The organism is Kitasatospora sp. NPDC004240 (assembly GCF_053603215.1).
Map to the genome: position 1 here is coordinate 1 of NZ_JBSGFD010000071.1, position 41,654 is coordinate 41,654.

At 73.4% G+C, this 41,654-nt stretch carries 37 protein-coding genes and 1 pseudogene; 14 read left to right on the forward strand and 24 right to left on the reverse strand.

Translation table 11 applies throughout. The features are described from left to right. The 5 genes from ggt to ACWEQL_RS20510 all read right to left on the reverse strand — a co-directional run. Window positions 1-1,760, reverse strand: a 1,760-nt coding sequence (ggt, locus tag ACWEQL_RS20490; protein ID WP_452151694.1) for a gamma-glutamyltransferase, incomplete at its 3' end; no start/stop codon positions are given. A gap of 134 nt (window positions 1,761-1,894) precedes the next feature. Then, a complete protein-coding gene (locus ACWEQL_RS20495) occupies window positions 1,895-2,956 on the reverse strand; it encodes an ROK family glucokinase (protein ID WP_452151726.1) in 1,062 nt (353 codons plus the stop codon). Window positions 2,957-2,997: 41 nt separating this feature from the next. Continuing rightward, window positions 2,998-3,804: an ATP-binding cassette domain-containing protein gene (locus ACWEQL_RS20500; RefSeq protein ID WP_452151695.1), complete on the reverse strand. Its 807-nt coding sequence runs from the start codon at window positions 3,802-3,804 to the stop codon at window positions 2,998-3,000. Next, window positions 3,801-4,832, reverse strand: coding sequence for an ABC transporter permease (locus ACWEQL_RS20505; RefSeq protein WP_452151696.1), 1,032 nt, complete (start codon window positions 4,830-4,832; stop codon window positions 3,801-3,803). Before ACWEQL_RS20505 ends, ACWEQL_RS20500 begins: the two co-directional genes overlap by 4 nt. After that, window positions 4,829-5,824, reverse strand: a complete 996-nt coding sequence (locus tag ACWEQL_RS20510) for a substrate-binding domain-containing protein (protein ID WP_452151727.1) — start codon at window positions 5,822-5,824, stop codon at window positions 4,829-4,831. The genes ACWEQL_RS20505 and ACWEQL_RS20510 overlap by 4 nt, the downstream gene beginning before the upstream one ends. Window positions 5,825-6,160: 336 nt before the next feature. Here ACWEQL_RS20510 and ACWEQL_RS20515 point away from each other — a divergent pair, with 336 nt between their 5' ends. Then, the gene (locus ACWEQL_RS20515; RefSeq protein ID WP_452151697.1) at window positions 6,161-7,291 is read left to right on the forward strand and encodes an alpha/beta hydrolase; all 1,131 of its coding nucleotides are present in this window, start codon (window positions 6,161-6,163) and stop codon (window positions 7,289-7,291) included. A gap of 91 nt (window positions 7,292-7,382) precedes the next feature. Here ACWEQL_RS20515 and ACWEQL_RS20520 read toward each other — a convergent pair whose 3' ends face one another. Next, the gene (locus tag ACWEQL_RS20520) at window positions 7,383-8,978 is read right to left on the reverse strand and encodes a PucR family transcriptional regulator (RefSeq protein WP_452151698.1); all 1,596 of its coding nucleotides are present in this window, start codon (window positions 8,976-8,978) and stop codon (window positions 7,383-7,385) included. Window positions 8,979-9,431: 453 nt separating this feature from the next. Here ACWEQL_RS20520 and ACWEQL_RS20525 point away from each other — a divergent pair, with 453 nt between their 5' ends. The 5 genes from ACWEQL_RS20525 to ACWEQL_RS20545 all read left to right on the forward strand — a co-directional run bounded on the left by ACWEQL_RS20525 (window position 9,432) and on the right by ACWEQL_RS20545 (window position 16,189). Beyond that, window positions 9,432-10,319: an FAD binding domain-containing protein gene (locus ACWEQL_RS20525; protein ID WP_452151699.1), complete on the forward strand. Its 888-nt coding sequence runs from the start codon at window positions 9,432-9,434 to the stop codon at window positions 10,317-10,319. After that, window positions 10,316-10,801 (forward strand): (2Fe-2S)-binding protein, encoded by a 486-nt coding sequence (locus tag ACWEQL_RS20530; RefSeq protein WP_452151700.1) that lies wholly within the window; start codon window positions 10,316-10,318, stop codon window positions 10,799-10,801. Before ACWEQL_RS20525 ends, ACWEQL_RS20530 begins: the two co-directional genes overlap by 4 nt. Further along, on the forward strand, window positions 10,798-13,158 hold the full coding sequence (gene pucD / locus ACWEQL_RS20535) for a xanthine dehydrogenase subunit D (protein ID WP_452151701.1): 2,361 nt from the start codon (window positions 10,798-10,800) through the stop codon (window positions 13,156-13,158). Before ACWEQL_RS20530 ends, pucD begins: the two co-directional genes overlap by 4 nt. Window positions 13,159-13,401: 243 nt before the next feature. Continuing rightward, complete coding sequence (locus tag ACWEQL_RS20540) at window positions 13,402-14,883, forward strand: NCS2 family permease (RefSeq protein ID WP_452151702.1); 1,482 nt, start codon at window positions 13,402-13,404, stop codon at window positions 14,881-14,883. A gap of 82 nt (window positions 14,884-14,965) precedes the next feature. After that, window positions 14,966-16,189, forward strand: coding sequence for an XdhC family protein (locus ACWEQL_RS20545; protein WP_452151703.1), 1,224 nt, complete (start codon window positions 14,966-14,968; stop codon window positions 16,187-16,189). Window positions 16,190-16,207: 18 nt separating this feature from the next. On the opposite strand, the gene ACWEQL_RS20550 is transcribed toward ACWEQL_RS20545, so the two are convergent. From ACWEQL_RS20550 to ACWEQL_RS20620, 15 genes and pseudogenes are all read right to left on the reverse strand, one after another. Continuing rightward, on the reverse strand, window positions 16,208-16,504 hold the full coding sequence (locus ACWEQL_RS20550) for a hypothetical protein (RefSeq protein WP_452151704.1): 297 nt from the start codon (window positions 16,502-16,504) through the stop codon (window positions 16,208-16,210). Window positions 16,505-16,643: 139 nt separating this feature from the next. Continuing rightward, entirely contained in the window at window positions 16,644-17,270 is a 627-nt protein-coding gene (locus tag ACWEQL_RS20555; RefSeq protein ID WP_452151705.1) for a LysE family translocator, read from the reverse strand. Window positions 17,271-17,313: 43 nt separating this feature from the next. Then, a complete protein-coding gene (locus tag ACWEQL_RS20560) occupies window positions 17,314-17,517 on the reverse strand; it encodes a cold-shock protein (RefSeq protein ID WP_452151706.1) in 204 nt (67 codons plus the stop codon). 164 nt (window positions 17,518-17,681) lie between these two features. Then, window positions 17,682-17,891, reverse strand: a complete 210-nt coding sequence (locus ACWEQL_RS20565; protein ID WP_452151707.1) for a type II toxin-antitoxin system VapB family antitoxin — start codon at window positions 17,889-17,891, stop codon at window positions 17,682-17,684. A gap of 70 nt (window positions 17,892-17,961) precedes the next feature. Beyond that, window positions 17,962-19,692 (reverse strand): SDR family oxidoreductase, encoded by a 1,731-nt coding sequence (locus ACWEQL_RS20570; protein ID WP_452151708.1) that lies wholly within the window; start codon window positions 19,690-19,692, stop codon window positions 17,962-17,964. Continuing rightward, window positions 19,689-20,531: a M24 family metallopeptidase gene (locus tag ACWEQL_RS20575; RefSeq protein ID WP_452151709.1), complete on the reverse strand. Its 843-nt coding sequence runs from the start codon at window positions 20,529-20,531 to the stop codon at window positions 19,689-19,691. The genes ACWEQL_RS20570 and ACWEQL_RS20575 overlap by 4 nt, the downstream gene beginning before the upstream one ends. 54 nt (window positions 20,532-20,585) lie before the next feature. Beyond that, a complete protein-coding gene (locus ACWEQL_RS20580; protein ID WP_452151710.1) occupies window positions 20,586-21,674 on the reverse strand; it encodes a PDR/VanB family oxidoreductase in 1,089 nt (362 codons plus the stop codon). A gap of 20 nt (window positions 21,675-21,694) precedes the next feature. After that, complete coding sequence (locus ACWEQL_RS20585) at window positions 21,695-22,588, reverse strand: metal-dependent hydrolase (RefSeq protein ID WP_452151711.1); 894 nt, start codon at window positions 22,586-22,588, stop codon at window positions 21,695-21,697. Between the two features lie 193 nt (window positions 22,589-22,781). After that, entirely contained in the window at window positions 22,782-23,561 is a 780-nt protein-coding gene (locus ACWEQL_RS20590; protein ID WP_452151712.1) for an IclR family transcriptional regulator, read from the reverse strand. Window positions 23,562-23,859: 298 nt separating this feature from the next. Continuing rightward, window positions 23,860-25,320 carry a catalase gene (locus ACWEQL_RS20595; protein ID WP_452151713.1) on the reverse strand — a complete coding sequence of 487 codons (1,461 nt, stop codon included), beginning with the start codon at window positions 25,318-25,320 and terminating at the stop codon, window positions 23,860-23,862. Window positions 25,321-25,587: 267 nt separating this feature from the next. Next, window positions 25,588-26,640 (reverse strand): annotated as a pseudogene (alc, locus tag ACWEQL_RS20600) (allantoicase); the annotation flags it as partial. Further along, window positions 26,637-28,010 carry an allantoinase AllB gene (allB, locus tag ACWEQL_RS20605; protein WP_452151714.1) on the reverse strand — a complete coding sequence of 458 codons (1,374 nt, stop codon included), beginning with the start codon at window positions 28,008-28,010 and terminating at the stop codon, window positions 26,637-26,639. The gene allB and the pseudogene alc, both read right to left, overlap by 4 nt. A 140-nt stretch (window positions 28,011-28,150) precedes the next feature. After that, complete coding sequence (locus ACWEQL_RS20610) at window positions 28,151-29,293, reverse strand: glycerate kinase (RefSeq protein ID WP_452151715.1); 1,143 nt, start codon at window positions 29,291-29,293, stop codon at window positions 28,151-28,153. Window positions 29,294-29,702: 409 nt separating this feature from the next. Then, window positions 29,703-30,590: a 2-hydroxy-3-oxopropionate reductase gene (locus tag ACWEQL_RS20615; protein WP_452151716.1), complete on the reverse strand. Its 888-nt coding sequence runs from the start codon at window positions 30,588-30,590 to the stop codon at window positions 29,703-29,705. A gap of 100 nt (window positions 30,591-30,690) precedes the next feature. Then, window positions 30,691-31,533, reverse strand: coding sequence for a TIM barrel protein (locus ACWEQL_RS20620; RefSeq protein WP_452151728.1), 843 nt, complete (start codon window positions 31,531-31,533; stop codon window positions 30,691-30,693). 262 nt (window positions 31,534-31,795) lie between these two features. Here ACWEQL_RS20620 and ACWEQL_RS20625 point away from each other — a divergent pair, with 262 nt between their 5' ends. The 6 genes from ACWEQL_RS20625 (at window position 31,796) to ACWEQL_RS20650 (ending at window position 36,148) form a co-directional block, all read left to right on the forward strand. Then, window positions 31,796-32,041, forward strand: a complete 246-nt coding sequence (locus ACWEQL_RS20625; protein WP_452151729.1) for a thiamine-binding protein — start codon at window positions 31,796-31,798, stop codon at window positions 32,039-32,041. Continuing rightward, the gene (locus tag ACWEQL_RS20630; protein WP_452151717.1) at window positions 32,038-32,421 is read left to right on the forward strand and encodes a helix-turn-helix domain-containing protein; all 384 of its coding nucleotides are present in this window, start codon (window positions 32,038-32,040) and stop codon (window positions 32,419-32,421) included. The genes ACWEQL_RS20625 and ACWEQL_RS20630 overlap by 4 nt, the downstream gene beginning before the upstream one ends. 203 nt (window positions 32,422-32,624) lie before the next feature. Beyond that, window positions 32,625-33,128 (forward strand): 2-oxo-4-hydroxy-4-carboxy-5-ureidoimidazoline decarboxylase, encoded by a 504-nt coding sequence (uraD, locus tag ACWEQL_RS20635; RefSeq protein ID WP_452151718.1) that lies wholly within the window; start codon window positions 32,625-32,627, stop codon window positions 33,126-33,128. Between the two features lie 107 nt (window positions 33,129-33,235). Next, window positions 33,236-33,571 (forward strand): hydroxyisourate hydrolase, encoded by a 336-nt coding sequence (gene uraH / locus ACWEQL_RS20640; protein ID WP_452151719.1) that lies wholly within the window; start codon window positions 33,236-33,238, stop codon window positions 33,569-33,571. A gap of 28 nt (window positions 33,572-33,599) precedes the next feature. Beyond that, entirely contained in the window at window positions 33,600-34,520 is a 921-nt protein-coding gene (pucL, locus tag ACWEQL_RS20645) for a factor-independent urate hydroxylase (RefSeq protein ID WP_452151720.1), read from the forward strand. A 242-nt stretch (window positions 34,521-34,762) separates the two neighbouring features. After that, window positions 34,763-36,148 (forward strand): 8-oxoguanine deaminase, encoded by a 1,386-nt coding sequence (locus ACWEQL_RS20650; protein ID WP_452151721.1) that lies wholly within the window; start codon window positions 34,763-34,765, stop codon window positions 36,146-36,148. Window positions 36,149-36,394: 246 nt separating this feature from the next. On the opposite strand, the gene ACWEQL_RS20655 is transcribed toward ACWEQL_RS20650, so the two are convergent. Beyond that, window positions 36,395-36,667: an allophanate hydrolase-related protein gene (locus tag ACWEQL_RS20655; protein WP_452151730.1), complete on the reverse strand. Its 273-nt coding sequence runs from the start codon at window positions 36,665-36,667 to the stop codon at window positions 36,395-36,397. Continuing rightward, window positions 36,568-37,935, reverse strand: a complete 1,368-nt coding sequence (locus ACWEQL_RS20660; RefSeq protein WP_452151722.1) for an RNA-guided endonuclease InsQ/TnpB family protein — start codon at window positions 37,933-37,935, stop codon at window positions 36,568-36,570. The genes ACWEQL_RS20655 and ACWEQL_RS20660 overlap by 100 nt, the downstream gene beginning before the upstream one ends. Window positions 37,936-37,959: 24 nt before the next feature. Between ACWEQL_RS20660 and tnpA the strand changes: the two genes are divergently transcribed. Then, the gene (gene tnpA, locus ACWEQL_RS20665) at window positions 37,960-38,364 is read left to right on the forward strand and encodes an IS200/IS605 family transposase (RefSeq protein ID WP_452151723.1); all 405 of its coding nucleotides are present in this window, start codon (window positions 37,960-37,962) and stop codon (window positions 38,362-38,364) included. A 314-nt stretch (window positions 38,365-38,678) separates the two neighbouring features. On the opposite strand, the gene aceB is transcribed toward tnpA, so the two are convergent. Further along, window positions 38,679-40,322, reverse strand: coding sequence for a malate synthase A (gene aceB / locus ACWEQL_RS20670; RefSeq protein ID WP_452151724.1), 1,644 nt, complete (start codon window positions 40,320-40,322; stop codon window positions 38,679-38,681). 192 nt (window positions 40,323-40,514) lie between these two features. Between aceB and ACWEQL_RS20675 the strand changes: the two genes are divergently transcribed. Then, window positions 40,515-41,312: an IclR family transcriptional regulator gene (locus tag ACWEQL_RS20675; protein WP_452151725.1), complete on the forward strand. Its 798-nt coding sequence runs from the start codon at window positions 40,515-40,517 to the stop codon at window positions 41,310-41,312. The last annotated feature ends 342 nt before the right edge of the window (window positions 41,313-41,654 follow it).

Below are 41,654 nucleotides of genomic sequence, written 5' to 3' on the forward strand. Positions count from 1 at the left end.
CCGCCGCCGCGGCGCAACGGCTCGGCGGCCGCCAGCCAGCGCCCGTCCGGCAGCCGCTCGACACCGGTCGCGGCGCCGATCTCCGGCGTGGCGGCGAAGGCGTGGCCGAGCGCCTCCAGCCGGGCGCGCTCCGGCAGCGCCAGGAAGCCGGGCTCGGCCTGGGTGGCCGCGTTGTTGCGCTGGCTGGCCCGCGGCGCGGCGATCGCCTCGGGCAGGCTCAGGCCGCGGTCGAGCCGGCCGAGCAGCACCTGGAGGGTGGTGGTGATGATGGTCGCGCCGCCGGGCGAGCCGGTGGCCAGCACCGGGACGCCGTCGCGCAGCACGATGGTCGGCGACAGCGAGGAGCGCGGGCGCTTGCCGGGGCCGGGCAGGTTGGGGTCGGGCACCCCGGGGACGAGCGGGACGAAGCTGAAGTCGGTCAGCTCGTTGTTGAGCAGGAAGCCCCGGCCGGGCACGGTGATGCCGCTGCCGCCGGTCTGCTCCAGGGTGAGCGTGTAGGACACGATGTTGCCCCAGCGGTCGGCCACCGTGAGGTGACTGGTGCTCAGGCCCTCGTACGACTCGGGCACCGCCGGGCCGGCGCTCGCGCAGGCGGCCGGGTGGCGCGGGTCGCCGGGGGCGAGCGGGCTGGTGAGCGCCCGGTCGGGGCTGATCAGGCAGGCCCGGGCGGCGGCGTACCGCGGGGAGAGCAGTTCGTTCACCGGGACGTCGGAGAAGGCGGGGTCGCCGACCCAGCGGTTGCGGTCGGCGAAGGAGATCCGGGAGGCCTCCAGGAAGTGGTGGTAGTACTGGGTGGCGTCGAGGGCGGAGAGCTCGCCGTCCTCCAGGATGCCCAGCGCCTCGCCGACGGTGGTGCCGCCGGAGCTGGACGGGGCGATGGAGTAGACGTCCCAGTCCCGGTAGGCGACGTGGGTGGGCCGCTGGCGGCGCACCCGGTAGCCGGCCAGGTCGGCGGCGTCCACCCGGCCGGGGCGGGCGTTGCGGCCGGAGGCGGGGTCGACCGGCGGGTGCTGGATCGCCCGGACGACGTCGGCGCCGAGCGCGCCCCGGTACAGCGCCCCGGTGCCCTCCTTCCCGAGCAGCCGGTAGGTGGCGGCGAGGTCGGGGTTGCGGAAGGTGGAGCCGACGACGGGCAGGGAGCCGCCGGGCAGGAAGAGCTTCGCGGTGTCCGGGAAGTCCTTGAACCGGGCCTGGTTCAGCGCGGTCTGGTCCTGGAAGGTCTGGTCGACGGTGAAGCCCCGCTCGGCGATCCGCTCGGCGGGTTCGAGCGCGTCGGCGAAGGAGCGCTTGCCCCAGCTGCGCACCGCGGTCTCCCAGGTGGCGGGCGCGCCCGGCACTCCGACGGAGAGGCCGCTGGTGACCGCCTCGGGGAAGGGCAGCGGTTTGCCGCCCTCCAGGAACAGCGCCTCGTCGGCGGTGCGGGAGGCGGTCTCCCGGCCGTCGATGGTGTGCACCCGGCCGGTGGAGGCCTCGTAGTAGACGAAGTAGCCGCCCCCGCCGGGGCCCGCCGAGTAGGGCTCGGTGACCCCGAGCGCGGCGGCGACGGCGACGGCGGCGTCCACCGCGTTGCCGCCCCGGCGCAGCACCTCGATGCCGGCCGCCGTGGCGTCGGCGTCCACACTGGCCACCGCCCCGCCCCAGCCGACCGCCACGGGCGCCTTGGCGGGCGCCGCGGGCCCGGCCTGAACGGGCGCGGCGGCGGAACAGACCAGCGCGGCGGCCAGCGCGAGTGGCGGGGCGGTACGGGCCAGTGCTCTCATCCGGGGCCTCCCGATTCGGCGTCAACTCCGTTGCCACGGAGTGGACTCCGTTGTTTCACAGGAGGCATGGACGGGACAAGACGGCCGTCCCCCGAAGGACGGAACGCCCGTCCGCCGGGGCGCGTCGGCGTGCCCTACGCCGTGCCGCGCTCCACCCGGTGGCGCTTGATGGTGCGGAAGCGCCGGGCCACCTGCCGGGCGAGGTCGGCCGCGCCCACCAGGCCGGCCTCGTTGCCCAGCGCCGCGTGCACGATCTGCGCCTCGGGCCGGAAGCCCCGGCCGGTGAGGGTGCGGCGGAAGGTGTCCCGGGCGGGGCCGAGCAGCAGGTCGCCGGCCTCGGAGACGCCGCCGCCGATGACGAAGCGGCCGGGGTCGAGCCCGGCGGCGAGGTTGGCGATGCCGACGCCGAGCCAGGTGCCGACCTCGTACAGCAGCTCGGTGGCCATCGGATCGCCGGCCCGCGCGGCCTCGGTGACCAGCGGGCCGGTGATGCCCTCGATGCTGCCGCCGGCCCGGGCCAGCAGCGGCTGGACGGTCGGGGACTCCTCGGCGACCAGCTCCCGGGCATCGCGGACCAGGGCGTTGCCGGAGGAGTACTGCTCCCAGCAGCCGCGGTTGCCGCACGGGCAGCGGTGGCCGCCGGGCATCACCTGCATGTGCCCGAACTCGCCCGCCAGGCCGTACTTGCCCCGGTCGACGTGGCCGTCGCGGACCACGGCGCCGCCGATGCCGGTGCCGAGGGTGAGCATCACCATGTGGTCCTCGCCGCGGCCGGCGCCGAAGCGCCACTCGGCCCAGGCGGCGGCGTTGGCGTCGTTCTCCACCACCACCGGGAACCGCAGCCGCTCGCTCAGCGCCTGCCGGAGCGGTTCGTCGCGCCAGTTGAGGTGGGGGGCGAAGAGCACCCGGGAGCGCTCGGAGTCCACCCAGCCGGCCGCCCCGACGCCGACCGCGTGCACGTCGTGGCGGTCGGCGAGCCGGAGCACCAGGTCGACGATGACGTCCTCGACGACCTTGGGGCTCTTGCTCTTGTGCGGGGTGTCGGTGCGCAGCTTCTCCAACACCGTGCCCTCGCCGTCGACCACCCCGGCGACCACCTTGGTGCCGCCGATGTCGACGCCGACGGTGGGCAGCCGCAGGATGCTCGCGGGCAGCGCGCGCCGGCGGCGCTCGGCGCGCGGGCCGAGGCCCAGCAGGTTGGGCAGGACGGGGGGCCGGGCGGGGAGTCCGGGACTGGTCACGGCTGCGGACGCTCCTCGGGGGGAAGGGGTTCGGTGCGCGCCAGCTCGTGGGCGAGCTCGGCGAGGTCGGAGCCGCCGGCCATCTCGGTGGTGAGCTGTTCGAGGGTGATCGCGGCCCGGGGGTGGCTGCCGGCCGTCCGGCCCCGCCTGAGCAGGGTGAAGTGGTCGCCGACCAGGTACGCGTGGTGCGGGTTGTGGGTGATCAGGACGACCCCGAGCCCGGCGTCGCGGGCGGCGGTGACGTACTTGAGGACCACCCCGGACTGTTTGACGCCGAGGGCGGCGGTGGGCTCGTCCAGGATGAGCACGCGGGCGCCGAAGTGGACGGCCCGGGCGATGGCGACGCACTGGCGCTGGCCGCCGGAGAGGGTGCCGATGGGCCGGTCGACGTCGTGCAGGTCGATGCCCATCCGGGCGAGCGCCTCGCGGGTGGTGGCGCGCATGCCGTCGGCGTCCAGGCGCAGGCCGCCCCAGCGGCGGTGGCCCCGCTCGGAGCCGAGGAAGAAGTTGCGCCAGACCGGCATCAGCGGCACCACGGCGAGGTCCTGGTAGACGGTGGCGATGCCGCGGTCGAGGGCCTGGCGCGGGGAGTCGAGCCGGACCTCCTCGCCGCCGATGGCGTACGTGCCCTCGTCGTGCTGGTGCAGCCCGGCGATGATCTTGATCAGGGTGGACTTGCCGGCGCCGTTGTCGCCGAGCACGCAGCTGATCTCGCCGGTGCGCAGGGTCAGCGAGACGTCCTGGAGGGCGCGGACCGAGCCGTAGGTCTTGCCGACGCCGGTCAGGGAGAGCAGCTCGGTCATCGCGGCCCCCGCTCGGCCCGGATCTTGACCCAGGAGTTCAGCAGCGCGGCGAGCAGCAGCATCCCGCCGAGGAAGAACTTGAACCAGTCGGGGTTCCACTGCGCGTACACGATGCCCTTGCTGGTCATGCCGAAGATCAGCGCGCCGAGCGCGGAGCCGGCCACCGACCCGTAGCCGCCGGTGATCAGGCAGCCGCCGATGACGGCCGCGACGATGTAGATCAGCTCGTTGCCGACGCCCTCGCCGGACTGCACGGTGCCGAAGGAGAACAGCAGGTGCTGGCCGAGCACCCAGGCGCAGAAGCCGACGCCCAGGTAGAGCACGGTTTTGGTGCGGGCGACCGGGACGCCGACCGCGCGGGCCGCGGCCGCGTCGCCGCCCACCGCGAAGATCCAGTTGCCGAAGCGGGTGCGCAGCAGCACCCAGCTGCCGACGGCCAGCAGGCCGAGCCACCACCAGACCGTGGCCTTGATCGTCAGCCCGCCGACGGTGACCTCGGAGGCGAACAGCCATCGGCAGGAGGAGAAGCCCTCCATGTCGGCGATCGGCTTGGTGGTGACGGTGCCGGTGATCAGCTTGGTGACGCCCAGGTTGGCGCCGGTGAGCATCAGGAAGGTGCCGAGCGTGACGATGAAGCTGGGGAGCCTCGTCCGGCCGAGCAGCCGGCCGTTGAGCGCGCCCACCGAGAGCGTGACCGCCAGCGACACCAGGACGCCCACCCAGGTGACCGCGGTCAGCTGGTAGGAGACCATCGAGGAGGTGAGCGCGGCGGTGGTGACCAGCACGCCCGCGGACAGGTCGAACTCGCCGCCGATCATCAGCAGCGACACCGGCACCGCCATGATGCCGATGGTCGAGGCCGCGTACAGCACGGTGCCGATCGAGGACGGCCGCAGGAAGCTGTCGGAGGCGGCCGAGAAGAACAGGAACACCGCCACGGCCGCGATCAGCGAGCCCAGTTCGGGGCGGGCCAGCAGCCGGCGCAGCGCCGCCGGACGGTCCTGGGCGAGGACGTCGGTGGTGCTCACCTGGTCCCCCTGGCGACGTGGTCGGCGAGCGCGTCGGCGTCCTCGCGGGTGAGGATCTGCGGGCCGGTCAGCACCGGCCTGCCGCCGCCCAGCATGTCGAGGTTGGAGCGGTACAGCCAGAGCAGGTCGACGCCCTCGTAGCCCTGGAGGTAGGGCTGCTGGTCGACGGCGAAGCCGACGGCGCCGGACTTCAGCCCGGCGACCACCTGGGTGCCCAGGTCGAAGGTGTCCAGCTCGACGCCGCGGTGGGCGTCCTGGATCGCCTGCAGGCCGGTGGCGGCCATCGGGCCGGAGAGGGTGAGCACGGTGTCGATGCCCTGGTCGGCCTGGAGCTTGGCGGCGACGGCGGCCCGGGCGTCGGGCATGTTGACGCCGTCCACGTACAGGGTCTGGAAGGCGCCGCCGAAGCCGCCGCGGGCGCCGGAGCAGCGCTGTTCCTGGCCGACGTTGCCCTGCTCGTGGATGACGCACAGGACGTTCCTGCGCCCGCGCCCGGCCAGCGTGCTGCCGGCGGCCTGGCCGGCGGTGGACTCGTCCTGGCCGATGTGGGTGAGCGCGCCGAAGCGGGCGGAGAACTCCTGGCCGGAGTTGATGGTGATCACCGGGATGCCGGCGGCCTTCGCCTTGGCCAGCACGTCGGCCATCGCCTCGCCCTTGGCGAGGGTGACCAGCAGGCCGTCCACCTTCTGGTCGATGGCGGCCTGGACGAGCTGCACCTGACCCTGGGTCTGGGCGTCGTTGGAGTACAGGAAGGTGATGTTGTCCTTGGCGGCGGCCTGCTCGGCGCCCTTGCGCACGGTGTCCCAGAACGCGTCACCGGCCCCGGCGTGGGTCACCATGGCGACCTTCCAGCGCGGGGTGTTCACGGCGGCGCCGGCGGCGGCCGCGGCCTTGCTGCGGGCCTGCTCGGCGCGCAGGCCGCCGGTGTCGCTGCAGCCGGCCACGGCGGCGAGGAGCGCCAGGGCGGCGCAGGCGGTGCGGAGCCTGCGGATGGGGTGAGGGCTGGTCGTGCTCATGCCCCTAGTCTGTACGGCGGGTACCGGGCCGATCACACCGCCTCGCCCTCGGCGGGCGTCCGTCCGGGCGGTATCGTGCCCCTCCGGGCGCAATCCCGGGAGTTCACCGGGCACGGCGCCGGTCCCGGGCGTGAGGGGTGGCAGACTATGTCCGACCCGAAAGCGGAACATCACCGAAACGTGATGTTCCTCTCAGGTTCCGCTCAGATTCGGATGGCAACCGATCCCCGGTTCCGAACCGTCTGATGCGATTGGAGCGCGTGCCGGGCAAGTGGGAGCCCGGCCGGCTTGCAACCCGGATACGAGAACTTGATGCAACTGACAGGTACGCCATTCTTCGCCCTCACGGTGATCCTCGTACCGATCTCCATCGCCGTGGCGCTGCTGCTCTGGGGGCGGGTCAAGGGCCCGCGACCGGTGCGGATCCTGTCCAGGCTGGTCATGATCGTGTTCTGCCAGGTCACCGCCGTGATGATGGTCTTCGTCATGGTCAACAACGCCAACCTGATCTACGGCAGCTGGGACGACCTGCTCGGCACCGGCAACCACGTCCGGGCCGTGCCGTCGGTGCCGCCGGCCGACCCGACGCCCGGCGCGAGCGGCGCGGCCGCCCCGCCCACCGAGCACCCGAAGATCCTGCAGTCCTTCCGCGGCGTGGACGACCCCAAGGTGCCGGGTGACGTCCAGAAGACCGACCTCAAGGGTCAGCTGTCCGGCATCGACGGCGAGGTCCTGGTCTGGCTGCCGCCGCAGTACAACGACCCGGCGTTCAAGGACAAGAAGTTCCCGGTCGTCGAGCTGATCCCGGGCTTCCCGGGCTCCTCCTCCACCTGGTACGGCACGCTCCGGGTCTCCGAGCAGCTGAAGCCGCTGATGCAGCAGGGCAAGGTCGCCCCGTTCATCCTGGTCTCCCCCCGCACGCTCCTGCTGGGCAGCAGCACCGACGCCGGCTGCACCGACGTGCCGGGCAAGGTCAACGCCGAGACCTGGCTGACCCGCGACGTCCCGCAGATGGTGCTGGACAACTTCCGCGCCGACCCGTCGCCGGAGCGCTGGGCCGTGGCCGGCTACTCGGCCGGCGCCCACTGCGCCACCAAGCTCGCGGTCGCCCACCCCAACCGGTACCGCGCCGGCATCAGCCTCTCCGGCTACAACGACCCGGCCACCGAGGGCAGCTCGCTGGTGGGCAAGGACCCCAAGCTGCGCGAGGCCAACAACCCGGTCAACATGCTCCGCAACGCCGCCCAGCCCCCGAAGGTCGCCCTCTACATGAGCGGCAACAAGGGCGACGGCTACGAGGGCGCGGTCGCGGTGAAGGACGTCGCCAAGGCCCCGACCGTGGTGGTGCCGGTCGAGACCACCGGCCCGCACGCCAGCGACACCTGGAAGCCGATGCTCCCGAGCATCTTCGAGTGGCTGACCACGATCATCCCGGTCCAGTAGGCCGCCCCGCTCCGCCGAGGGGCCCGTCCGCGTTCACCGCGGACGGGCCCCCGGCGTGTGACGGCCCGTCGGGCGGGCTCCCGAACGGCCGTCAGGCCAGTTCCAGCGCCAGGTAGAAGTCGACCCGGTCCTCCAGGCGCGACAGGTCCCGGCCCGTCAACTCCTCGATACGGCCGATCCGGTACCGCAGGGTGTTGACGTGCACGTGCAGCTGGGCGGCGCAGCGCGTCCAGGAGCCGTCCGAGCGCAGGAACGCCTCCAGGGTGCGGACCAGGTCCGCCTGGTGCTCGATGTCGTACGCGATGACCTTGTCCAGCAGGCGGCTGCGGAACGCCCGGCGGACCTCGTCCGGGACGGCGGCCAGCAGCAGCACGTGCGAGGCCAGCTCCTCGGGGCCGGCCACGCAGACCCGGCCGACCCGGGCACCGGCGATCCGGCGGGCGTGCCGGGCCTCCTCCAGGGCGCCGCGCAGCCCGCCGGCCTCGGGCGCGGGGGCGGAGACGCCGAGGGTGATCCGGCCCTCGGAGCCGAGCCCGGCCTCCAGCGGCGCGAGCAGCTCGCGCAGCGCCTCGGCCGGCACCGCGGTGTCCATCGCGGGCATCACCACGACCGCCCCGGTGCCGGCCCCGGCGACCAGCGCCCGGTCGGTCCGCTCGGTCAGGGCCTCCTCCAGCACCGCCCGTACGGCGCCCTCCGGCAGGCCGGTGCCCTCGGCGCTGAGCACCAGCCAGTTACCGCCCTCGGGCGCCTGCGGCCTCGGCTCGGGGCTCTCGTAGCGGGCGGCCATCGCCGAGGAGGCGTACAGGGTGCGGCTGATCTCGGCGGGGTCGGCGTCGCGCTGCAGCAGGGTGAGCACCTCGTCGGCGAGGCGGCGGCGCAGCCGGCGGCCCTCGTCGCGGCGCTGGCGCTCCGCGGCGACCAGCCGGGCGAGGTTCTCGGCGAGCTGCTGGCGCTTGGCGCTCCACTCGGTGACGTCGCCGGCGACGGCGAGCATCCAGTCGGCGAGCGGGACCTCGGCGTCGGGGGCGGCCGCGGCCGGCAGCAGCGAGTACGAGCCGGTGAGCAGCCGGGCCCGGTGCGGGGGCCGGCGGCGCTGGCGCTGGGCACCGAGGTGGGCGCGGACCAGCTGGTCACGGTCCTCGGCGGAGAGCTTGTCGGCCGGGCCGGCGATGACCGCGCCGGTGGGGGTGAGCACCCAGCAGTCCAGGTCGAGGTCGCCGCCGAGCAGGTCCAGCACGGCGTCCAGGCCGCCGCCGCCGGCCGCCGAGACCAGCAGGCGGTGGCGGTCGACCAGAGCGGCGAGGTCGGCGGCGCGGTCGGCGGAGACCTGCCGGCCGATGAACTCGGTGACGGTGCCGAAGGCGATGTCGTCGGGTACCGCCAACAGGGGCATGCGGTGGCGGCCGCAGGCCTCGACGAGGTCCTCGGGGACCGGCCCGACCTCGGCCTCGCCGGCCGCCAGGGCGACCGCGCCGCCGGCCACGATGGTGCGCACGAACCGCTCGGAGTCCTCCGGGGCGGTGCGCCAGAGCATGCCGGTGAGCACCAGTTCGCCGCCGTGCAGGTAGCGGCCCGGGTCGTGCAGGTCCGTGGTCATGACGCCGCTGACCTGCCGGTCCAGCTCGTCCTCGGCCGCGAGCAGCCGCAGTCGGGGCGCTCCGGGGGCGAGCAGGTCACGGACGCGCATCCGCGGACTCCTTCGGCTGGGGGTGGGGGGTGAGGGTGGTGCCCGGGCCGCCGGGGTGCCGTGCGGGGCGCGTCCGGGAGCCGGGGCTCACAGTGTGCACGAGGAATCGTGCTCGGTGTTACGTACCGGAGGACGCCCGGATCACGGGGTCGTAGCTTCGGAATCACGGCCGGATTACGGTCGTAGGTAGCGCCCGGCACACAGCTGGGCTGCGCAATTGTCTTCCTTAGAGGAACGTACAGGATGGCGGGTCGGCCCACAGCCGGGGCTTCATGCCATCGGTGACTGCCAGTGGCCCCCGTCACAGCGGTTCACTGGCCATACGCCGCCGGACACACCCCGGTGACCAGGACACGACGCCGAGGCAACGAGGCGGTAGCCAGGTCCGGGACAACGGGTTCCGGGCACTGTGCCCACCAGTCCGGTCGGCAGACGACTTGAGGAGACACCCGCATGGAGTTCCTTCGGCCCGCTACCTGGGACGAGGCACTCGCGGCGAAGGCTGAGTACCCGACCGCGCTGCCCATCTCGGGCGGCACGGACGTCATGGTCGAGATGAACTTCGACGTGCACCGGCCATCCGCGATTCTCGACCTGAACCGCATCACCGAGCTGGCCCAGTGGGAGAACGACGGCGACGTCGTGAAGCTCGGCGCCTCGGTGCCGTACAGCCGGATCATCGGCGAGCTGTCCGGGCCCCTCCCCGGCCTCGCGCTGGCCGCCCACACGGTGGGTTCGCCGCAGATCCGCAACCGCGGCAGTGTCGGCGGCAACCTGGGCGCGGCCTCCCCGGCCGGCGACTCGCACCCGGCGCTGCTGGCCGCCGGGCGGGACGTGTTCGTCGAGGCGGCCTCGGTGCGCGGCACCCGCCTGATCCCGATCGACGACTTCTACGTCGGGGTCAAGCGCAACAGCCTGGAGGCCGACGAGCTCATCCGCGCGGTGCACATCCCGGTCGCCGACGGACCCCAGCAGTTCTCGAAGATCGGCACCCGCAACGCGATGGTGATCGCGGTCTGCGCCTTCGGTTTCGCCCTCCACCCGAAGAACGGCACCGTCGGCACCGGCATCGGCTCGGCCGCCCCCACGCCGCGCCGCGCCGTGGAGGCCGAGGAGTACCTGCAGGGCGTGCTCGCCGAGCGCGGCCTGTGGGAGTCCGGCGACCTGCTGGGCACCGAGGTGATCCAGCGCTTCGGCGAGCTGGTGAAGGCCGCGGCCTCCCCCATCGACGACGTCCGCGGCACCGCCGACTACCGGCGGCACGCGCTGGCCGTGATGGCCCGCCGCACGCTGACCTGGACCTGGAACGACTACGGCAAGCAGATCAGGAGCGCGGCATGAGGGTGACTTTCACCGCCAACGGCAAGCCCGTCGAGGCGGACGACGTCTGGGAGGGCGAGAGCCTGCTCTACGTGCTGCGCGAGCGGGTCGGCCTGCCGGGCTCCAAGAACGCCTGCGAACAGGGCGAGTGCGGCTCCTGCACGGTCTACCTGGACGGCATCCCGGTCTGTTCCTGTCTGGTCGCGGCCGGCCAGGTGCAGGGCCGCGAGGTCCGCACCGTCGAGGGCCTGGCCGACGAGAACGGCGAGCTGGGCCTGGTCCAGCAGGCGTTCATCGACGCCGGCGCCGTCCAGTGCGGCTTCTGCACGCCCGGCCTGCTGGTGCAGACCGACGCGCTGCTGGCCGACGACCCGCAGCCGAGCGACTCCGACATCCGCGAGGCGCTCTCCGGCAACCTCTGCCGGTGCACCGGCTACGAGAAGATCATGGACGCGGTGCGGCTGGCTTCCGCCCGCACGTGCGCTAAGGCGGCTTCGGAATGAGCACCCGTACGATCCGGGGTCAGAAGAACCTCCAGAACATCGACCAGGTCAGCAAGGACGGCATCGGCGGCTCCCCGCTGCGCCCGGACGGCAACCTGAAGGTCAAGGGCGAGTTCGCCTACTCGTCCGACATGTGGCACGAGGACATGCTCTGGGGCACGGCGCTGCGCTCGCCGCACCCCCGGGCCAACATCCTCTCGGTCGACGTCTCCGAGGCCCTCACGGTGCCCGGCGTCGCCGCGGTGCTCACCCACGAGGACATCCCGGGCTCCAAGTACTACGGCCTGGAGATCCAGGACCAGCCGGCCCTGGCGATCGACAAGGTCCGCTACCACGGCGAGGCGATCGCGCTGGTCGCGGCCGACCACCCGGAGACGGCCCGCCGCGCGGTGAAGAAGATCAAGGTCGAGTACGAGGTGCTCACCCCGATCACCACCGAGGAGCAGTGCCTCGACCCCGCGACCCACGGCTACGTGCACGAGCCGCACGAGTACAAGTCGCACGGGTACGGCAACATCTGCCACGAGCAGAAGCTGGTCTCCGGTCTCGGCGTGACCGACGAGGTGCGCGCGACGGCGGACGTCGTCGTCAGGGGCACCTACGAGGTCGGCATGCAGGACCAGGCCTTCCTCGGCCCCGAGTCCGGCCTGGCGGTGCCCGCCGAGGACGGCGGCGTCGACCTCTACATCGCCACCCAGTGGCTGCACGTGGACCGCCAGCAGATGGCGCCCGTCCTGGGCCTGCCGGAGGAGAAGGTCCGGCTGACCCTGGCCGGCGTCGGCGGCGCGTTCGGCGGCCGCGAGGACCTGTCGATGCAGATCCACGCCTGCCTGCTGGCGCTGCACACCGGCAGGCCCGTCAAGATCGTCTACGCCCGTGACGAGTCCTTCTTCGGCCACGTCCACCGCCACCCCGCCCGGATGACCTACGAGCACGGCGCCACCCGCGACGGCAAGCTGGTCTACGCCGACGCCCGGATCGTGCTGGACGGCGGCGCCTACGCCTCCGCCTCCCCCGCCGTCGTCGGCAACGCCGCCTCGCTGGGCCACGGCCCGTACGTCATCCCGAACGTGCGGATGCACGCCATCGCGCTCTACAGCAACAACCCGAGCTGCGGCGCCATGCGCGGCTTCGGCGCGGTGCAGGCCGCGTTCGGCTACGAGACCCAGATGGACCGCCTCGCCGCCGAGCTGGGCATGGACCCGGTCGAGCTGCGCCAACTGAACGCGATGACCGAGGGCGACTTCATGCCCACCGGCCAGCGGATCGACTCGCCGGCCCCGGTCGCCGAGCTGCTCCAGCGGGTCAAGGACATGCCGCTGCCGCCGCCGCTGGACCTGGACAACTTGGACATCCGCCAGGTGCCGGGCGCGCTGTCCAACACCTCGCACGGCGAGGGCATCGTGCGCGGCGTCGGCTACTCCGTCGGCATCAAGAACGTCGGCTTCTCCGAGGGCTTCGACGACTACTCCACCGCCCGGGTGCGCCTGGAGGTGATCGGCGGCGAGCCGGTCGCCATGGTGCACACCGCGATGGCCGAGGTCGGGCAGGGCGGCGTCACCGTCCACGCCCAGATCGCCCGCACCGAGCTGGGCGTCGAGCAGGTCACCATCCACCCGGCCAACACCGAGGTCGGCTCGGCCGGCTCCACCTCCGCCTCCCGGCAGACCTACATGACCGGCGGCGCGGTGAAGCTCGCCGCCGAGGCGGTCAAGGCCGCGCTGATCGACAAGGGCCGCCGCCGCTACGGCTGGGGGCACCGGGACATCGACCTGATCGGCGGCAAGGTCGTCTCCGAGTCGGCCGGCGTGCTCGTCCCCATGGTCGACCTGCTCGGCGACGAGGCCATCGACCTCACCCGCGAGCACCACCACCGTCCGACCGTCCCCTTCGACAAGGAGACCGGGCAGGGCTTCGGCCACGTCCAGTACACCTTCTGCGCCAACCGCGCGGTGGTCGACGTGGACGTCGAGCTGGGCCTGGTCAAGGTGGTCGAGCTGACCGCCGCCCAGGACGTGGGCAAGGCGCTCAACCCGCTCTCGGTGGTCGGCCAGATCCAGGGCGGCTGCACCCAGGCACTGGGCCTGGCCGTGATGGAGGAGATCATCGTCAAGGACGGGAAGGTGCGCAACGCCTCCTTCACCGACTACCTGATCCCCACCATCCTGGACACCCCGCCGATCCCGGTCGACATCCTGGAGCTGCCCGACCCCAACGCCCCGTACGGGCTGCGCGGCGTCGGCGAGGCCCCCACCGTCTCCGCCACGCCGTCCATCGTCGCGGCCATCCGCAACGCGACCGGCCTCGCGCTCAACCGGATCCCGGTCCGGCCCGAGCACCTGACCGACACGCTCTGACAGACCTCCCCGGGGCGGCGCACGTCTTCCCGGTCGCCCCGGGGCAGCACCACCCGCACCACCACCCACAGCGAAACCAGAGACATGCACCGGATCCGCCGCCCGTCCCACGCCGGGGCCCGGCAGCGCACGCACCACCGCCCGCTGCACACCGTGAGTCGAATCGTCCCCCTGTGCCACACCGATGACTGGCTGTCAGGTCGGCTCGCCCACCCCAACCCCCTTTGAACCTTGGGAGTGGACATGACCCGGATCCCCACGGAGCCCGGCACCACTGAAGACAGACCCGCCGAGGACGACACCCTCACGCCGTCCTCCGCGACACCGCCGAAGAACACGCTCGACGCCTATTTCAAGATCTCGGCCCGGGGCTCCTCCTTCGGCAACGAGCTCCGCGGCGGCCTCACCACCTTCATGGCGATGGCCTACATCATCCTGCTCAACCCGATCCTGCTGTCGGGGGCCGACAAGAACGGCCTCCACCTGGATCACGCGCAGCTGACCACCGCCACCGCGCTGGCCGCCGCCGTCACCACCATCCTGCTCGGTGTGGTCGGCAACGTGCCGCTCGCCGCGGCCGCCGGCCTCTCGGTCTCGGGCGCGATATCCGCCATCGTCGTCCCGCACACCACCTGGCCCCAGGCCATGGGCCTGTGCGTGATCTACGGCCTGCTGATCGTGCTCCTGGTCGTCTCCGGCCTCCGCGAGAAGATCATGAACGGCATCCCCCTGCCGATCAAGCACGCGATCACCATCGGCATCGGTCTGTTCATCGCCCTGATCGGCCTCAACAAGGCCAGCTTCGTCCACCAGGGCAAGGGCCCGCTGCTGTCGCTCGGCCCCACCGGCGAGCTGGCCGGCTGGCCGGTCCTGATCTTCAGCATCACCCTGCTGAGCATCTTCGTCCTGCTGACCCGCAACGTGCGCGGCGCGATCCTGATCGGCCTGGCCGGCGGCACCGCGCTCTCGTTCATCGTCACGGCCGCGGCCGGGATCGACGACAAGGTCTGGGGCCTGCAGGTGCCCAAGTGGCCCGGCAGCCCGGTGGACTCCCCCGACTTCGGGCTCTTCGGCGACGTCGACCTGTTCGGCGCCTTCGGCGGCAGCGGCATGGGCGCGATCAGCGCCTCGGTGGCCGTCTTCACCCTGGTCCTGGCCGGCTTCTTCGACGCGATGGCCACCATCATCGGCGTCGGCACCGAGGCCGGGCTCGCCGACAAGCAGGGCCGGATGCCCGGCCTGAGCAAGGCGCTGTTCGTGGACGGCGCGGGCGGCGCGATCGGCGGCGTCGCCGGCGCCTCCGGCCAGACCGTCTTCGTGGAGTCCGCCACCGGCGTCGGCGAGGGCGCCCGCACCGGGCTCGCCTCGGTGGTCACCGGCGGCTTCTTCGCCCTGATGCTGTTCTTCACCCCCATCGCCGGCATGGTGCCGGTGCAGGTCGCCTCGGCCGCCCTGGTGGTCATCGGCTCGATGATGATGAGCCAGGCCCGGCACATCGACTGGTCGGACCGCGAGGTCGCCATCCCGGCCTTCCTCACCTGCGTGCTGATGCCGTTCACCTACAGCATCACCGCCGGTGTCGCCGCCGGTGTGATCGCCTACTGCGCGATCAAGGCCGGCCGCGGCAAGTGGCGCGAGCCCGGTCCGCTGATGTGGATCCTCACCGCCGTCTTCCTGGTCTACTTCGCCCTCACGCCCATCAAGTCCTGGCTGGGCGTGCACTAGGTCGCTGTCGCCGCCGTACGGGAAAACCTCCCGTACGGCGGCACCCCCGTTACCCTCGATATAGCGTCAAGGAGCACCGGACATGCACGACATCGCCGAGCAGCTGCAGGCCTGGCACGCGTCGGGCCGCTCCTTCGCCGTGGCCACGGTGGTCGGGGTCTCCGGCAGCGCCCCGCGCGACCCCGGTGCCGCCCTCGCCGTCGACGCCGCCGGCGAGGCGATCGGCAGCGTCTCCGGCGGCTGCGTCGAGGGGGCCGTGTACGAGCTGTGCCGCAGCGCCATCGCCTCCGGCGAGCCGGTGCTGGAACGCTTCGGCTACAGCGACGAGGACGCCTTCGCGGTCGGCCTGACCTGCGGCGGGATCCTGGACGTCTTCGTCCAGCCGGTCGTCCCCGGCGCCGGCGCCGGCCTGGACGCCGGCATCGCGTACCTCGCCTCCGGCACCCCGGTCGCCCTCGCCCGGGTCGTCGACGGCCCGCCCGGCCTGGCCGGCGCCACCGTCGCGGTCACCGCCGACACCCACCACGGCAGCCTCCGCCCGGCGTCCTCCTCCGGCCCGTCGCCCGCCACCGCCCTCCCCGCGGCCCGCTACGCCCGGCACCTCCCCGCGCTGGAGCGCGCCGTGGTCACCGAGGCCCGCGCCATGCTGGACGCCGGCCGCACCGGCCGGGTCGTCCTCGGCCTCGACGGCCGCCCCTGCGACGAGGAGGGGCGCGGCACCGTCACCGTCTTCGTCGAGTCGTACGTCCCCGCGCCCCGGATGCTGGTCTTCGGCGCCATCGACTTCGCCGCCGCCGTGGTGCGGATCGGCAGGTTCCTCGGCTACCACGTCACCGTCTGCGACGCCCGCCCGGTCTTCGCCACCGCCCGCCGGTTCCCCGACGCCGACCAGGTCGTCGTCGACTGGCCGCACCGCTACCTGGACTCCCAGCTGGAGCGCCTCGACGGCCGCACCGTGATCTGCGTGCTCACCCACGACGCCAAGTTCGACATCCCGCTGCTGGAGCGGGCCCTGCGGCTGCCGGTCGGCTACGTCGGCGCGATGGGCTCCCGCCGCACCCACCGCGACCGTGAGGCCCGGCTGCGCGAGGTCGGCCTCACCGAGGCCGAGATCGGCCGGCTGCGCTCCCCCATCGGCCTCGACCTCGGCGCCCGCACGCCCGAGGAGACCGCCGTCTCGGTCGCCGCCGAGATCGTCGCCCACCGCCGCGGCGGCAGCTGCCTGCCGCTCAGTGCCGGCGACGGCCCGATCCACCACGACCTCGCCCGGGTCGAGGAGCCGGCCGCCGCCCCCGACGCGGCCTGAGCCCCCGGCGCGCGGCCCTCAGGGCGTGACGATGTTGTAGGCCTCGCAGATCAGCGGAGGGTCGGCCGGGATGCCGACCTCGGCCAGGATCGGCAGCAGGACCGCGACGAAGTGCTCCAGCGCCTCCCGGGACTCCCACACGTCCGTGACGTGCCAGCCGCCGTCCGGGGTCGGCCCGGCCGCGTGCAGCAGCAGACCGCGCACCGGCCAGTCCCGGGGTTCGTTCAGCCCGGTCCCGCCGGTGAGGCGGTCGACGGCCTCGTCGTACTGGGCCCGGGACGCCCCGGAAAGGTCGAACAACGCGATGACCGCCATGACGGGGCTCCTTGCCGTACCGGGCTCGCTGCCGACTCCAGTGCAGCCCCGGGCCCGTCCCCCCGGCCAACGCAACGCGGCAGCCGGGTGAATCCCGGCGCGGCCCGATACACGGCCCGGCACGCGGCCCCGCGCGGGGTCAGTCCGCGACGGCCAGCCGGACGCCGAAACCGACCACCACCACACCGGTCACCCTGTCCATCGCGCGGCGGGCCGCGGGGCGGCGCAGCCAGCCGCGGACGGCCTTGGCGAAGCCCACCAGCACGGCCGACCAGAGCAGCCCCTCCACGACGTGCACGCAGGTCAGCGCCACCCCGGCGGCGAAGTGCGGGGCCCCGGCCGGGATGAACTGCGGCAGCACGGCCACGTAGAACACGCCGACCTTGGGGTTCAGCAGGTTGGTGAGGGTGCCGCGGCGCCAGCCGTGCAGCAGCCCGTCGGAGCCGGCCGGGCCGTCCTCCTCCGCGGCCGGCTCCCCGCCCCGGTCGCGCAGCATCCCGATGCCCATCCAGATCAGGTACGCCGCCCCCGCCCAGCGCAGCACCTCGTACGCCAGCTGGGAGGCCGTGAGCAGCGCGGTGACGCCGGCCGAGGTGAGGGTGCCCCAGAGCAGCGTCCCGGTCTGGATGCCGAGCACCACCCCCCAGGCCTGCCGCCGGCCGGCCAGCGCCGAGGTGCGCAGGATCAGCGCGGTGTCGAGCCCGGGGGTGAGCGTGAGCAGCCCCACGACGAGGGCGAAGGACCAGAGCGCGGCCGTCATCTCCATGGCCCGGATCGTAGGGCCCCGGCCGCGCGCCCGCCGCCGGTTTTTACAGCGGCCGGACGTGCTCGGCGACCGGGCGGCCCTCCTGTTCGGTCGGGTCGAACTCCACCCGCTGTCCCTCGGTGAGCGTCCGCTCGACCTCGCCCACGATCGAGTCGAAGTACACGTACAGCTCCGGCCCGCCGTCGTCCGGCGTGATCATCCCGTAGCTGTGGTCCCGGTGGTACGCGGTCACCGTGCCCGTGGCCATGAGTCCTCCTCGGAGTACGTCCCAGCAGTGCCCCTCAGGAGTACCAAACCCCCCGCCCCGATCCACGGAACACGCCCGACGTTCAGTCGGCCGTGCCCGCAGGCACGACCCACCGGGTGGGCCGGCCGGTCACTGCGGCGCGTCGTCGATCAGGTAGCGCCCCCTCACGCCGTCCGGTCCAGCCTGTGTTCCGAGGGACCGGTGAGATCGGGCAGGCCGCCCTCGGCCAGCCAGTCGAGGAAGGATTCCCGGCGACGGCGCTTGATCGCGTCCTCCAGTGCCGCGTTGACGGTCGCGACCTCGGTGGTCGTCCCGAAGATCTCCGCAGCCTCGGCGAGCAGCTGGTCGTTGACGTCCATCACGGTGCGGGCCATGAGCGGCCTCCTCGGGCTGGCGGGCCTGCGATATCGATGTCCATCGTCATCGATATCGCAGGCCCGGCGCTCAGGTCACGTTCAGGCGGGCGGCGAGGCGCAGGAGGCCCGGGGAGAGGCGGCTGAGGAGGCGGGCGGCGCGGGCCTCGGGGGTGACCGGGACGACCGCGCGGTCGTCGCGGACGGCCCGCAGGATCTGGGCGGCGACCTTCTCCGGGGGGAAGCCGCGGCGGGCGTAGAGACGGGCGGCGCGGGCCTGCTTGGCGGCCTGCTGGTCGGCCGTGGTGGCGGAGAAGGTGGAGGTGCGGGTGATGTTGGTGTTGACGATGCCCGGGCAGATGGTGGAGACGCCGACGCCGTGGGCGGCCATCTCGGCGCGCAGGCAGTCGGAGAGCATGAAGACCGCGGCCTTGCTGGTCGCGTACGCGGTGAGCGCCTTGGAGGGCAGGTAGGCGGCGGCGGAGGCCAGGTTGACGATGTGGCCGCCGGCGCCGCGCTCGGCCATCAGGGTGCCGAAGGCGCGGCAGCCGTGGATGACGCCCCACAGGTTGACGTCCAGGACCCGCTGCCACTCCTGGTCGGTGGTCTGCAGGAAGGTGCCGGAGTGGCCGATGCCGGCGTTGTTGACGACGACGTCGGGCACGCCGTGATCGGCGGCGACCTGCTTGGCGAAGGCCTGGACGGCGGGGCCGTCGCTGACGTCGACCCGGTAGGCGTGGGCGCGCGGGCCGATCAGCGAGGCGAGCTCGGCGGTGCGTTCGGCGGCGGCGAGGTCGAGATCGCAGACCACCACGGTGGCGCCGTCCTCGGCGAAGGCGAGCGCGGTGGCCCGTCCGATGCCGCTGCCGCCACCGGTGATCACCACCAGCCGGCCGTCGGTCCGGCGCCCCTCGGTGTGCTGCCCCTCGGCGTGGTGCCCGACCGCGGCGATGTGCTCGCGGACCAGTCCGGCCACCGCGGCCCCCTTCTCCAGCAGCGCGGACCAGTGGGTGGCGTGCAGCCTGCGCCGGGTCAGCCTCGGCACCCAGCGCTCCAGGCCCTCGGAGAGGAACGGCGCCACGTAGTGGTCCTCGGTGAGGGTGATCAGCTGGACCGGCACCTCGGTGGGCCGCTCCCGCGGGGCCCGCAGCACGGGCCGCATGTTGGCCCGGTACAGCTCGATGCCGCGCACCGCGTCCTGGCGCAGGGTGGGCTGCGGGTGGCCGGGGCGCGGGCTCACCCGCTCCAGGTCGCGCAGCACCCGGGGCCAGGCGCGGGCGAGGCCGAGCCGCCAGACGCCCGGGGCCAGGTAGGGCAGATGGAAGGCGGTGATGTACCAGGAGGACAGGCCCTGGGAGATCAGCTGCCTCAGGTGCCGCGGGGTGGGCCGGCGGTAGCGCTCGCGCAGCCAGTGCCCCATGTGGTCCAGGCAGGGGCCGGACATGGTGGTGTACGAGGCGAGGCGGTGCTCGGCGCCGGGCGCGGTGACGGCCTCCCAGGACTGCAGCGAGCCCCAGTCGTGGGCGACCAGGTGCACCGGACGGCCGGGGCTGACCGCGTCGGCGACGGCGAACAGGTCGGCGGCGAGCCGCTCCAGCCGGTAGCCGTCGCGGTCGGCGGGCGCCCCGGAGGCGCCGGCGCCGCGGACGTCGTAGCGCACCACGTGGTGGTCGCGGGCGAGGTCGGCGGCCACGTCGTCCCAGACCGCGTGGGTGTCGGGGTAGCCGTGGACGAGGAGCACGGTGGGCGCGTCCGGGTCGCCGTCCTCGAAGACGGCGAGCGGGAGCCCGCCGGAGTGGACGGTGCGGCGGCGGGGGGTCATGCGGCCTCCTCCAGGGTGGTCCAGCGCCGCACGTGCGGCAGGTCGTCGTCCAGCCAGTAGGCGTCGTCCTCGGTGACGACGAGCAGTTCCTCGAACTTGATCCCCACCTCGCGGAAGCCGATGTGCGGCTCCACGGCCCACAGCCCGGGCGTCGGCGCGTGCCGGGAGGACCGGCCGTCCGCCCAGAGCGGGGAGCGGCCGTGGAGGCGTTCGCCGATCAGCTCGCGGCCGAGCGTCTGGAGTGTACGCACCCCGAAGCCGAACACGGTGACCCCGGCGGGGCCGCGGCTGGTGGTGCGGGTGACCTGGTGGCCGATCACCCGGCCCGGGTAGACCCGGTGGCGGTTGTCGTAGCCGTGCTCGACGAGCTGCGCATCGACGGCCGCGTACACCTCGTCGAGCGGCCGACGGGCGCGGACCTCGGCGAGGATCAGCTCGCGGTAGACCCGGAGGTCGGCGGCGAGGCGGTCCCAGACGGGGTTGTCGCCGACCTTGCCGCCGTAGCCGATGTCGGCGGTGTAGCCGTCGACGACGGGCGCGCAGTCCAGCACGTACGGCATGCCCTCCTCCAGGCGGCGGTCGCCGGCGAAGAACTGCAGCGGGGTGTGGAAGTGGCGGAAGGCCGTCCGGTCGCCGAACCAGGCGAAGGGGACGTGGAAGAAGTCCTGCACCCCGGCGGCGACCAGGCGGCGGCGCAGCTCGGCGGTGGCCTGCCGTTCGGTGACGCCCGGTTCGATCCAGGCGGCGACCTGTTCGGCGCAGTGGTAGGCGAGCTGCTGGGTCTCCCGGAAACGGGCGAGGTCGTGCTCGGTGTAGCGGAAGGCGGGCGGGCGGGGCACGGCTGGCTCCTTGGGGGCGTTTCCTTCGGGTGGTGTCGGGCGGGACGCCCTGGCTCAGAGGTCCAGGACGAGGGTCTCGCCCTCGGCGGCCCGGGAGACGCAGGGCAGCAGGGCGCCGGCGGCGCGCTGCCCGTCGGTCAGCCGGCGGTCGCGGTGCTCGGGGGTGCCGGCCAGTAGCCGGACCTCGCAGGTGCCGCAGAAGCCCTGGTGGCAGGAGTACGGCAGGTCGGGGCGGGCCTCGCGGAGCACGTCCAGCGCGGAGCGGTCGGCGGGGACGTCGAGGGCGGGCCCGTCGGCGCCCAGGCGCAGGGTGAACGGGCGGCCGCCGGTGACCGGCGCGGCGCCGAAGCGTTCGAAGTGCAGGGCGGTGGCGGGCGAGGCGTCCAGGGCCTCCTGGACGGCGGTGAGCATGGGGGCCGGGCCGCAGCAGTAGACGGCGGCGCCGGGCGGGGCGTCGGCGAGCAGTTCGGCGCCGGTGGGCGGGCCGCCGTGCTCGTCGTCGGCGCGCAGCCGGACCCGCCGCGGGTCGAGGGCGCGCAGCTCCTCGGCGTACGGGAGGGTGTCGGCGGTGCGCCCGGTGAGGGTCAGCCGCCAGTCGAGGCCGAGGCGGCGGGCCTCGTGGGCGATGGGCAGCAGCGGGGTGACGCCGATGCCGCCGGCGAGCAGCAGCACGGCGGGTTCGGCGCAGAAGGCGAAGCCGTTGCGGGGGCGGCGGGCGGTCAGCCGGGTGCCGGGGTGGAGGGTGTCGTGGACCTCCCGGGAGCCGCCGCCGCCCTCGGGCAGGCGCCGGACGGCGATCCGGTAGCCGGTGCGGTCGGCGGGGTCGCCGGTGAGCGAGTAGTGGCGCTCGCGTCCGGAGGGCAGCCGCAGCCGCAGGTGGGCGCCGGGCTGCCAGGCGGGCAGCGGGCCGCCGGAGGGGTCGGCGAGGCGCAGTTCGACGACGTCGGGGCCCAATTGCCGGCGGGCGGTGACGGCGAGTGGCAGCGCCGGGGTGGGGCGGGCGGCGGGGCGCCGGGGGTTGCGGCGCAGCAGGGGGCGGCCGAGGGCGGGGGTGTAGCGCTCGCCGAAGGCGGTGAGGCGCTGCAGGAACCGGTCCGGTCCGGGGCGGCCGTAGAGGTCGGGGGGCGGGTTGAGCAGGTCCATCGTGGGCGGGTCCTGTCGGGTTACCGGTGGGCGGCGGCGGCGCGGGCGGCCGGGGAGGTGGCGAGGTAGCCGAGGGCCTGGCTGGAGGAGCCCTCCTGGGTGGGGTGGTAGCCGCGGCGCAGGTAGCGCAGGCCGGAGCGCAGCGAGCGGACCGGGTCGGGCAGCAGGCCGCGCTTGGAGATCCGGTACGCCTCGCCCCAGGTGGGCCGGATCCGGCCGTCGAGGGTGGGGTCGGCGGCGAGCAGGAAGCGGGCGCCGCGCACCCAGAGGTGGAACAGCAGCGGGCCGGAGACCAGCATGCCGCGGACGCGGCGCAGGTAGCCGGGGTCGAGGTGGACCATCAGGTCGTAGGCGACGCTGCGGTGTTCGACCTCCTCGGCGCCGTGCCAGCGCAGCAGGTCGAGCATCGTGGGGTCGGCCTGGGCGCGGTCCAGGCCCGGGGAGTTGAGGGCCCAGTCGCCGAGGAAGGCGGTGAAGTGTTCGATGGCGGCGACGAAGGCGACCCGTTCGATGATGTTCTCGCGGCGCTGGAGGGGCGTCAGGCCGGGCTTCTCGCCGAGGATCCGCCGGAACAGCCAGGAGATCTGCCGGACGTAGGGGCGCGGGTCGAGGCCCTGGCCGAGCAGGTGGTCGAGGACCTCCTGGTGGGCCTCGGCGTGGATGGCCTCCTGGCCGATGAAGCCGAGCACCTCCTCGCGCAGCCGCTCGTCGGTGATCAGCGGCAGGGCGTCCTTGAACACCTGGACGAACCAGCGCTCGCCCTCGGGCAGCAGCAGGTGGAGGACGTTGATGGTGTGGGTGGCCATCGGCTCGTCGGGGATCCAGTGCAGCGGCAGCCGGGACCAGTCGAAGTGGACGTCGCGGGGTTCGAGGACCAGGTCGTGGTGGACGCGGGCGGGGGTGGGGCTGGGCATGAGGGGGCCTCCTGACCTGCGGATGGCGGCTCGGCCCTGGAAAACGTACTCGCGGGTAGGCCCGGCCACAAGGGTTTCGGTGGTTCTTATCGACATCGCGTCTAATAACTCTCGCCCCAGGGGGCCGGCCCCGGGAACGACGAAGCCCCGCCACCGGGGCGGGGCTCACGAAGGCTGCCGGAAGGCGGCGGGATCAGACCGCCATGGCGAGCATCAGCGGCGCCGCGCGGGCGGCGAGCAGTTCGGCGGCGGCCTTGAGCCGGTGGACGTTGTCGACCGGCATCGAGGTGGCCAGGCAGCCGACCGTGCTGCCGGCGGTCACCGGGACGGCCGCGCACACCGTGCCGAGCGCGTACTCCTGGATGTCCAGCACCGGGACGGTGGCCGGCTGGCGCTCCAGGCGGTGCATCAGCTGGTCGGCGTCGGTGATGGTGCGCGAGGTGAGCCGGGCGACCGGGTGGCGGGAGAAGTGGTCCAGCCGGGCGTCGTGGTCGAGCTGGCTGAGCAGGCACTTGCCGATGGCGCTGGCGTGCGCGGTGGCCCGGAAGTCCACCCACTCCTGCACGGCCGGGGCGTGGTCGGCGGCGGAGACGGCCTCCACCGACAGCTCGCCGTCGTGGTAGCGGCTGAAGTACACGGCCGCGCCCAGCTCGTCGCGCAGCTCGGCGAGCCGCTGGTTGAGCCGGATCCGCACCAGCTGCTCGCGGTTGTGCTGGCCGAGCAGCGCGAAGGTCCCGCCGAGCACCCAACCGCCGTCCTGGCACTGGAGGTAGCCCTCGATCTCCAGGATCTCGGCCAGCCGCCGTACGGTCGGCAGACCGAGCGAGGTCTCCCGGGCGAGCGAGACCAGGGTGGCCCCGTCCTGGTGCCGGTCGACCGCCTCCAGCAGTCTCAGGGCGTGCTGCAGGGAGGTGAACGGGCCGGGCGCGCCCTGGTCCAGCGTGGCGTGACGACCCGGGGCTGGTGTCGACATGTCTCCCCTTCCGACGAACCGGCGCGCGGAACGACCGCGGGCTTCTCCAGCCTAACCACCAACGGGGCCGGTCAGTTGCCGCTCGGCGGATATTCCCGCCGGTACTGGCAAGGTACTTGACCGGCATATGCCACGGCGTCGCTTCCGTCCCATGGATCGCCGTCGCGGCCCGCCCCCGGAGAGCCGGAACGCGCCGTGGCCGGGCCGCTCCCCACTGCCCCGGGGGAACGGCCCGGCCGTGGTCGCCGGGGTGCGGGCCCCGGCGACCGGAGGGTGGGGCGGATGGCCTGTCGGAGCGTCAGTCGTCCTCGCCCGAGCGCAGCTTCGCGACGGCGGCGGCCAGGCGCGAGCCGTACTCCTCGTCGGCCGCGTGGAAGTGCGCGAGGTTCTTCTCCACGATGTCGTCGCGCGACACCTGGGCCAGGAAGCCCGCGATGTTGCCGATCAGACGGGCCTTCTCGCCGTCCGACATCAGCCGGTAGAGCTCGCCGGCCTGGAAGAAGTCGTCGTCCTTGGCGTGCGCCGGCGTGGTGTAGGTGCCGGTGTGGCCGCCGACGGCGGACGGCGCGGCGAGCGCGCCGTCGGTCTGGGCCGGGCCGTCGTACGAGTTGGGCTCGTAGTTCTTGGCGCGGCCGGCGGAGTTGGCGGCCATGAAGCCGTCCCGGCCGTAGTTGTTCGCCTCGGTGGCGCGCGGGGCGTTCACCGGCAGCAGGGTGTGGTTGACCCCGAGGCGGTAGCGCTGGGCGTCGGCGTAGGCGAACAGGCGGCCCTGGAGCATCTTGTCCGGGGAGGGGCCGATGCCGGGCACGAAGTTGTTCGGCGAGAACGCGGACTGCTCGACGTCGGCGAAGACGTTCTCCGGGTTCCGGTTGAGGACCAGGCGGCCGACCTTGACCAGCGGGTAGTCGGCGTGCGGCCACACCTTGGTCAGGTCGAAGGGGTTGAAGCGGTAGTCCGCCGCCTCGGCGACCGGCATCAGCTGGACGTAGAGGGTCCAGGTCGGGAACACCCCGCGCTCGATGGCCTGGTGCAGGTCGCGCTGGTGCGAGTCGGCGTCGGCGCCCAGCACCTCGGCGGACTGCCCGCCGTCCAGGCTGCGGACGCCCTGGTTGGTCTTGAAGTGGTACTTCACCCAGTACGCGTCGCCCTGCTCGTTGACCCACTGGTAGGTGTGCGAGCCGTAGCCGTTCATGTGCCGGTACGAGGCGGGGATGCCGCGGTCGCCGAACAGCCAGGTGATCTGGTGGGTGGAGGCCGGCGAGTGGGCCCAGAAGTCCCAGACGTTGTCCGCCTCCTGGACGCCCGTGTACGGGTCGCGCTTCTGCGAGTGGATGAAGTCGGGGAACTTCACCGGGTCCTTGATGAAGAAGACCGGGGTGTTGTTGCCGACGAGGTCGTAGTTGCCCTCCTCGGTGTAGAACTTCACCGCGAAGCCGCGCGGGTCGCGCACCGCGTCGCCGGAGCCCAGGGCGCCGGCCACGGTGGAGAAGCGCAGGAACAGCTCGGTGCGCTTGCCGACCTCGGAGAGGAAGGCCGCCCGGGTGTACCGCGAGACCTCGTCGGTCACCTCGAAGTAGCCGTACGCGCCGGAGCCGCGGGCGTGCACGACGCGCTCCGGGATGCGCTCGCGGTTGAAGCGGGCGAGCTTCTCCAGCAGCTGCTGGTCCTGGATGAGCAGCGGGCCGTACTCGCCGGCCGAGGCCGAGTTCTGGTTGTCGGCGACCGGGGCGCCGGACTCCGTGGTCAGGATCTTGGGCATGGAGGGTCCTTCGGGAGGGGAAAGGCGGTGCGTGGTACGGGAGTCGGCGGTGGGTCAGACGCCCAGCAGGCGCCAGCTCGCGGAGCGGCGGCGGGAGGAGTGCTCGCCGTCGGGGCCGTCGGCCGGCAGCAGCCCGGCGACGGCGGTGGAGAGCGCGGCCGGGCCGGCGAACGGGCGGGCGGCGGTGAGGGAGGCGGCCTCGTCGGCGGTCAGGCCCGCCTCGACGAGCGCGGCGGCGGCCTCGGCGGCGGGTACCGCCTCGAACCAGCGCAGGGCGAGGGCCGCGCGGCCGGCCTCGGTGAGGCGGCCGGTCAGCCGCAGCCGGGCCAGGCCGCCGTCCGGGTAGACGTTGATCCGCACGTGGGTGACCGGGCGGCCGAGGTCCAGCCGGAAGCGGTGCCGGGTGTCGGGCTGCAGGCGGGTGCGGGGCAGGACCGTGAACCAGCCGTCCGGATCGGTGGACGGGTCCCCGCCGGCGGAGGCGTCGTAGCCGACCAGGTCGGCCCAGCCGGGGGCGTTGGCGACGAAGTGGGTGGTGTCCACCTCGGCGGCCAGGACCTCACCGCCCCCGGCCAGGGCGATCCGCACCCAGTCGTTGGCCTTGTCGCGCCGACGCCGGGTCTCCCAGCCCTCGCCCATGACGGAGGCGCGACCGGGAGCGTTCAGGTTGTGCGGGGAGGAGAAGTAGCGGTCCGACGCGGCCTCGGCGACCCCGCCGTACTCCTGGGCGGCCAGGTCGAAGGTGAGGCCGTCCAGCTCGCGCGGGTCGGGCAGCACCTCGCCGTGCACCCGCAGCCGGGCCACGCCGCCGTCGGGGAAGATGTTCAGCCGGACGTGGGTGTACCGGGTGCCGTCGGCCACCTCGAACTCATGGGCGGTGTCGCCCCGCAGCGGGGTGCGCGGCAGGATCTCCACCCACGCGGCCTCCCCCAGCTCCTCGGGCGAGGGGTGGCCGGGGACGGCCGCGGCCTCGACGGAGGCGGACTCCGGGTAGTTGCCGGTGAAGTGGGCGGTGTCCACGATCAGGCCGCGGATCACTCCGGCGGCGCCGAGCCGGACGATCGTCCAGTCGTGGTCCTCGTCGGTGGGGTGCGGCTGCTCGGCGCTCACGCCGCGGCGGCGCTTGGACTCCCAGCCGTCCATGATCTGGCCCTTGTGGCCGAAGGTGTGCGGGCGGAACTCGGCGGGCCTCGCGACCAGCAGGTTCTCGGCGTCCGCGAAGGTGTCCTCGTTGGTGGCGACGACGCCGGCGCCCAGCGCGCGGGAGGCCAGGTCGACCAGCTCGGTGAACGGAGCGCTCGGGGGGTTGACGGTGCTCACTGGTTCTCCTGACGTCGGTTCGGGCGGGTGATCTGACGACCGAACGGCTCGGCCGCGGTGTCGACGACCCGGCCGCGGAGCCAGGTGGTGCGGACGGCACCGGTGAGCGTCCGGCCCGCGTACGGGGTGACGGGGTTGCGGTGGTGCAGCTCGGCCGCGCGGACCGCGAACGCGCCGTCCGGGTCGAAGGCGACCAGGTCGGCGTCGTGGCCGACCGCGATGGCGCCCTTGGTGCCGGCCAGGCCGGCCAGCTCGGCCGGGCCGCCCGCCATCCAGCGGACGACGTCGCGGAGCGTGTGGCCGCGCCGGCGGGCCTCGGTCCAGACGGCCGGCAGGCCCAGCTGGAGGGAGGCGATGCCGCCCCACGCGGCGGCGAAGTCCCCGCTGCCGCCGAACTCCGGCAGCAGCTTGAGGTCGGGGGTGGACGGCGAGTGGTCGGAGACGACGGCGATGAACTCGCCGTCCGCCAGGGCCCGCCAGAGCGCGTCCCGGTTGGACTCGTCGCGGATCGGCGGGCAGCACTTGAACGCGGTGTCGCCGTCCGGCACCTGCTCGGCGGCCAGGGTGAGGTAGTGCGGGCAGGTCTCGGCGGTGACCGCGACGCCGTCCGCGCGGGCCTGCCGCAGCAGCGGCAGCACGGCGGCCGAGGAGACGTGCAGGATGTGCACCCGGGCGCCGGTGCGCCGGGCGGTGTCCAGCAGCCGGGCGACCGCGGCGGTCTCGGCGTCGGCCGGGCGCGAGGCCAGGAAGTCGCGGTAGTGGACGCCGGGTTGCTGGGGCGCCGCCTCCAGCACCGCCGGGTCCTCGGCGTGGATGATCGCCAGCGCGCCGATCCGGGCCTGCTCGGCGAGGGCGGACTCCAGGTCGGCCTGCTCGACGTGCGGGAACTCGTCGACGCCGGACGGGGCGAGGAAGGACTTGAAGCCGAACACGCCCTCGCGGTGCAGGGGTTCGAGGTCGGCGGTGTTGCCGGGGACGGCGCCGCCCCAGAAACCCAGGTCGACCCAGGCCTGCCCCTCGGCGGTCTTCCGCTTGGCCGCCAGCCCCTCCACCGTGGTGGTGGGCGGGATCGAGTTCAGCGGCATGTCGATGATCGTGGTGACGCCGCCGGCCGCGGCCGCCCGGGTGGCGGTGGCGAAGCCCTCCCACTCGGTGCGGCCGGGCTCGTTGACGTGCACGTGGGTGTCGACCAGGCCGGGCAGCAGGGCGGTGTCGCCGAGGTCGGTCAGGTGCCGGTCACCGGCCGGCAGCGAGCCGTGGGCGGCGATCCGTTCGATGCGGCCGTCCCGGATCAGCACGTCCGCCGGACGCTCGCCGTCGGGCAGGACGACCCTGCGGGAGCGGATGACCGCCGTCTCGCTGCGGGACATGGGGGACCTCCGAAACCTGGATACGGGTGGGGTGTGCCGAAGGGATGTCCGGAGCCTAGAACCGCCTTCAACAAAACGTCAATGTAGGAACGTACGAGCGATTCGCCCGCTCCCGGGGGCTCGGCGGACCGGCCGGGGGCTCAGCGGACCAGCAGCTCGCGGGCCAGCCGCTCCCCCGCGACCTCGGCCAGCTCGGCCGCCCTGGTCAGGCTGTCGCCGGGCCGCTCGGCCAGGTCGGTGAGCGCGTACGCCGCCGCGAAGCCTGCCGCCCGCCACTCCCGCTCGGACAGCTCCAGCCGCCCTGCCACAGCGGCCACCCGAACCCCCGCCCGGGCGGCCGCCGCGGCGACGCCGGCGGGGGCCTTGCCGTGGAGCGTCTGCGCGTCCAGGCATCCCTCGCCGGTCACGACGAGGCGTGCCCCACGCACGGCCTCGTCGAAACCCAGCAGTTCGAGCATCAGCTCGATGCCGGGTCGCATGGTGGCGCCGAGCAGGGCGAGGGCGGCGAAGCCCACCCCGCCCGCGGCCCCGGCGCCCGGGGCGTCCCGGACGTCCCGCCCGACCGCCTCGGCGACCACGTCGGCGAAGCGGGTCAGGCCCTCCTCCAGGACGACCAGGTCGTCGCCGTCGGCGCCCTTCTGCGGGCCGTAGACCGCCCCGGCGCCACGCGGGCCCAGCAGCGGGTTGTCCACGTCGCAGGCCACCACGACCTCCACCCCGGCCAGGGTGTCCGCCAGCGGGCCGAAGTCCACCCGGGCCAGCCGGCGCAGGGCCGCGCCGCCGGGCGCGAGCTCGGCGCCCTCGGCGTCGTACAGGCCGACGCCGAGGCCCTGGACCATGCCGGCCCCGCCGTCGGTGCCGGCACTGCCGCCGAGGCCGAGCACGATCCGCTTGGAGCCGAGCGCAACCGCCCGTCCGATCAGCTGTCCCACCCCGTAGGAGCCCGCCGCCAGCGGCGCGGTGCGGCCACCGGGGAGCCGGGCCAGGCCGGAGGACTGCGCGAGTTCGACCACCGCGGTGTCGCCCCGCACGGCGAGCGCCGCGGCCACGGGCAGTCCGGTCGGGCCGGCCACCTTGGCCGGGACCCTGGTGAAGCCGGCCGCGAGCGCGGCGGCCAGGGTGCCCTCGCCGCCGTCGGCGACGGGCAGTTCACGGACCTCGGCCCCGGGCGCCGCGCGGCGGATGCCGGCCGCGAGGCGCGCCGCGGCCTCGGCGCCCTCCAGCGTGCCCTTGAACTTGTCGGGAGCTACGACCACATGGCCCGGTCGGGGGGTGGCGGACATCGAGGGCCTCATTTCCGGGCGTCTGGCGATGGTACGGAGTCGGGCGGGCCCGGCGGCGCGCGTCGGGTCACCCTCAGCTTGTGCCCACGGGGCCGGCGCACCAAGGCCCGCGGACCGCGGCCCCGGCGACCCGGACCCGGGCGGCCGTGGTGCGCCCCCTCCCCGCCGTGTTCCACTCGTCCCGCTTCCGACGTACGAGTGGCTCCCCTCGGCGGGGAGGGGCCGGGCGGCGCGCGGCGGGCACGACCGAAGTGCCCCCCACAGGGATGGCGCGCCACCGGTCTGGAACGGCCGGCGGGCGGGCGGATGAGCCCCTGCCCGGCCGCCGGCCGGATCTGGCCTCCTGGTGGCGCGGGCACGACCGGATAGGTACACGCCACCAGGAGGAGCTTTCGACGGGTGGGACCCGTTACCCGAGCTCGCGGCCCGACAGGCGCTCGACGCCGCGCAGCAGCGCGGAGTGGTCGAGCGAGCCGTCGCCGTTGGCGCGGGCGGAGGCCACCAGCTGGGCCACCACGGCGCCGACCGGCAGGGCCGCGCCCACGGCACGGGCGGCGTCGGTGACGATGCCCATGTCCTTGTGGTGCAGGTCGATCCGGAAACCGGGGGCGAACTCGCGGCCGAGCATGTTCGCCTTCTTGCGGTTGAGCACGGTGGAGCCGGCCAGGCCGCCGCCGAGGACGTCCAGCGCGGCGGCGAGGTCGACGCCGGCGTTCTCCAGGAAGACCACGGCCTCGGCCAGGACCTGGATGTTCACCGCGACGATCAGCTGGTTGGCGGCCTTCACGGTCTGGCCGGCGCCGGCCGGGCCGACGTGGACGACCGTGGTGCCGAGCGCGTCGAACAGCGGCTTCGCCTCGGCGAAGTCCTCGGCGGCGCCACCGACCATGATCGACAGGACCGCCTCGACGGCGCCGGCCTCGCCGCCGGAGACCGGGGCGTCCAGGGTGCGGACGCCCTTCTCCCTGGCGGCGGCCTCGACCTTGATCGAGGTCTGCGGGGTGATCGAGGACATGTCGATCACGAGGGTGCCCGGCCTCACGTTCTCCAGGACGCCGCCCTCGCCCAGGATGACCTGCTCGACCTGCGGGTCGGCCGGGACCATGGTGATGACGACCTCGGCGTCCTTCACCGCGTCGGCGATGCCGGTAGCGCCGTGGCCGCCGGCGGCGACCAGCGCGTCGATCTGCGGCTGGGTGAGGTTGAAGCCGGTGACGTGGTGGCCGGCCTTGACCAGGTTGGCGGCCATCGGGCTGCCCATGATGCCGAGGCCGATGAAGGCGATCTTGCGGCTCATCGCGTCGTTCCTTAGGTCGGGGATGTCTGGGGAGGGGAGGGGAGGAAGGCGGCCACCCGTACGGGCGCCTCCCGCACGGGCGCATCCCGCGCGGGGCGGACTACTCCGCGGCGCGCAGCTCGCGCGGCAGCCAGGCGAAGCTGTCGGCGCTGACGCCGTTCGCCGGGCGGTACTCCAGGCCGATCCGGCCGGTGTAGCCGACGGCGGTGAGGCGGGCGAAGAGGTCCTCGAAGTCGAGCCCGCCGGTGCCCGGCTCGTTGCGGCCGGGGGTGTCGGCGATCTGGACGTGGCCGATCCGGTCGGCGTAACGCTCGATGACGCCCGCCGGGTCCTCGCCGTTGCGGGCCAGGTGGTAGAGGTCGCAGAGGAAGCGCGCGTTGCCGAGGCCGGTGGCGGCGTTGACCTTGTCCACGACCTCGACCGCGGCCTCGGCGGTGACCAGCGCGTAGTCCGGGGACTCCGCCGCGTTGAGGGTCTCGATCAGCAGGATCGCGCCGACCTCGTGGGCCGCCCGCGCGGCGAGGACGAGGTTCTCCAGCGCGAGCGCGTCCTGCTCGGCCGGGTCGACGCCCTCGACCCGGTTGCCGTAGAGCGCGTTGAGCGCGGTGGTGCCGAGCGAGCCGGCGAGGGCGGCGGCGACCGGGACGTTGGCCCGGAAGCGCTCCTTCTCGGCGGGTACGGAGACCGTGCCGCGGGCGCCCTTGGAGAGGTCGTCCAGGAAGTTGAGGCCGGTGAGCCGCACACCGGCGTCGGTGAAGGCCTTGCGCAGCGCGTCCAGCTCGGCCTCGGCGGGGGTGTGCTCCTCGCCGAAGGGCCACCAGAGCTCGGCGGCGGTGAAGCCGGCGGCGGCCGCGGCGGCCGGGCGCTCCAGGAGCGGGAGTTCGCCGAACAGGATCGACAGGTTGACCGTGTAGCTGTGCCCGGAGGCGGCAGTCACGTCCATCACCTCTTCACTCTCTTCTTCGTCCGCAACTTCCACGATCCGGAAGAGGGATTCTGCTTGGTGGAAGCATGTCCGCCGGGTCGGGCGGGTGTCAAGGCTGCCGCAACAATTTGTTGAAGCTGCCCGGAACCCGCTCCCGAAGGGCTCCACCGCTGTTCGATCGCCCAGTGCGCCGCACCGCCCGACCGTTCGGACGGGCCCGCCGCCCGACCGGCCCCCGACCTCGTACGCCCGCGCTCGCTACAGTGAGCGGGTGCGATTGATGGTGGAGTTCACGACAGAACCGTTCGAACTGGACACGTTCCCGGAGCACGCGGTCGCGGCCCGCAAGGCGGTCGACGACGCCGGCCTGGAGGTCTCGGTCGGCCCGTTCGGCACGGGCGCGGAGGGCGAGGCCGACCAGGTGCTGGCCGCCGTGTCCACGCTGCTGCGCGAGACCCTGGAGGCCGGCGCGACCCGGATCTCCGTCCAGGTCAGCGTGCTCGACCAGGAGGGCGGCGCCCCATGACCGAGGAGCACCTCGACCACCCGCTCGCCGCGGCGGTCAAGCCGCTGCTGGACGCGGTGGGCGCGACGCCCGTCCCGCTGGCCGAGGCCCGCGCCGAGGACGTCGTCCTGGAGTGGGAGGGCGTCCCGGCGCTGGCCGTGCGGCTGCCCCACCTCTCCAGCGCGCTGGACCGGTTGCTGGCCGAGATGACCCGCCAGTTCGACGGGCGTCCGCTGGCCGGGCTGGACCGCCTGGAGAAGCAGCGCGTGGTGGCGCTGCTGGAGGAGCGCGGCGCCTTCACCGTCCGCCACGGGGTGGAGACGGTCGCCTCGGCGCTCGGCGTCAGCCGCTTCACCGTGTACAACTACCTCAACCGCCAGGACGGGACGAAGAAGGACTGACCCCCGCAAGGGGAGCGAACGCCTCCGGTCCGCCCAGTCTGGCGCAGCGGCCCCCGCCCGCACACTTGGCGGATCGCACACGGCGGGCGGCACCGGCGGGCGGCCGGACGAAACGTAACCACCAACCGTTCAACAAAGTGTTGACGGCTTCCGGTGGCCGATCTAGCTTGTGCGGGTGGCACCACTCTTCAGGAGGTCCACCCGTGGCCAACCACCCCCGTTCCCTCGACGCCCTGGCGGCGGCCGACGCCGCCGAGGTCGAGAAGATCCTGCTGGAGGTCTGCTCCAGCCCCCGGTGGGCCGCCGCCGTCGCGGCGTCCCGCCCCTGGTCCGACCGTGAGTCCCTGTTCGCCGCCAACGCGGCGGCCATGGCCGCGCTGACCACCGCCGACCTGCACGACGCGATGGCCGGCCACGCCCGGATCGGCACGCCCAAGGAGGGCGACGCCACCTCCGAGCGCGAGCAGGCCGGCATCCGGGGGGTCGACACCTCGCTCCTCGACGAGCTCCGCGAGGCCAACGCCGCCTACGAGGCCAAGTTCGGCCACGTGTTCCTGATCTGCGCGACCGGCCGTACCGCCGGCACCATGCTCGCCGCGCTCCGCGAGCGTTTCCCCCACGACGCCGCCACCGAGGCGGAGATCGTCCGGGGCGAGCTGCGGAAGATCAACGACATCCGGCTCGGCCGCCTGCTCGACGAGTCGTGACGTCACCCCGCACGGCACCGCGCTACCGTCACCCCGACGGATCGTGACGGACCGTCACTCGGATCCGACCCTGCGTCACCTCTGCCATCAGTAAGGTCACTTCACCCATGACTGGCATCTCCACCCACGTGCTCGACACCAGCCTCGGCCGCCCCGCGGAGGGCGTCCCGGTCGAGCTCGCGCTGCACACCGAGGGTGGCTGGAAGGTGCTCGGCACCTCCGCCACGGACTCCGACGGCCGGGCCAAGGACCTGCCGGCCGTGGAGGCGGGCTCGGTCGTCCGGCTGCTCTTCGACACCGCCGCGTACTACGCGGCGCGTTCCGCGCAGACGCCGTTCTTCCCCGAGGTCTCGATCGTCTTCACGGTCGCGCCCGCGCAGCACCACTACCACGTGCCGTTGCTGCTCAACCCGTTCGGATACTCGGTCTACCGCGGAAGCTAGACCGCTCGATTGATTTGGGAGCCATGCCATGGCCCACGTGCTCGGTCAGAACCAGTACGGCAAGGCGGAGAACCGCATCGTCCGGGTCTACCGTGACTCGACCCGTCACGAGATCAAGGACCTGAACGTCTCGGTCGCCCTGCGCGGCGAGTTCGACGACGTCCACCTCACCGGCTCGAACGCCAACTGCCTGCCCACCGACACCACCAAGAACACCGTGTACGCCTTCGCCAAGGAGTACGGGATCGAGTCGGCGGAGGCCTTCGGCATCATCCTGGCCCGCCACTTCGTGGACGACACCGAGCGCGGTGTGGTCCACAGCGCCCGGATCCGGATCGAGGAGTACGCCTGGGACCGGATCAGGACCCCGGACAGCTCGGCGCGCTTCATCGGCTCCGAGGAGGTCGGCCACTCCTTCGTCCGCAACGGACAGGAGACCCGCACCACCGAGATCGTCTACGACGGCGAGAGCGTCCAGGTGATCTCCGGCCTCAAGGACCTCGTCGTCATGAACTCCACCAACTCGGAGTTCTGGGGCTACATCAAGGACAGGTACACCACCCTCCAGGAGGCCTACGACCGCATCCTCGCCACCCAGGTGACGGCCCGCTGGAAGTACGGCTACAGCGGCCGCGACGGTGAGGCCCAGCCCAACTGGAACCGCTCCTACACCCACGTCCGCCGCCACCTCCTGGAGGCCTTCGCGGAGACGTACTCGTACTCACTGCAGCAGACGCTGCACGCGATGGGCACCCGGGTGCTCAACAACCGGGCCGAGGTGGACGAGGTCCGCCTGGAACTCCCCAACAAGCACCACTTCCTGGTGGACCTGGAGCCGTTCGGCCTCAAGAACGACAACGAGGTCTACTACGCCGCCGACCGGATGTACGGCCTCATCGAGGGCACCGTGCACCGCGACGGCGTGATACCGGTCATCCCGGTCGCCTGATCCGCCGCACCGCCCGCACCACCCGCCGGTCGGGCTCCTCCCGGTGCTCGCGGCCCGCCCTCCCGGTGCCCGGCCCGCTCGACGGCCGTCCTGCTCGATCCGCCGTCCCACCACGTCGGATCCGCCCGCCGGCGGCCCGCCGACGAACCGCCCGGCGCGACGGTGCCGACGGCGACACCGTCCTGACCCACCGGGCGGGCGCGCCCCGCGTGCCCGCCCGGCCCTCCCCCATAGGAGTTCCCATGGCAGTCCAGCCCCCGCCCGCCGATCAGCGGATCGTGATCGAGAACGTCGCCGTCGCCACGGTCGACGCCGACGACACCGAGTACGCCCGCGGCCACGTCGTCATCCTCGGCAACAGGATCGAGTCGGTCGGCGACGGCCCGGCCCCGGCCTGGCTGGACAACGTGGTGCGCCGGATCAACGGCGAAGGCCACCTGGTCACCCCGGGCCTGGTCAACACCCACCACCACTTCTACCAGTGGATCACCCGCGGCCTCGCCCAGGACCACATCCTCTTCGACTGGCTGGTCGCGCTCTACCCGACCTGGGCCCGGATCGACGACCGGCTGGTCCACGCGGCCGCCCAGGGCTCCGCCGCCGCCCTGCTCAAGTCTGGTTGTACGACCGCCTCGGACCACCACTACGTGTTCCCGAAGGACGGCGGCGACATCCTCGGCGCCGAGATCGAGGCCGTCCAGGAGCTCGGCATGCGCTTCACCGCGCTGCGCGGCTCGATGGACCGCAGCAAGAAGGACGGCGGCCTGCCGCCGGACCACGCGGTCGAGGACACCGAGTCCGTCCTCATCGCCTCCGAGGCGGCCGTCGACAAGTACCACGACGCCTCCCCCGACTCCATGCTGCAGATCGCCCTCGCGCCCTGCTCCCCCTTCTCGGTCTCCACCCGGCTGCTGCGCGAGTCCGCCGAGCTGGCCCGCCGCAAGGGCGTACGGCTGCACACCCACGGCTCGGAGACGGCCGAGGAGGAGGAGTTCTGCAAGCAGCTCTTCGGCATGGGCCCGACCGACTACTTCGAGTCGGTGGGCTGGCTCGGCGAGGACGTCTGGATGGCGCACTGCGTCCACATGAACGACTCCGACATCGCCAAGTTCGCCGAGACCGGCACCGGCGTGGCGCACTGCCCGTCCTCCAACGCCCGCCTCGCGGCCGGCATCGCGCGGGTCCCCGACATGCTGAAGGCCGGCGTGCCGGTCGGCCTCGGCGTCGACGGCACCGCCTCCAACGAGTCCGGCGAGCTGGGCACCGAGCTGCGCAACGCGCTGCTGATCAACCGTCTGCACGGCTACCCCACCGCGCTGACCGGCCGCCAGGCGCTGCGCCTGGGCACCATGGGCGGCGCCCGGGTGCTCGGCCGGCACAACGAGATCGGCTCCATCGAGGCGGGCAAGCTCGCCGACCTCGCCCTGTGGAAGGTCGACGGCATCATGCACTCCTCGATCGCCGACCCGGTGGCCGCGCTCACCCTCGGCGCCCTGCCGCCGCTCGCGGTGCTGTTCGTCAACGGCAACGCCGTCGTCGAGAAGGGGCAGCTCACCACCGTCAACGAGGACCGCATCGCGCAGGCCTGCGCCCGCGCCGCCCGGGAGCTCGCCGCCCGTCCCGTCTGACGCTTCCCGATCTCCGGGCCGCCCAGGGACGGTGCGTCACCCGGACTCCGCCGGCCCGCCCCCGACCGGGCGGCTGGCGGACCGCGGCCCCGGACCCACGGCGAGGGTCCGGGGCCCCGACGTCCCCGCCCGCCGAGCCGGCCTGCACGGGCACGAGTACGTCATCGAGGTCTGATCGCGGCCGGCACCCACGCCGACGGCCGGCACCCCGGGTGGGGGCCGGCCGCCGGGCGTGCGCGCGGGCGGTCAGGCGGCGCGGCCCAGGGTGGCCAGGTAGGGGCGCCAGCCGCCGTACGCGGTGATCTCGCGGTGGACGCCGCGCTCCAGCTCACCGCGGGCGAGCACCATGGACAGGCAGGGACTGCCGTCCTCCAGGGTGATGACGCCCAGTTCGAGCTCACGGGGCTCGCCGGGCAGGATCACGTCCCGCAGGTGCTCCAGGGTGATGTCGTACAGCTCGCCCTCGACGGCGGTGCCGACGGACGGGTCGGGCAGCAGACCCGGGCAGACGTCGCCGATGGAGAAGAAGCGTTGACATCCTCCCCGGCCCAAAGGCCGGGGATTCCCGCCTGCTCCCACCGGATGGGTGAGGGTTTCGGGTGGGTTCCTGCTTCGCCGCGCTGTGCGGGCACGGGTGCCCGTCTTACCTGCGCTCCACAGGCTGTCACCGCCAGTCCGGCGGCCTTGGCGACGTTGACCGCCGCGTTGATGTCCCGGTCGAGGGCGGTCCCGCACGCCCGGCAGGTCCATGTGCGGACGTGCAGGGGCTTGGGGCCGTCCTTGACGCCGCACCGCGAGCACACCTGGGACGTCGGCTCGAAGCGGCCGATCCGGATGAGGGTGCGCCCGTACCGTGCGGCCTTGTACGCCAGCATGGCGGTGAACCGGGACCAGCCGGCGTCGTGCACCGACTTGGCCATGCGGGTGCGGGCGAGTGCCTTCACCGCCAGGTCCTCGACGGCGATCGCTTGGTTGTCGCGGATCAGCCGGGTGGAGACCTGGTGGTGGAACTCGCGCCGCGCATCCGCGACCCGGGCGTGTGCGCGGGCGACCTCGGTGCGGGCCTTGGCCCGGTTCTTCGATCCCTTGGCCTTGCGGGACAGGTCGCGCTGCGCCTTCTTGAGTTTCTTCTCGGCGCGGCGTAGGAAGCGGGGGCTGTCGATCTTCGTGCCGTCGGAGAGGATCGCGAAGTGCGTCAGCCCCAGGTCGATACCGACCACGCCGCCGGTGTCGGGCATGCGGGCCAGGTCCGCGCCGGGGTCGCTCTCCACGACGAACGAGGCGAAGTACCGGCCGGCCGCGTCCTTGACCACCGTCACCGTGGACGGGGCCGAGGGCAGGATGCGCGACCACGTCACGTCCAGGTCGCCGATCTTCGGCAGGGACAGCTTCCCGCCCGGCGTGATCCTCCACCGGGCGTTCGCGGTGAACCGGACCGTCTGCCGGCTGTCCTTGCGCGACTTGAAGCGCGGCGCGCCCACGCGCGGGCGTTTGCCCTTCAACCCGTCGAAGAAGTTCCGGTAGGCGGTGTCCAGATCCCGCAGGGACTGCTGCAACACGACGGCCGACACCTCGCCGAGCCACGCCCGCTGCGGGGTCCTCTTCGCCTCGGTGATCAACGCCTTCGACAGCTCGCCCGACCTCGGGAACGGCAGCCCGGCCGCGCGGGCCTCCTCACGGACGCGCAGCGCGTCGTTGTACACCGTCCGCGCGCACCCGAACGCCCGCGCCAGCGCCGCGCGCTGACCCGCCGTCGGGTAGACGCGGAAGGAGTACCTGAGCTGCACAACGGCACCGTACCGCGCTGATCCATGACCAAGTATCAGAAACTTCGCACCGTGCTCCACCCTGCACGCCCACTTCGCTTTCGTGACCGAGTACCGGCACAAGGTGTTCGCCGACCGACACCTGACCGACCCGAAGAGATCACGCGGAGCGCCCGCACCGACTTCGAGGTCGAGCCGGTCGAGTTCGACGGCGAGAACGACCACGCCCACCCGCTCGTGAACCTCCCACCCAAGACCGCCCCGCCCAAGCTCGTCAACAGCCTCAAGCGCGCCGGCTCCCGCCGGATCCGCCAGGAGTTCCCCGACCCGGTCAAGCACCACCGGCGCGCACAGCGCCTCCGGTCCGGCCCGTACGTCGCCGGCTCCGCCGGCGGCGCACCCCTGTCGGCGGTCCGCCGGTACATCGAGCAGCAGAACCACCCGGCCTGAACGCCTGCGGCGGGCGCCGTCCACCGCGCGGGAGAGCGCCCACCGCCGGCGTCAGAGCAGGACTCGGAATCGCTCCACCACCGGGCTGAAGCCCGGTGCACCGCGATTAGTCCTGGTAGCCGGGGGCGGTCCGGACCGGGCCGACCAGCGCGTCGGCCACCGAGGCGTGGAACGGGCCGCCGACCATGGCCTGGCCGTTGAAGAAGATGCGTGCCATCGGGAATCCTCAGGGAAAGGGAGAAGCCGTTCCGCACGGCGACGCGAGGACGGGTGGAAGGGTCGTCGCCGTACGGAACGGGGCAAGGGGACGGGTCTCAGCCCAGCAGGGGCAGCGCGGGGAGGGTCAGGAAGTCCGCGAAGTCCTCGGCCAGGGCGACCTGTTCGAAGAGCCGGGCGGCCTCGGGCCAGCGCCCACCGGCGTAGACGTCGTCGCCCAGCTCGGCCCGGAGCCCGGCCAGCTCCTCGGCGACCAGCCGGCGCACCAGCTCGGCGGTCGTCTTCTCACCGGTGTCGGCGAGCACCACGCCGTTGTTGATCCACTGCCAGATCTGCGAGCGGGAGATCTCGGCGGTGGCGGCGTCCTCCATCATGTTGAAGATGGCGACCGCGCCGTGGCCGCGCAGCCAGGCCTCGATGTAGCGCACGCCGACCTGGACGGCGTTGTGCAGGCCCGCGTGGGTGCAGCTGCCGCCGGCGCCGGCGATGTCCAGCAGTTGCTCGGCGGTGACGGGCCCGGCCGGGCCGGGGTTCTCCTTCTGGTGCGGGCGCTCACCGAGGACGGCGTCGAAGCAGGCGCGGGCGACCGGCACCAGGTCGGGGTGGGCGACCCAGGAGCCGTCGAAGCCGTTGCCGGCCTCGCGCTCCTTGTCGGCCTTGACCTTCTCCAGGGCGGCCGCGTTGACCTCGGGGTCACGGCGGCTGGGGATGAACGCGGCCATCCCGCCGATCGCGTGGGCGCCGCGCCGGTGACAGGTCCGCACCAGCAGCCGGGTGTAGGCGGCCATGAACGGCGAGGCCATGGTGACGCTGTTGCGGTCGGGCAGGATGAAGTGCTCGCCGGCGTCGCGGAAGTTCTTGACGATCGAGAACAGGTAGTCCCAGCGTCCGGCGTTGAGGCCGGCGGCGTGCTCGCGCAGCTCGTAGAGGATCTCCTCCATCTCGAACGCGGCGGTGATGGTCTCGATCAGCACGGTGGCGCGGACGGTGCCGTGCGGGATGCCGAGGGCGGCCTGGGCGTGGGTGAAGACGTCGTTCCAGAGCCGCGCCTCCAGGTGGCTCTCGGTCTTCGGGAGGTAGAAGTACGGGCCGGAGTTCGGATCCTCGGGGCCGCGGGCGAGCAGCCGGGCGGCGTTGTGGAAGAAGTAGAGGCCGAAGTCGAGGAAGGCGCCGGCCACCGGGGTGCCGTCGACCAGCAGGTGGGTCTCGTCCAGGTGCCAGCCGCGCGGACGGACCACCACGGTGGCGAGTTCGGCGGCCGGGCGCAGCGCGTACTCCTTGCCGGCCGAGGAGGTGAAGTCGATCCGGCCCTCGAAGGCGTCGATCAGGTTGATCTGGCCGGTGACCACGTTCTCCCAGGTGGGGGCGGTGGCGTCCTCGAAGTCGGCGAGCCAGACCCGGGCGCCGGAGTTGAGCGCGTTGACGACCATCTTGCGGTCGGTCGGGCCGGTGATCTCGACGCGGCGGTCCTGGAGGGCGGGGGGCGCCTCGGCGACCTGCCAGTCGCCCTCGCGCACGGCGGCCGTCCCGGGGAGGAAGTCCAGCGTGCCGGTGCGGGCGATCTCGGCGCGGCGCTCCTTGCGCCGGGCCAGGAGCTCCTGCCGGCGGTCCTCGAACGCGCGGTGGAGGCCGACCACGAACGCGACCGCCTCCGGGGTGAGCACCTCCTCCGCCCGCTGGACGCGCGGACCGGCGACAGTGACGACCGGAGCCGGAAGCGGGGCTCCTTGATCTGCGGCCATGGGCGGGACACTCCTAAGACGGTTGAGCCTGGCGAAGGGAGCTCCGGTGGGAACTTCCTCGATCTGAAACCGCTCCAACGGGAGGGCTAGATTCTGTAAGGTGGAGACTAGTTTCCGCGATACAGAATTTCAACGTTTTGTTGAGGTGATCGCTGGGACTCTACTCCTCCCCCGACAGCGAAGGGAACGCCGGTGGTCCCGACCCCCGACTCAGCATCGACGACGGGCAGCGACCGCGCGAGCGGCGGCGTGCAGTCCGTCGAACGCGCCTTCCTGCTGCTGGAGGCACTGGCCGACTCCGGCGGGGTGGCGACCCTCAGCGAGCTGTCCACCTCCTCCGGGCTGCCGATGCCGACCATCCACCGCCTGGTTCGTACCCTCGTGCAGCAGGGCTATGTCCGCCAGGACACCGCCCGCCGCTACACCCTCGGCCCGCGGCTGATCCGGCTCGGCGAGACCGCCGGCCGGCTGCTCGGCAGCTGGGCCCGCCCCTACCTGGCCGAACTGATGGAGGCGACCGGCGAGACCGCCAACCTGGCCGTGCTGGAGGGCGGCGAGGTGGTGTACGTCGGGCAGGTGCAGTCGCGGCGCTCGATGCGGATGTTCACCGAGGTCGGCCGGCGGGTGCAGCCGCACTGCACCGGGGTCGGCAAGGCGCTGCTGGCGCAGCTTCCGGAGGAGGAGGCGCGGGCCGTGCTGGGCCCCGACCCGCTGCCCGCGCACACCCCGTACACGGTCACCGACCCGCAGGAACTGCTGCGCCAGCTGGCCGAGGCGCGCGAGCGCGGCTACGTGGTGGACGACCAGGAGCAGGAGATCGGGGTGCGCTGCATCGCGCTCGCGGTCCCCGGCGCGCCGACGCCCACCGCGCTCTCGGTGTCCGGCCCGGAGGCCCGGATCCGGGCGCTGGAGGAGCAGGCGGACAGCGCCTCGCTGGTGCCGGTGATGCACCGGATCGCGGCCCGGCTGGGGCAGGTCCTGGCGCCCTGACGGGTCGTCGGGGCCGCCGCACGGGAGCGGCCGCCCGCCGCCGCACGGGTCGACCGTGCGCCGCCGTACGGGTGTCCGACTCTCGAACGGGCGCTGCGCCGATCGGGCGGTACGAGGGCGGGTTGCGACGGTGCCGGGGAGCCGGTCGGTCAGTCTGGTGCGGACGCGTCCCGCGACGGCGCGGGGCGGCTGAGCACAAGGCAGGTGAGCGGTGATGTCCCGTAGGAGAACCGTTGGCGGACTGCTGAGCAGATCGCTGGTGGCCGGTTGCGCGCTGGCCGCGGTGGCCGCCGGCCCGGCCTGGGCGGGCCCGAGGCCGGTGCCCGAACCGGCCGATCCGCC

What these genes read in the sequence shown, in the direction of transcription:
- ACWEQL_RS20525 (WP_452151699.1), top strand. Translation starts at nt 9,432, where the DNA reads ATGGAGTTCCTTCGGCCCGCTACCTGGGACGAGGCACTCGCGGCGAAG.
- ACWEQL_RS20515 (WP_452151697.1), top strand. Translation starts at nt 6,161, where the DNA reads ATGCAACTGACAGGTACGCCATTCTTCGCCCTCACGGTGATCCTCGTA.
- uraH (WP_452151719.1), top strand. Translation starts at nt 33,236, where the DNA reads ATGACTGGCATCTCCACCCACGTGCTCGACACCAGCCTCGGCCGCCCC.
- ACWEQL_RS20590 (WP_452151712.1), bottom strand. Translation starts at nt 23,561, where the DNA reads ATGTCGACACCAGCCCCGGGTCGTCACGCCACGCTGGACCAGGGCGCG.
- ACWEQL_RS20570 (WP_452151708.1), bottom strand. Translation starts at nt 19,692, where the DNA reads ATGACCCCCCGCCGCCGCACCGTCCACTCCGGCGGGCTCCCGCTCGCC.
- ACWEQL_RS20500 (WP_452151695.1), bottom strand. Translation starts at nt 3,804, where the DNA reads ATGACCGAGCTGCTCTCCCTGACCGGCGTCGGCAAGACCTACGGCTCG.
- ACWEQL_RS20625 (WP_452151729.1), top strand. Translation starts at nt 31,796, where the DNA reads ATGGTGGAGTTCACGACAGAACCGTTCGAACTGGACACGTTCCCGGAG.
- ACWEQL_RS20520 (WP_452151698.1), bottom strand. Translation starts at nt 8,978, where the DNA reads ATGCGCGTCCGTGACCTGCTCGCCCCCGGAGCGCCCCGACTGCGGCTG.
- pucD (WP_452151701.1), top strand. Translation starts at nt 10,798, where the DNA reads ATGAGCACCCGTACGATCCGGGGTCAGAAGAACCTCCAGAACATCGAC.
- ACWEQL_RS20565 (WP_452151707.1), bottom strand. Translation starts at nt 17,891, where the DNA reads ATGGCCCGCACCGTGATGGACGTCAACGACCAGCTGCTCGCCGAGGCT.
- allB (WP_452151714.1), bottom strand. Translation starts at nt 28,010, where the DNA reads ATGTCCCGCAGCGAGACGGCGGTCATCCGCTCCCGCAGGGTCGTCCTG.
- pucL (WP_452151720.1), top strand. Translation starts at nt 33,600, where the DNA reads ATGGCCCACGTGCTCGGTCAGAACCAGTACGGCAAGGCGGAGAACCGC.
- ACWEQL_RS20615 (WP_452151716.1), bottom strand. Translation starts at nt 30,590, where the DNA reads ATGAGCCGCAAGATCGCCTTCATCGGCCTCGGCATCATGGGCAGCCCG.
- ACWEQL_RS20650 (WP_452151721.1), top strand. Translation starts at nt 34,763, where the DNA reads ATGGCAGTCCAGCCCCCGCCCGCCGATCAGCGGATCGTGATCGAGAAC.
- ACWEQL_RS20630 (WP_452151717.1), top strand. Translation starts at nt 32,038, where the DNA reads ATGACCGAGGAGCACCTCGACCACCCGCTCGCCGCGGCGGTCAAGCCG.
- ACWEQL_RS20595 (WP_452151713.1), bottom strand. Translation starts at nt 25,320, where the DNA reads ATGCCCAAGATCCTGACCACGGAGTCCGGCGCCCCGGTCGCCGACAAC.
- ACWEQL_RS20555 (WP_452151705.1), bottom strand. Translation starts at nt 17,270, where the DNA reads ATGGAGATGACGGCCGCGCTCTGGTCCTTCGCCCTCGTCGTGGGGCTG.
- ACWEQL_RS20610 (WP_452151715.1), bottom strand. Translation starts at nt 29,293, where the DNA reads ATGTCCGCCACCCCCCGACCGGGCCATGTGGTCGTAGCTCCCGACAAG.
- ACWEQL_RS20580 (WP_452151710.1), bottom strand. Translation starts at nt 21,674, where the DNA reads ATGGACCTGCTCAACCCGCCCCCCGACCTCTACGGCCGCCCCGGACCG.
- ACWEQL_RS20585 (WP_452151711.1), bottom strand. Translation starts at nt 22,588, where the DNA reads ATGCCCAGCCCCACCCCCGCCCGCGTCCACCACGACCTGGTCCTCGAA.
- ACWEQL_RS20620 (WP_452151728.1), bottom strand. Translation starts at nt 31,533, where the DNA reads ATGGACGTGACTGCCGCCTCCGGGCACAGCTACACGGTCAACCTGTCG.
- aceB (WP_452151724.1), bottom strand. Translation starts at nt 40,322, where the DNA reads ATGGCCGCAGATCAAGGAGCCCCGCTTCCGGCTCCGGTCGTCACTGTC.
- ACWEQL_RS20550 (WP_452151704.1), bottom strand. Translation starts at nt 16,504, where the DNA reads ATGGCGGTCATCGCGTTGTTCGACCTTTCCGGGGCGTCCCGGGCCCAG.
- ACWEQL_RS20545 (WP_452151703.1), top strand. Translation starts at nt 14,966, where the DNA reads ATGCACGACATCGCCGAGCAGCTGCAGGCCTGGCACGCGTCGGGCCGC.
- tnpA (WP_452151723.1), top strand. Translation starts at nt 37,960, where the DNA reads ATGACCAAGTATCAGAAACTTCGCACCGTGCTCCACCCTGCACGCCCA.
- ACWEQL_RS20540 (WP_452151702.1), top strand. Translation starts at nt 13,402, where the DNA reads ATGACCCGGATCCCCACGGAGCCCGGCACCACTGAAGACAGACCCGCC.
- ACWEQL_RS20530 (WP_452151700.1), top strand. Translation starts at nt 10,316, where the DNA reads ATGAGGGTGACTTTCACCGCCAACGGCAAGCCCGTCGAGGCGGACGAC.
- ACWEQL_RS20560 (WP_452151706.1), bottom strand. Translation starts at nt 17,517, where the DNA reads ATGGCCACGGGCACGGTGACCGCGTACCACCGGGACCACAGCTACGGG.